Source organism: Glycomyces sp. L485, assembly GCF_022548875.1.
Taxonomy (GTDB): Bacteria; Actinomycetota; Actinomycetes; order Mycobacteriales; family Micromonosporaceae; genus Glycomyces.
Genome location: NZ_JAKZEW010000005.1, coordinates 1 through 55,939, shown reverse-complemented (window position 1 = coordinate 55,939; position 55,939 = coordinate 1). Strand labels below are relative to the sequence as shown.

Genomic DNA, 55,939 nt, shown 5'->3' with positions numbered 1-55,939 from the left:
GTGGTGAGGTCGTAGACCTTCCATCCCTGCCCGCGCTCGACGTACGCTCCGGCCAGTCCGTATCCGGTGTGGATGTCGTGCGCGGAGTCGGCCAGGGTCGCGCCCACCTGCTCGCGGTTCGACCAGAACCGGACCTTCGGCTCGGCGCGGCGCCGCCATGCCGGCAAAACCGGCAGCAGGCTCCACAGGTTCAACACCCAGCGGCAGGACCGCCTGCCGGTCTCGGTGGTCACGACCAGGGCCGACCGTCCGGTCCGCTCAACGGTCTTGACGGTCTCCCAGCGGCCAGCGGCCGTGAAGACCTGATCGCCCTCGCAGAGGCGGTCAGCGCGCCGCTCCAGCGGCTCGACCTCGTCGTATTCGCTCACCTGCCACACCTCCCTCTTGCTTGATTCGGCTTGGCTCATCAGCACCCCGGAAGCCACCCGGAATGGACCAGACCCGAAGGCCCGGTTTCGCCTATCGACGGCCGTGGCGCCGGGCCGCAGCCTTGGCGTCCCGCTCCTTGCGGAAGCTGGACTCGCTCTCCTTGGTCCGCCCGTGCGTGGCGTTGCGGTCGTTCTTGAAGGCGGTCAGCTCGGTCTTGTTGTCACCTCGTGAGACCAGGAACTTGTGGGTCTTTGTCTCCGCCTTGGACACACGGCTGCTCGGTTCGGTCTTGGTCCAGTTGAGTTTCTTGCCGCCCATGTCGCGCTCCTTCGCTTCGTTCGGCTTGGCTCGTCAGCGGGCCGGGAACCACCCGGCACCGGACGCGGCTCTGTGGCCGCGTTTCGCCACTAGTCGAGGGCCCCGTCGAGGTACCGGTAGTAGGCGTCGGCGAGGACCTGCTTGTGGTCGAAGGCCATCGGGCGCTGCAGCGCGTCCTGGATGTCGACCCAGGCGGCCGAAGCGGCGTCGTCCCCGGCCTGCACCCGCGTCCCGAACGGCACGGTCACGGCGTAGGCGACCGAGACGACCCGGCCCCTGGGATCGCGGCCGGGCTCGTCGTACACACCCACCTGGTAGAGCCGGACCGGGTCGAGGTCGAGCCCGGTCTCCTCGGCAGCCTCACGGGCGGCGGCAGTCCGGCAGGTCTCACCGGAGTCGACGTAGCCACCTGGCAGCGCCAGGTGGCCCTCGAACGGAGCCCAGCCGCGCTCGATCAGCAGCACCTCACCACCACGGAACGCGATGATGTCGGTCGTCAAGTTGACGGCCTCGATCGTGTCGTTGGTGCCAGACATACGCTGTCTCCCTTGCTAGTTGGCTTGGCTCATCAGCACCCCGGAAGCCACCCGAGATGGACCAGGCACACAGGCCCGGTTTCGCCGTCAAGCGGCCTTTGACGCCAGACCAGCGGTGAAGACCTCGCGCCGGGCCACCTGCCGGCGGGCACGGATTCGAGTGGCGAGCGTGACAACACGAGCAGGGCTGACCACCCGGCCCGCCGACACCTGCCCCAGCAAGCCCGGCTCCAGCGGTGAACCCAGAGCGTCGACCACGGTCACGTTGCGGGCCAGCAAGAACCGGGCCCGACGCAGGCACACCTGACGGCGCTGCATCAGCGCCCGCTTCGCCGCCTGCCACTCCGCCACCGTCAACTCGATCGCCTCACCGGAGACCGCGCGATTCACCGCGACCTCATCGATCAGATACGGGTCAGCCGGGCACTCCTCAGGAAGACCCGCCTCTGCCGCGGCTTCCTTGTCCGCCAGCAGCGTCGCCTCCCAGCACTCCGGGCACGCCACGTCCTCCCACGACGGCGAGTGACCATGCCGGGAGCGGCACAGCCGCGCCGCCGCTGACGCCACCGGATGCGAACCGTCAAAACCCATCAGAACCTCCTGAGCCTGTCGTTGCCATCACATGCCGTGATGGGCAATACAGGTAAGCTATCAGTTGATAACTATCGGAGTCAACTGGAAGCCGTAAACTTCCCATACTCTGAGATACTGCGATCAATAGCGCAGGTAGAGAGCGATTGACTTCGCGGAGCTAGCTGATACTCTGACGATCAACTGAGAGGAATTTGCATGACCAACAAGCGTGAGCTGATCACCGGGGCGTCGCTACACGAGCAGATCGCCCGGATCATCAGGACCGACATCGAGGCGGGCAAGCTCAGGCACGAACAGAAGTTGCCCTCCGACCGCGAACAGGCTGAGCGCTTCGGAGTCAGCTCTCCGGTAGTCGCCAAGGCCATGAAGATGTTGACCGAGGAAGGTCGAGTCGTTACCAAGCCTCGCGCCGGTCGCATCGTGAACGCACCCGACCAACTTGAGAACTCCGAGGTAAAGACTCCCGTGCCTCACCTTGTCCTCATCGGCGGCTATGCGGGAAGCGGCAAATCAGAACTTGGACGGACCCTGTCTCGCCTGACAGGGTGGGCGATGGTCGACAAGGACACCACTACCAGACCTGTGGTAGAGAAGGCTCTCGAAGTCATGGGCTCCTCACCTAACGACCGGGAATCTGACCTGTACCTCTCCGAGGTCCGCCCACGTGAGTATGAAGCGATGGTCGCAACCATCACTGAGAACATCACCTCAGGCGGGAACGTCATCGCGACAGCTCCGTTTGTCAAGGAGCTGCGCGACGACGCTTGGATTCAGCGCCTCCAGTCGCTTTGCGACAGCTCTGGCGCAGGCCTTACGGTCGTTTGGGTGTACTGCGACCCCGAATCCATGCATACGTACCTGAGGGCACGTGGTGCGGCCCGCGACACCACGAAGCTCGACAACTGGCAGGACTACCTCAGCAAGATCGACCTGGATTACCGACCTTCGATCGAGCACGCCGTTATTGACAACTCAGTCAACAGCGTCCCCCTCTTGGGGCAAGCAAAGGCCCTCGTGTCCAAGATTCTGGGGTAGTCGTAAACATCGGTTGCGCTACTGCGCTCGGAGGCTGAAACAGGGGGAGTTTCCCTGCGATACGCCTCCGACCTGCGGAAACATAACCCGCTGAGAGCCACGCTGGGCGACTTTCAGGGCTTGTCCCTATGTCGGTACACCCCCGTTTGCCCACGTCAATGCAGGTTTCGACGCGATTGGGCCCCCTTCTTGTAGACGTTCTACAAGAAGAGGGCCTTCTTATTGGATTTCGAGATATGAAACTTTGAACCCTTTGAACCCTTTCCCGGCCTTTTCGCAGCTCAGTGTGGGTTTGCGGAAGGGTTCAAGAAGGGTTCACCACTCTGCCTAGCCGCAGTAGTGGACGGCACCCCCAATGTTTCAGCCTCCAAGACCCGCAAGGGCCAGGTGTGAATCGGGGCCACATTCGGGGCCACACACGCGAGACGCCAGCGGACACCAATGGACACTCAGGGATATCACATGCCTGGTTAGGGCAGCTATTCAGACACTTCACCTGCCTCGATTCACCCTCCAGTTCGGGCTTACAAGGCAGATGTCACTGGTTCGAACCCAGTAGCGCCCACCAACCTAATAACCAGGACATTCAGGCAGTTACACCCCATGTCAAATGATCCGGGTCGGGTTATTCCAGGTTATGACCAAGACTCGCCGGCTCCTACCGCACTTCTTGACCGACGCGAACCTGCCTCCGGTTCGGTGTTTCGGGAGACGCGCCCGTCGCTGGCGCTGGGTATCGTAAGGACACTCCACTTGCACCGTCTTGGAGGCAGCCCTCATCGCGAACGAACCCGTCAGCGCCGCCACCTTCGGCGGCCTCGTCGAGGTCTCGCCGCCCTGTTCGAGCACATCGAGATCGAACGTGTCGCGCGACTGCCGCCTCCGCGGGACCGGCGCCGCCGAGGTGATGGCCGGCATCGCTCACCTCCACAACCGCACCCTCGCCCGCTGACGATCTCGAACCACGCTGACAGCTCTCGGTCCCCACGCCCAAGATCGACATCCCGACATCCGTCAGAGCGGTTCGCCGAGTGGCCCGTAGTCCTCGGCCAGTGCGCTGCCCCAATGTCCCGCCCAGTCCGGCTGCGTACCGTCCGCATCGGTGAACCCGTACTCCTTGTAAAGCCCCCAAGTGGCGAGGGCCCGTCCGGTCTTGGCCATGACGCCGGGATCAGCGGCCAGGGCGGCCACCGCTCGGCCCAGGTAAGCAGGAGTCTCGGAATGGGCGAAGTGCGGGTCTTTGGCGGCACCGTCGCGCCAGTTGTCCTCGGTGACGCCGAAACCTTCCAACATCGCCTCCGAGCGCAGGAAGCCGGGCGTGATGGCCACCGCCGCAACATTGTGGGATCGCAGTTCCGCGGCCTGGGCCACGGCGAGGCGGATGACAGCGGACTTGGCGAGGTCGTAGAAGAACGAGCCCCGGTATCGATCGGTGTTGCCGTCCGTCACCTCCACCACCAGGCCGCTCTTGCGAGCAACCATGAGCGGCAGGGCGAACCTACTGGTGATCACGTGGGTCTCCACCGCCCGCCGCAGCAGGCGCAGACCCGTGTCCAAGTCCTGCTCCCACAGGGGGTGCTCCCAGTCGGTCAGATGATCGCCGCCCCACACCGAGTTGACGAGGACGTCGAGTCGGCCGCCCTGTTCGGCCGCGACCTGCTCGATCAGGGCCCGGACTTCCTCCGGTCGGCTGTGGTCGGTGCGCACCGGGATGCCGGTCCCGCCCGACGCCGTGACCTGTTCGGCGGCCTCTTCGATGGTTTCGGGTCGGTCGATATCGGACCGTCCCGCGGCGCTGCTGCGGCCGGTGACGTACACGGTGGCGCCCGCGGTCCCGAGCTCGACGGCGATGCCCTTCCCTCCGCCTCGAGTGCCACCGGCGACAAGGGCGACTTTTCCAGTGAGCGGCTGTTCGTGACTGGTCATGATGCCTCCGAATTGCGGTTGTCGTCGGACCGGGTATGAGATGACAGGAGGGCCCGGATCTCGTGTCGGAGCCGCTGCGGCAGCGTGCCCTGCCGATCGAGGGCCCACGACAGGCCCGTGCCGGCGATGATCGCCTGGATCGACCCCGCCAGCCCGGCCGTATCGGTCTCGGCCCGGAGGTCTGCTCGAGCGACCGCTTCGTCCAGCAGTGATCGGATCGCCGCACACTGAGCCTCGTGGATCACCAGCGCATGCTCGTGAAGCCGCGGGTCGGTGAGGTCCATGCACAGGAACGCCAAGTGGTTGGCGAAGATTTCGGGCGTGGTCATCGGCGCCATCGATTCCACGGCGAGCGCCTCCAGCGCCGGCAGTGGCGCGGCGTGCTGCTCCCGCAGCCGCTCGAACGCCTCGTTGGCGCCCCGAGCGGACCGTTCGGCCAGGGCGACGAGGAGTCCGTGTTTGGATCCGAAGCGCTGTATCAGCGTTGCGGGGACGACTCCTGCCTCCGCGGCTACGGCGGCCAGCGTCAACTTCGCCGGGCCGACCCGCCCGATGACAGCGGCCGCCCGCTGCAAGATCACCGCATCGTCAATCCCACGAGGACGTCCCGTCACAGCTGCCTCCCATTACTAAATGACTGTTCATTTATTAAATCATCCTGCATGCGCACCCTGTCAACCGGACTCCCAAGAACACTCCCGGGACAACCCTCACCAGCTGAGCTACGCAGGGTTGCTCGTGAACCGATCCCCTGGCGGAGCTTCCCCTTGACTTCCAGGTCGGAGGTCTCCGAGCCGCATTAGAGTGCTCGCTCGCGGGCCATGCGGACGAGCAGATCGACGATCCGATGGACGTCAATCTGCTCGCGCTACCCACGCGTGACCCTGATGTTCCGATGCTTCTGCACCATCTCCTGAACATAGATGCGAATCAGAGTCAGCTCCGGCTACCACGCCCCCGACGAGAGGTTTCCTCATCTCGTGGCGTCGGCCAAGCGGTAGACGGTCCGCAGGCTCATGCCGTACTCCTGCGCGAGCTGCCGTTTGGACACGCCGACGCGAATCGCCTCAATCAGCCGCTCGTACTCATCGGGAGCGAGGCGGTCACGGATTGTTCGGGGCTTGCCGTTGCGGCAGTCTCGTGCGAGTTGGGACAATTGAGGTACTGGTTCGTGCCAGCTTCGGGCGCCGATGGCCGTCACAAGCCGCTGCAAGCGCGTCAATAGCCGCTTGACCTGGGGTCTTGAGTTGTAATAAGCGACTGAAAGGTCCACAACCAGATTCAGTCGGTTACATCTCGTATCAAGTGATCCGGGTCTGGTTATCACTGGTTATGACCAGAACTCCCCCGCCCCGTCTACCCGCGGCTCCAAGGGGTCTCCGCCTCGGTGTCTTCGGGACGTGCTCGTCTCAAGTGCTGGGTATAGTGAGGGCACTCCACTGGGTCGGCGCACGCATCACAGCGAGCTTCAACGTGGCCCTGCGCAACCGCCAGCCCGCGACGGCGTTCCGGTCCCGGAGTGAGCGAACCCTGCTGACGGCGCTCCTCCTCGCGGGACGGTGGCCTCAGCAGGCCGTCGCGATGGCGCCCCGCGCGGTCATAGCCGCCGGTACCTTCGAATTCCTGCGAACCACCGGCATGTTCTTGTGGTTCGGGGCGAACGAGGTGCCCATGTAGAGCCCGAACACCGCCAACTGCACACCGACGAAGGCGCACGCGAGCTCGAACGGCAGGAGCAGGAACACCACCGTCGGGAAAGACCGCGAAGCGCGCCGCCAGCGCGGCCAGTTCGGTCCAGCGGCCCTTGACCGGGCCTCGGGACAACAGGTGCCGCACTCTCAAGAAGTGCAGATTGACGCCTTCGAGCGTCAGCAGCGGGAAGAACAGCCACCCTTGGCGGCCGGTGATGAGCTTCCGCAGCCCGGCGGCCTCGGCGGCGTCCTCTTCGAGGAACGCAATCGTGTCGACGTCGATGTCGCGGCCCTCCCGGTTCGAGTTCGCGTGGTGACACGAGTGCTTGCTGTCCCACCAGGATTAGCTCATCGCGAGGCGGTCGTTCGCGGGGCCGCGGCTGAGGATCTGGGTGGGCCGCCTCGCGCGCGAGGAACGCGGTCTGGGCAAACAGGATGCCGAGCGCTCCGGCGACCAGTAGCTGGAACCAACTGTCGCCGAGCAGGATCATTCGGCGACGCAGGCGGCGTAGCCGATCGCGAGCGCCGTGGCGACCAGGGCGTAGAGCCAGGGGGGCGCGGCGCAGGAGACCGGCGTCGCGGACGGCTTGGGCGACTTCGGTGTACGCACGGATCGAGGCACCCCGAGCGCGGGACGACGGCCGCGGTGTCCGTTCGGGAGGGTCGGTCGAAGCGGCGAGCGGTTCGCCGCTTCGACCACGCGATTCGGTCAGAGCGAACGGATGTTCGCGGCCTGGAGGCCCTTCTGCCCGCGTTCGACATCGAACTCGACGTGCTGGTCCTCCTCCAGATCCCGGTGTCCGGCACCGTCGATCGCCGAGAAGTGCGCGAACACGTCTCGCGAGCCGTCGTCGGGGGCGATGAAACCGAAGCCCTTGTCGGCGTTGAACCATTTCACGACGCCAGTAGCCATGGCTGTCTCCTTCATTGCAGTGGACCGCCGGGCGGTCCTTGAGCACGTCGGCGGTGCCGACGCGATGGTCTTGGATCAGGCGTGGGAACCGGCGAAGCGCGCACCGGGCGCGCTCGACGCGAACTCCAGGACGACGGACGCGTCCTCAAGCGATTCGTAGACTCCGAGAACCTGCGAGTGGCAACCGTGCAGCGTGTAGCTGTCATCGGCCACGGACACGAAACCGGCGAACTCCTCGTCCAGTGTGGCGGCGTAGAGGCCGTCCGCGGCTCGTCTCCACAGGATCTGACCCTGTAGAGCGGTGTGTGGTGAAGTTGAAGAGATGATTACCTGATTCGTTGAAAGTGTTGAAACGTCGCTCCGTCACGTGGAGGGCGATGTTGGGAATGCTCGAACGATGTCGAGCGTGGCGAAATCGTCAACGCGCAGGTGGTCGCATGGGCCGAGGACGTGCCTACCGATGTGTTACACGGTGCAGCACCGCCCGGCTGCGTTCTGGCAGCTCTGAAGCTGCCGCGACCAGCGCGTCCCTGGCGTCTTCCAGTTGGTGGACCGCCGTTGTGTAGACCTTCTCGGACTTCCGGCGATCGTAGGCGATCTTAGCGCCGATGGCAGCGGCGGCGACCGCCCCCACAGCGACTGCGGCGACGATGACCTGGCGGGGCTTGACAGCCTGAAGCAGGTCCTGTCCCTGTTCGACGAGGCCGTCGAGCGTCCGGTCGACCTGTGCGCCCTCGTCACCGGGCTCATCGCTCAGCGACTGCACCGGTTCGGGAGCGGTGTCCTCGTTCGGGAAATCCTCATGTGAAGCCATTGTCGGGACCTTCCTCGTGGGGAGCGCCTGCGATCTGATCCTATCCCCCAGTTCACACCCCAGCAATACCTTGCCTGCCAGGCGATCACAGAACTGATATCGGCAGCCGTCCGGCATATTGCAATGAGCTTGTCAGACCATGGCCGGCTCTCATTAGGGCACAACGTGTTCAGCCGGTATACGGGGCGAGGGGGGCATAGAAGGTCCTAGGCGATTGCTACCGACCGTGTTCTCCACCAGGAGCTCACGTGCTGTTCTGCCCTGCCACTGTCCACCTCGGTCCTGGGCCGAGTAGCCGGACTCCTCCGCTCACACCGCAAGACCACCGGCTTCTTCGGGTGAGGTACTGGTTCATGCCAGTCTCAGGCGTCGACCGCCGCCGCAGGCGTGCCAGTAGCTCCTTAACCTGGGGTTTTGAGTTAGAATAGGAGACCGAAAAGCCCGCCGTTAAGGCGGAAGGAGCGGAACCAAACCGGTGAGAAGCCTATCCCGGCGACCTGGAACGCCGACTCCCACCGTCAGCCAAGACGACTATCCGCTCAACAGCTCATCTCCGCATCCGCCCCGAGGGCCCTTCTGCTGCGTCCTCCAAGTCCGAGGCAGAGCGGCTCCGTCAGCTGGTCCTTGATGAGGCGGCCGTAAGCTTGGACTTGGCCGGCATCACGGTTTCTCGCCGCCGGTCGGGCCGCCGCCGAAGCGCTTGCGGTTCGCCTCCGAGACCAATCCCCTCCACCGTCTCAGGGAACGAACCCGTCAAGCTCCCGACACTCGATCAGCAAGCATCCCAACAGGCTAGGCCAGAAAACATCGGTCGATCGTTCCGCATGTTTCGCTGGCAGAGTCCACCCATCGAAAAGGAGAACCCCGCCCATGCCGATGCTCCACCGCCGCAGGCAGGGCCGACTCACCAATCCCCTTGCCCTCCTGTTGCTGGGAATCCCCCTGGCGGTGCTCGGAGCGGGCATCCTTCCCGTGGCGCTGCCTTCGGCGCTGGCCGACGAGCGCGCATACCTTGCTGCTTCGTCGTGTCCCGATTCGGTCACCGCGCCCAGTGAGGCCGGCGAATGCCGCGAACGCTGGGATACCACCGTCATCGACAAGGAGGTGACCGGGGACGGCGATAACAAGCGTCACTTCGTGACGGTCGACGTCGACGGCGATCGGTACCGCGTACGGCTCGCAAGTGGTCAATCCGACATCGACGAATTCGACCTGGGCGATCAGGTCACCGTGACCTCCTGGCGCCACCAGATCCGGGAGATCGTCACCGAGGACGGCGAACTGGTGCGGGTCAAAGGCTATCCGGTCGGCTCCTACAAGGGGCCGATGATGGGGGCGGTCGGACTGCTGGCATTCGGCTTCAGCCTGCTGTGGATGGCCTGCTTCGAATGGCGTCTGAAACGCTCCGGCCGCAGCATCGAATCCACAGGAAGCTGGACTGCGACGGTGCCGTCGGTGACGGCCGTCGTCTATGGGGTCATCGCCCTGATCCCGGTGGCCGCCCCACCCGACCTGGCAGGATCGCTCATAGCCTTGGCCTGCACCACTGTCGGCACCGTGCTAGTAGGCATCCTGCTCTGGCGGGGCCAACACCGCAAGGCCGAGCGCAGGTCCGCACGCCTGCTGTCGGAAACCTGGGTGAGCCCCGCGACTTCCGAGACGGTCGTACCCGCACGGGTCATGGGAGAGGTCCCCTACAGCCGGGTGGGCGACAACTACCTGATCATCGGCCCGGCCGGTCTGGCGGCCGCCCCCGATCCCCGAGGTGTGGCCGGTCGGAGTCTGCCGTTCCCGCCCCTGACTTTCATTCGCCTCCACCCCGCGCCAAAGAGGGACTGCCGCAGCGGTTCGCTCCGGGACCCGCTGTTCGTGGAATGCAGGGACGGTGAGAAGGAGGTCCTGATCACATCGAGCAGGGAGCACATTCCCTGGGTCCTGGGCGGTTTGCGGTTCCAACCGCAGCCCTGACCGCCTCCAGACCTCACCGTTGCAGCCCGCCGCGGCGGGCACCGATCCGTAGTTCAGGCCCCGGTCGGGTCCGAGGCGCGTGGCGCAGAAGGCGTCGGCGACCTCCGCGGGGGCGTGACGGACCAGGAGGCTCGCCTGGAGCGCCCAGGCCGAGATCCTCGGCGAGGCGGCGGGCGGCCGCGGATCCGACATCGCCATGCCGGCCAGCACACCGCCCTTCGCTGACGGCGGACGCAGCCCCGGATCATCGGACTGCGCCGACCGATCGACGGCGCCCCGGAGGCCCCGATCCTCTGATGAGGCTGCGTCGCAGGACTGACCAGTGGCCTTGGGGCGCTAGTATGTACCGTGCCCGCCCCAGCACCGAAGGAAATGCCCCGTGACTGATCAGCCCTACGGCCCCCGGTACTCGCAGGCAGGCCACCCGATGCCCCCGCCCCGAAAAAACTCCGAGCACGCCTTCGAGGATCGGATCAAGCTGGGACGCGACATCATAGTCGGTGTGGTCCTGGCTCTGGCCGCCAGCGCTTTCACCGGTGCCGCCGCCTGGTATTCGATGTTCGTCGCCGACGCGTTCTGGACGCCGGTTCCGGTGGCGCTGCTTGCGGGGGCGGTCCTGCCGTTCCTCGCTCAGGTCTGGTATTTCGTGATCCGGGAGGGCCCTACGCCGCTCATCGCGGTGGCGATCTTCGTCCACCTGATGCTGTTCGCCACGCCGATCCTGGTCTTCATAGGTGTCAGCGAGCAGGTGCTGGCCGAGCGCGGTGTCACCGAGTCGTGCACGGTCACCTCGCAGGAGAAGACCTACATCCGCCAGGGCGGCGAACGGGAACCCAGGTACGAACACACATTGGAGTGCCCGACCGCCGGGGAGCGCAACATGCGGACAAAGCCGCACAGCCGCTTCGACGTGGGCGAGTCGGTCGTGATCACCTACGACCCCGAGGGTCGGACTGCGCTCCGCACGGGCGCGCCGATCGGCGCGCCGCTCGCGCTGTTCGGCGCCATCGCCGCGGCGGCGTTCGTGGTCGGCACGGTGCTCCGGGTGATCTACCTGCGCTTCCGGTTGCGCCGCGGAGCCAGGCGGCGGGCCGCGTTCGGCGCACCGGGCCTATAACCGGTCGGTACTCAACCCCTTCGCCTGTCGATTTCAAGGACTCCGGGGAGCCCTCCCCGGACGCGACGGGGACCTCATCCGCTCAGGCCGGGATGAAGTTCGACCTTCCTCTCCACGAGCCGTGTTCGGAAAGCGGACGGAAACGCAGCGTGGTGAACTCGTGATGGAAGTCCCGTCGGTCTCGCTCCACCATCGCCGCGCTGTGGCGATGGGCGGCGTCGCCATCGTCGCGTCCGAACACCATGCCTGTCATCGCACGGGCGCTGGTCCAGACCGAGAACGTCGAGACCGTTCGGACTGGCCGCATCGCGGCGAGCGCGAGTGTCACTTCAGGGTGGTCTCGGACCTGGCGTTCGACAGGCCTGCCCCAGCGGATGAAACGCGGCAGTTCCGGCAGTCGCGTTCGGGCGAGGGTCACCGCGACTACGGGTTCTCCCGGATCGGTACGGCCGACTTCGGGAGGCAGGTGTGACAGTTCCCGGATCGTGCCCCAGCGGCGCATGAACTCCAGCCGCACATGCCATCCGGCCCCTAGCGCTCGCCCGAACGGCCGCCGGGTGAGGAAATCCTCAAGCGCCGTCTCGTCGGCCCACTCGGCGAACACGGCGAGGTGTCGCAGCCGCATCCGACGCGAGGACACCACAGGTGCGCCCAGTTCCATCTCAGCGAGGACTTCGATGTGGTGCAGCCCCGATGCCGAAGGGGGACGCAAGAACACGCCGACAGCTCTGTGAAGCGGCATCTGTGCGAGATGGAAGGAGTGAACGCTCATGGGACCGATTCAACCCCATAATGCTTCGGATCGCGACCTACGCGTCCCGCCCCGGCGTCGTCCCCGCTTGGACCAAGCAGACGGGAACCACGCCGGGGACTGGCGTCTACTGCGATCACGCGTAGGCGGTCTTGCTTCGCACACACTGCAGCACGTGGTGCCGCTCTTGGAGAGCCACAGATGGATCCTCACCGCAGCGTCTTCGGCCATCGAATAGTTGCGCCAGGTGCAGTACCCGCCGTAGTTGCCCCTGCTGGTGTCGTCAAAGCAGTTCGTATACGGCGGGGCGTCGCCCCGGCGGTGCGCCGCCGACTTCGGATGTTTCAAGAACTTGTGCCCCACTTGCGTGCGAGGCTCTTTCTATAGCAGGAACGACACGAGAGCTCTGCCGGCGCAGCAAGCCGACGATGGAGGACAAGGATGAGCGAGTCGCCATCGGCCGTGACGGCCCCGAGCGGTGCTGAGCCGCTGTATCGCTGGTCGCCGGTGCATGAGGGGGAGACCGCCCCGCTCGTTCTGTTGCTCGGAGCCACCGGGTATGTCGGCGGGCGCCTGCTGCCGCGCCTCCTGAACGCCGGATACCGGGTACGCGTGCTCACCAGGAGGCCGGAGCGGGCGCGCGACTTCGCGGTGTCCGATGTCGTCGAGGCGGTGACGGGCGATGCCGCTGACGCGGACGCGGTGCGTCGGGCAATGGATGGCGTCCGGTACGTGTATCACCTGGTCCACTCGATGACCGACCGCCGTGATTTTCAGCGTCTCGATCGCGTGATCGCACGCAATGTCGCAGGCGCCGCAGCGGCCGCGGGCGTGCGTCGCCTGGTGTACCTCGGAGGCCTCTCGCCGCGCTCGGGACCGCTTTCCGCTCACTTGGCGTCGCGGCGTGAGGTGGGTGAGATTCTCGAACGGTCCGGGGTGCCTGTGCTGGTATTTCAGGCGGGTGTCGTCATAGGGTCGGGGTCGGCGTCGTTCGAGATGATTCGACACCTGACCGAGGTGCTGCCGGTGATGACCGCTCCGCGCTGGGTTCGCAACCACATCCAGCCCATCGCGATCCGCGATGTGCTGCATTACCTGCTGTACGCGCTTGAGCTCGGAGACGACGTGAGCGGCGTCTTCGACATCGGCGGGCCTGATGTGCTGCGATATGACGAGATGATGAACGGCTATGCGCGGCTTGCGGGGCTTCCACGCCGCCGGATTTGGGCGCTGCCGGTGCTCACGCCTCGCCTCGCGTCGCACTGGGTCGGGCTCGTGACGCCGGTGCCGAGCAACCTCGCGCGGCCGCTCGTCGAGTCGCTCCAGCACGACTGCGTGATGCACGATCACCGCGTCGATGATTTCATCGCAACGCCGCCCGGCGGCCTCATCCCGTATGACGAAGCGCTACGGCTCGCACTCGGCCGGATCGAGGTCGATCAGGTCGAGACGAGCTGGGTCGACGCCGCGGTGGCGCAGGCACCGAGCGACGCGCTGCCGAGCGACCCCGAATGGGCCGGGCGGGTGGTCTACACCGACGAGCGCGCGATCGAAACGACCGCGAGCCCGGAGGCCCTGTGGCGAGTGATCACGGGTATCGGCGGTGAGAACGGTTGGTATTCGACGCCGCTGCTGTGGGCGCTTCGGGGGTGGGGCGATCGCATGTTCGGCGGGGTGGGACTCAAGCGAGGGCGCCGGAGCCGATCGAGTCTGCGGGTCGGCGACGTGATCGATTTCTGGCGGGTGGAGGTGTGCGAGCCGGGTCGGTTGCTGCGACTGCGGGCCGAGATGCGACTTCCCGGCCTTGCCTGGTTGGACCTGTCGTGCGAGACGAATACGCGGACACGGTACCGCCAGAGAGCGATCTTCTTCCCGCGCGGCCTCTCCGGGAGACTCTATTGGCTTGCGGTGCTGCCGTTCCACGGCCTTGTCTTCTCGGGTATGGCCCGCCGGATCGTCGCCATAGCCGAAGGTGAAGACGGAGGCGCCCTGGGCCCTGCATCCCGGCACCGGTCAGGGGAACAATAGACGGACGAAGCCTTCGCGGAACTCGATTCCCCTTCCACCAGTGCCTGTTCCAGGCGCGCAGCAGCGAGAAGGTCCTGACGGCGACGGCCCCGGCTCCCATGCCGATTTTCGCGCCGCCAAGGGTGGTCGGGATCCCATATGGTTGAAGTCCGCCCACTCGAAGGAGCCTGCCCATGGGTCTTGTCTTCACACTCATCATCGGCGCGTTGGTCATCTTGATGATCGTCGCTCTCGTCCGCGGCGGGTCGTCGCGCGGTTCACGTTCTTCGGTGTACTCGGACGGTTCTGGAGGCAGCTGGAGCAGTTCGTCGGACAGCGGTAGCAGCGGTGACTGCGGTCCGAGCGATTCCGGGGGCGGTGGGGGCTGCGACTAGCCTGCGTGCTTGGAACTGGACCGTCCGATCGGCAGTCGATCCACACTGCGGAGACGCATTCCATCTTGCTTCGCAAGCTGCCGTTGGAGACGCCGGCGCGGACCGCTTCGGGCATCATGTATCGGGATCGATATGTGTCGCGCGCGGGCCGGATCGCCCGAGCCCGCCAGGCTCGGGCTGGGGACTGCCTCTTGTGGTCAGTGGCCAGGCAGTGTCTCGCGCATGCGGCGGGCGGCGAAGAGGCCGGAGGCCACGGTGAGCAGCGCGATGGCCCAGAAGGCGGTTTCGAGGCCGTAGACATCGGCGAGCAGGCCTGCCATGAGGGCGCCGGCGGCGAATCCGGCATCGCGCCACAGCCGGTAGACGCCGACTGCGCGGGCGCGCCAGGTGGGGTGGACGGTGTCGCCGATGGCGGCCAAGAGTGTCGGGTAGACCATCGCAGTCCCGATCCCGAGAAGGACCGCCGCTGCGATCCAGACCGCGAAGCCGCTCGCTGCGGCGAACAAGGCGAGACCGGTGGCTTGGACGAGCATGCCCCATACGATGAACTGCTTGCGGCCAAGGCGATCGGAGGCTGGTCCGGTCGCGAGTTGCCCGAAGCCCCAGACGGCGGGGTAGACGGCGGCGATGAGTCCGATGTCGGCGAGGCTGACGCCGTCGGCGGCGAGCAGGACGGGCAGCAGGCCCCAGGCGAGCCCGTCGTTGAGGTTGTTGACCAGTCCGGCCTGGCTGACAGCCGACAGGGTCGGGTCGGTCAGGCTGGTGCGCGCGAAGACCTGCCGTGTCGACAGGCCGTCCTCGCCGCCGGTGTGCCCCTTGGCTTCGAGGTGGACGTGGCCGGTCGTCTCACGGACGGCGAATACCGAAAGGCCCAACGCGACGGCGACGTAGGCCGCACCGAGGACGAACGCGCCGGGCTGCCACCCGTACTCGGCCGCGAGCCACCCGGTCGCCATGGAGGTTGCGGCGACTGCGACGTAACCGGCGGCCTCGTTGAGTCCCATGGCCATTCCGCGCCTCGCGGGTCCGGCCAGGTCGATCTTCATGATCACCGTGGTCGACCAGGTCAGGCCCTGATTGACGCCGAGGAGGACATTGGCGGCGATCACCCAGGTCCAGTCGGGGGCGAACATGAGCATGAGCGGCACCGGGATGGCGACCAGCCATCCGGCGATGAGCACCGGTTTGCGCCCGTACCGGTCGCACAGGCCGCCCGCGAAGAAGTTCGTCGCGGCCTTGGTCGCGCCGAACACCGCGATGAAGACCAGCGCGGTCGTGTAGCTGGTGATGCCGAAGACGTCCTCGCCGAACACGGTGAGGATCCGCTCTTGCCCCAGCAGCCCGCCGACGAGCGCGTTGACGACGACGAGCAGGCTGAACTGCCCTAGGTTGGCGACCAAACCGAGCCGGACCGGTAGGGCCTTGACGCTCATCGGCCTTCCACCAGTCGAGTTCCCGTGGCACGGGCGAGCGCGGAAGGGCTGTCGGCCAGGACTGCGACCCGGGAGCCGCGCCGGGCGGCGATGCTGGCGCCGGTCATGGCCCGTTCGCCGTGTCCGCACATCGACAAGAGTGGCCCCGGCGGCAGGTCCGCGGAGGAGAGGGCACCGAGTTCGATCCCGACCGCACCGGGCAGGTGCCCGGTCGCGTACTCGGAGTCCTGGCGGACGTCGAGCACGATGGACGATCCCGACTTGGCGGCCGCGGCTGCATCCAGCACCGGGATCGCAGTGGTCGGGCCGTCCCAGGAGGCCATGCCGCCATCGAGTTCTCCGGCGAGGTCGTAGCCGATCTTCACAGCCTGCCAGGCGATCTCCGCGAGGTCTTGGTCCTGGTCGCGGACGATGACCACGACCGAGTCCGATTCGACGATCCAGCCGAGCCAGGTCGCGAACTGTTCGCGCAGCGGGATCGACACCGCGCCAGGGATGTGGGATGCGCCGAAGACGGCGACCGGGCGGACGTCGACGACGACCGCGCCAGCGTCGAGCAGGCGGCGCACCAGGTCGGTTCTCAAGGGCGGCAGGGCGGGCGGCTCGTCGACCACGGCCGGGCCGGCCCGGTTGACCTCTCCGAGCCGGTCGAAGTACGTCGGAAAGGTGCCCAGTCCCGAGATCAGGCGAGCGGCGAACGCGCCTTCGCTCCTGGCTTCCAGCAACCGGTTCCCAATTTTCTCGGCACCGATGGTGGACGTCCTCTCCGCGCCGGGCGGCGCCGAGCAGAAGGAGCCCGCGCCGTGCGTCGGCCATACCGCGACCGTGTCGGGCAGCTCCAGCAGCCGCTGGATCGACCGGTACTGGGCCCGGGCAAGCTCCTCGGTCCGGGCCGGGTCGACCAGGTCGGTGCGCGCCGCCGCCCCGACGATGAGCGACCCGCCGGTGAACACCCCGAGTGGCTTCGCCCCGTCGAGCAGCAGGTAGGACAGGTGCTCGTCGGTGTGCCCCGGGGTGCCGAGCGCCCGCAGCGTCAGACCGCCCAGATCTACCTCGTCCCCGTCGGCCAGGGCCCGGTGAGCGAACGTGCGGTCCCCGGCGGCCGATGCGAGTATCTCCACCGGTTCATGCGAGCGCAGTTGCAGCGCCCCGGAGACGAAATCGGCATGCAGATGTGTCTCGGCCACGAACCGCGGTCGCAGCCCCTGCCGTTCGGCAGCGGCCCGGACGCTTCGCAGGTCGCGGGATGGGTCGAGCACCAGTGCTCCACCGTCGCCCAGGTCGAGCAGGTAGCTCGCGTTGCCCAGCCCCTCGTCGACCAGCGTCGTCAAGCCGACCTCGCTCATCAGAGCCCTCCTTCACGGGAGTAGGTCCCCCACCACAGTGATACACTATTCCAAAGAATTATGGAATACAAGTCGAGAGGTTACCCCGTGGCGGACTCCGAGAAGAAAGCGGCGCTGTTCGACCAGCTCGCACGTGTCGGCAAGGCGCTGGGCAACGGCAAGCGCCTCGAACTGCTCGACCTGCTCGCTCAATCCGAACGGTCGGTCGAGAGCCTCGCCACTGCGTCCGGCATGGGCCTGACCACCGTCTCGGCCCATCTCCAGACCCTCAAGGCCGCCGGACTCCTCACCACCCGCCGCGAGGGCCAGAAGATCCATTACTCCTTGGCCGACGACGATGTGGCGGCGCTCTACCGGCTCGCCCGCGACACCGCCTCGACCCACCTGGCCGAAGTCGAGCGCGCCGCTGCCGACTACCTCGGCGACCAGCCGGCGCAGGTCTCCCGCGAAGCGCTGCTGGCCGGGATCGAACGTGGCGAGTACACCGTCCTGGATGTGCGTCCCGCCGAGGAATACGCCGCCGGGCACCTGCCCGGTGCCATCGGCATCCCGATGGACGAACTGGCAGACCGACTCACCGAGATCCCCGCTGACGCCCGGGTCGTCGCCTACTGCCGCGGCACGTACTGCGTCTTCGCCCACGACGCCGTCGAACTGCTCGCCCGCTCCGGCCGCAACGCCGCCCGCCTCGAAGGCGGCCTCCTCGAATGGCGCCTCGCCGACCTCCCCGTCGAGACAGCCTGACGGAAACCGCGGCCGCGGCAGGGGCCGGACTTGTCCGGCCCCTGCCGCCGTCCCTTCGGTCGAGTTCAGGCGGGTGCGGTTATGGCCTGCGGCCATTCGATCTCGGAGGGGTCCACCTCTCGTCCGAGATCGACCCAGGTGCCTCGTGGGAAGAGGTATCGGCTGTCGGCGTCCTCGGCGATCAGGCGGGCCACTTCTATCGCGCCCCTGGCCTGGAAGTGGGTGTTGTCCTGCCGACCGTCCGGATAGTTCGGGTGGCCGGGGTCGACCCAGAGGAAGTGGTCCTTCGTCGCCTCCTCGCCCAGCTCGTCCCACAGGGCCACGCTCATCGCCTGGAGGTCGATCAGCGGGACGCCTTCCTCCTCGGCCAGCGCCCGCATCGCCTCGGGGTAGTCCCCCAGGCTCTCGTAGGCGTGGCCGTCACGGAATCTCCTGCGCTCCACCGAAGTGACCAGTACCGGATGGGCTCTGCGGAGGCGGGCGACTTCGAGGTAGGTCCGGAGGTACTTCTGATAGGTCGTGTACGGGTCCGTCCCCCTTGCCGGGTCGGCCGTCTTCTGGTCGTTGTGGCCGAAGGAGATCAGCAGCCAGTCTCCGGGCTCCAGCTCGGCGGCGAGGTCGTCGAGCACGCCGTTGTCGGCGAAACTCTTGGAGCTCGCACCCGACCAGGCCCGGTTGCCGACTTCGACCCGGTGGCTGCAGAACACCGGGAGCGCCTGGCCCCAGCCCGTCCGCGGCTCGCGGGCCGCCTCATAGGTGGAGGCCGTGGAGTCACCGGTGACGAAGACGGTGTGGCTGCGCCGTTTCGGGGCGTCGATGTCGGGCTCGTCGTACGGGGTCCAGTCGCCGAGGTAGGACGCGGCGGTGTGGCTCTCGGCCTGTTGCTCGGTGAGCTGGGGCGGGCGCGCGGCCGGGTCGACGATCTCAGCGCCTGGACCGATGTTGTCGTACTCGAAGTACCGCTGTTCCTGCCAGGGGTACTGGTCGCGCATGTTGACGTACGGTTCGACGGCGTCGATGCCGGGGCCGATCCACGTGTCGCGCACGGTGAGCGCCGGCCAAGCGCTCGGGTTGGAGCTGGGGACCCACGGCCGTGAGATCTTGTACTCTCCGTCGCCTGCGCTGGAAGTGATGCGGCAGTTCACGGCGAGGTAGCCGTGCTCGAACTCGGCCGAGGTCGACGGCGCGAACGGCATGCCCTTGGGTGTGAAGTCGACGTCCCGTTCCAGGCATTCGATCTCACAGCGGTCGAACACCGCCGTGGCGCGCCCGAAGATGAAGTCGACGTCGCCTTCGATGTGGCAGCGCCGGTAGTACTGGCGGGCTGGAACCAGCATGTCGGAGCTGTCTGCGCAGAGCGTGTCCTGGTGCCCGAGGAATCGGCAGCGGTAGAACGACGAGCGGTCGCCCTGCGCTTTCACCGCAAGCGCTTGTGTGCCGCTGACGTCGGGGTGTTCGGCGCGCAGGAAGTCGTTGGCGAAAGTGATGCCGTGGGCGGTGAAGTCGGCGCCTTGGAGCAGCACGGTGGTCGAGCCGCTGGTGCCGATGGCTCCGCCTTCGGGGTCGTCCGGGTCGGGGGATCCGGCCGCGAGGTCGTAGACGATGGTGACGTCGTGAGGGTCGTCGGTCGCGCCGATGAAGGTCAGGCCGGTCTGGGACGAGGTGACGCGCACGAGTTCTCGGTAGGTGCCGGCGGCGATGACCACGGTGGTGCCGGGTGCGGCGGCTTCCGCGGCTGCGGCGACGTGGGTGTAGTCGCCGTTGCCGCATTGGGAGACGTAGACGGTGCCGGGGTCGAGTCGGTTGCGGGGGCCACCGTAGTTTCCGAAGACGTTGTGTGCCCAAGGATTCGCTTGAGCGGGCACCCCGGCGAGGAGTGGCGCTCCCGCGGCGGCGGTTCCGGCCGCGAGCAGTGCGCGGCGTGTGAGAGGACGGGCCATGTCAACCCTTTCATCGAAGAGTGTCGCTGAATACCCGATTCACGGTAAACGATTGCATTGACGTATGCAAGCGCTTGAATTCATCGATCTCGATTGCGGGGCCATCCACCCGCCCCGGGATGTGAACGGGTCGTTCGACAATGCATGTCGCGACGGCAGGCCTCCGGCCGGTCACCGGGACAGCCGGTGCTCGTGCTCGGAGAAGTCGAGCTCCTCCTCGCCGAACCATCCACACCCTCACAGGCCGGGACGAAGGCGGCGGTCAAGGCGCGCATGACGGAGATCCGTTCGGTTACAGGCCGCGGGGCGGCCGGACGGTTGCCTCCGGGAAGCGGAAAGGTGCGGCCGGATTCCGACCGCACCTTCTCGCTCAGGGCATCAGCAGATCCTGCCGGCCCCGGCCTTCGCCGTCACCAGCCAGGGGACGGCCACGGTCGGGTGGACCCTGCCGTGCAGTTCGGGGCCCCGGTCGACCTCGGAGGCCAAGGCGTCGTCGGGGTACGCCTCGTTGAAGGCGGCGAGCAGGTCGACCCGCTTCCCGTTGAAGCGCGACCCTTCGATGTGGATGGCCTCGCCGCCCCAGTTGCGCAGCACGTCCTCAGGCGCGATCGTGGGCATGTGGAAGGCGTTGTTCTCGGCGTAGATCGCCGAGTGGACGCCGGAGCCCATCGAGTAGTAGTAGGGGTAGGACGTGTCGCCGTCGTAGGTGTAGAAGTTGTTGTAGACGTGGTTCTGGCCGTAGCGCAGGCGCGGGGCGCGCTGGCTGGCGTTCTCGAACCAGTTGTGGTGGATGGTGACTCGCAGCTTCTCCCACTCGTCGTAACGGTCGGAGTTGGTGTTGCCGATGAGCATGGTCTTGTCGTGGTCCTGGATGTGGCTCCACGAGACCGTGACGAGGTCTGAGCCGCGCACGATGTCGATGGCGCCGTCGTGGATCTCCAGGCGCTGGCCCCAGATGTCGGGCCCCTCATAGTCCTCGACGCCGTCGTCGGTGATGGTGAGGTGGTCGAGCCACACGTGGGTGGCGCCGCTGAGTTCGAAGTTGTCGAACTCGGCGTCCCAGGCGTCGCCCTCCCAGGCGGGGAAGCAGTCGTAGGCGTCGTGGACGCCGAGGTTGCGGACGATCACGTTGTCGACCTGGCTGAGGAAGAAGGAGCCGTGGGTGACCGAGGCGTCATCGACGCCGACGATGGTGGTGTTGGAGCCGGGCCGGAGCATCACGTGCTGCCGGAAGTCGTCGTAGGAGCGTACGCGAGCCTCCTCGACCGGGCCGGAGGGCTCGTTCCAGCCCCAGACCTCGGGGTCGTAGGTTTCGAGGTAGCTCTCCCAGGTGTAACCGGGAGCATTGAAGTCCTCGCAGGTGAGGGCGTTGCCCTCGGCGTCGGTCCAGGCGTCGATGTCGCCTTCGACGTAGACGATCTTGGGCTGGTCGCCCTGGACCGCCTCCTGGAGGTCGGCCCAGGTGTCCACTGTGAAGACATTGTCGTCGGTGGCGGCGGAGCCGCCGGTGGTGCCGCCCTCTGCGGCGGCCCAGCCGTCGTTCGCGGCGAGGGTCTCGCGTCCGAGGTCGCGTTCGTATCGCGGGGGCTTGGCCTCGGCCGCCCCCGTCAGTGCGGTGGCGGCCACCGCGGCTATCGCGGCGGTCGTGAGGAGTCGTTTCGCAGGACCGTGCATGTGAATGCGTCCTTTCAGGGGTTGTGATTGCAAACGGTTGCATGGAAACCGATTGCTATAGCTTGTCGTATGCATTCTGAGTTGTCAATATTTGCCAGCATGAAAAAAGCCGCCGGGTCCCCCCGGCGGCTCCGATCCGTGCTTCCTACAGTTCGCCCAGGGCCTTCTTCCAGGCTCCCTGGTCGCGTGCCTCGCCCGGCATGTTCATCTCGCTGAAGCGGACGACTCCCGTCTTGTCGATGACGAACGTGCCGCGGTTGGACATGCCCTTCTCCTCGTTGAAGACCCCATAGGCCTGCGCCACCGCGCCGTGCGGCCAGAAGTCGCTCAGCAGCGGGAACTCGAAGCCCTCGCGCTGCGCCCACACCTTGTGGGCGAACGGGGAGTCGATCGAGACGCTGAGCACCTGGACGTCGTCCGACTGGTAGGCGTCGAGGTTGTCGCGGATCCCGCACAGCTCGCCCTCGCACACCCCGGTGAAGGCGAACGGGTAGAACACCAGCAGGACGTTCTTCTCACCGCGGAAGTCCGAGAGCGTCACTTCCTGGTTGTTCTGGTCCTTGAGCGAGAAGTCGGGCGCGACGGTTCCGGGTTCGATCGGCATGGGTGCTCCTTACGAGGCAGCGGCCCTCGCTGGGAGGGCCGTCGATGGTCTGACGGGCTCGACGTTAGCGTCGGGCCCGGGCCGCCCGCGAGGCGACCCGGTCAGGATGAGGCCCAGCGGCGTTGCGCCCCAGCGCACCTAACGACGGGCGACGACCATGCGCGAGGCCACCCAGTCGGGGGATGCGTTCAGCGTCTTGGTGGACTGGAGGCCCGCCAGTGTCGCCGACTCCTCGATCGTGACCGGATTGATGTGGCCGTTCCGTCCGGCCTTGGGGCTCAGGAGCCACACCGTGCCCCCGTCCGCGAGCGGGTCCCTGGCGTCGAGCAGCAGGTCCACCAGGTCACCGTCCTCCTCGCGGCACCACAGCAGGACGGCGTCGACGATCTCGTCGGAGTCCTCCCCGTGCAGTTCGCCGACCGCCTCGATCACTGCGGTGCGCAAAGTGGCGTCGACGTCGGTGTCGAAGCCGATCTCCATGACCGCCTCGACGCCGTCGAGCCCGAGCCTCTGCGCCACGCTGCTTCCGTCCACCGGGCTCCCCGGAGCGTTCACGTAGTCGCCTCCATTCGTGTGCTTCGATCCTGAGCTTGTTCACAGCATATGAAGTAGAGCATATGAGGTGCAGCATATGGGTCGCTTGCGCGGCTTGCGACACGCCCGCACCGTCGGGAACGATGCCGGTCCGGCTCGGAACCGAACGCAACACCGGATGAATTGAAGGTGAGCACACGTTCATGCGGTTGTGATCTTGGATGCGCACTGCATCCGGACGATCGCGCAGGTGAACGACTTTCGAGGTCGTCGGGAGTGTGGGCGCCGTCGCATCACGCCGGGTGGGCGGGCGATGGGCGCGGTAGATTCGAGGGAGGATGGTAGAAATCGATGACACTCTGCCCTGCCACGTAACGTGCAGTCTAAGAACGAGGGATCGCCCGTGACCACGGAACAGAACCGGCCGCCCATCAGTGACGGATTGCCTACCCAAGTACCGGACACTGACCCGGACGAGACCAGCGAATGGCTGGACTCCCTGGACGGACTCCTTGACGCCGGCGGGCGTACTCGTGCCCGCTACGTCGTGCAGCGACTGCTCGAACACGCCCGCAAGCGGCAGATCGCCGTTCCCGCGTCGACGAGCACCGACTACGTCAACTCCATCCCGGTAGAGGACGAGCCGCACTACCCCGGCGACGAGGAGATCGAGCACCGCATCCGCGCCTTCGTGCGCTGGAACGCGGCCATGACCGTCCACCGGGCGCAGCGCCCCGGCATCGGCGTCGGCGGCCACATCTCCACCTACGCGTCGGCCGCGAACCTCTACGAGGTCGGCTACAACCACTTCTTCCGGGGAAGGGACCACCCTGGCGGCGGCGACCAGGTGTTCTTCCAGGGACACGCCTCGCCCGGCATGTACGCCCGCTCCTTCGTGGAAGGCCGCTTGACCGCGGACCACCTCGACGGCTTCCGTCAGGAGGTCTCGCGCCCCCAGGGCGGCCTGCCGTCCTACCCGCACCCGCGCCTGATGCCCGACTACTGGCAGTTCCCAACCGTGTCGATGGGCCTGGGACCGATCAACGCGATCTACCAGGCGCTGTTCAACCGCTACGCCCACGACCGCGGCATCAAGGACACCTCCGACCAGCAGGTCTGGGCCTTCCTCGGCGACGGCGAGATGGACGAGGTCGAATCCCGCGGCGCGCTCCAGTTCGCCGCCGGAGCCGAACTCGACAACCTCACCTTCGTGGTCAACTGCAACCTCCAGCGCCTCGACGGCCCGGTCCGCGGCAACGGCAAGATCGTGCAGGAGCTGGAGGCCTACTTCCGCGGCGCCGGCTGGAACGTCGTCAAGGTCATCTGGGGCCGCGAGTGGGACCCGCTCCTGGCCGCCGACGCCGACGGCGCGCTGGTGAACCTCATGAACACCACCCCCGACGGCGACTTCCAGACGTTCAAGGCCGAGTCCGGCGCGTTCATCCGCGAGCACTTCTTCGGCCGCGACACGCGCACCAAGGCCATGACCCAGAACATGACCGACCAGCAGATCTGGGACCTGCGCCGCGGCGGCCACGACGACCGCAAGATCTTCGCCGGCTACAAGGCCGCGATGGAGCACGAGGGCCAGCCGACGGTCATCCTCGCGCACACCGTCAAGGGCTACCGCCTCGGCTCGGCCTTCGAGGGCCGCAACGCCACCCACCAGATGAAGAAGCTGACGCTCGACGACCTCAAGGGCTTCCGCGACTCGCTCGACCTGCCGATCCCGGACGCCGAGCTGGAGGCCGACCCGTACCTGCCGCCGTACCTCAAGCCCGAGGAAGGCAGCGAGGAGGCCGAGTACCTCAGGGCACGTCTGGGCGACCTGGGCGGCTCGATCCCCTCGCGCAGGAACACGGTCATCCCGCTGAACCTGCCGGGCGAAGACGCCTACAAGTCCGCCAGGCGCGGCTCGGGCAAGCAGAAGGTCGCCACCACCATGGCGCTGGTGCGGCTCCTGAAGGACCTCATGCGCGACAAGGAGATCGGTAAGCGCTGGGTGCCGATCATCCCCGATGAGGCCCGCACCTTCGGCATGGACGCGATGTTCCCGACGGCGAAGATCTACTCGCCGCACGGGCAGCAGTACCTGTCGGTCGACCGGGACCTGTTCCTGTCGTACAAGGAGTCCGAGCAGGGCCAGCTCATGCACCTGGGCATCAACGAGGCCGGCTCGATGGCCGCGTTCACCGCCGCCGGCACCGCCGGCGACACGCTCGGCGAGCCGATGATCCCGTTCTACATCTTCTATTCGATGTTCGGGTTCCAGCGCACCGCAGACGCGGTCTGGGCCGCCGCCGACCAGCTGTCGAACGGCTTCCTGATCGGCGCCACGGCCGGGCGCACCACGCTCAACGGCGAGGGCCTCCAGCACGAGGACGGCCATTCGATCCTCATGGCGCACACCAACCCGGCAGTGCTCTCCTACGACCCGGCGTTCGGGTACGAGATCGGGCACATCGTGCAGGACGGCCTGCGACGCATGTACGGCGACGGCGAGCACGTCTTCTACTACATGACGGTCTACAACGAGCCGATCGTGCAGCCGGCCGAACCCGAGGGCGTCGACGTCGAGGGCATCCTCAAGGGCCTGCACAAGATCTCGACCGCCGAGGGCACCGGCCCGCGCGTCCAGCTGCTCGCCTCCGGCTCGGGCATGCCGTGGGCGCAGAAGGCCGCCGATCTGCTCGCCTCGGACTGGGGCGTCGCGGCCGACATCTGGTCGGTCACCTCCTGGTCCGAGCTCAACCGCGACGCGGTCGAGGCCGAGAAGCACAACCTGCGCCACCCTGAGGCCGAGAAGCTCGTCCCGTATGTGACGCGGAAGCTCACAGGCGCTGAAGGCCCGTTCGTGGCCGTCAGCGACTACATGCGGGCAGTACCCGATCTCATCAGCCGCTGGGTACCGGGCGAGTACACCTCGCTGGGCACCGACGGATTCGGCCACTCCGACACGCGCGGCGCGCTCCGCAGGCACTTCAACGTCGACGGCGAGTCCGTCACCGTGGCCGCGCTCCAGCAGCTCGCCGCCAGCGGCGAGGTCAAGCCGGAGCTGGCCGCACAGGCCGCCGCGAAGTACCAGATCACCGACCCCACGGCCGCCGAGGCCGGCGAGGCCGGCGGCGACTCCTAGGCCGCACCGAACAGAGCGGGGCCGGGAAGCAGAAGCTTCCCGGCCCCTTCTCGCGTCTATGCGGACGTCCCCCGGCTCGCCGAGGTCCTATCCGTGGTCGTGTCCGGCGTGGTCGGCGCCTTCCTCCTTGGCGATCTGCTCGCGGACCTGGTCCATGTCGAGCTCCTTGACCTGCTCGATCACGTCTTCAAGGGCTTCGCGGGGCAGAGCGCCGGGCTGGTTGAACAGGAGGATGCCGTCACGGAACGCCATGAGCGTCGGAATCGACTGGATGCCGGCGGCCGCGGCCAGCTCCTGCTGATCCTCTGTGTCGATCTTGGCGAACACCACGTCCTCGTGCTTCTCGCTCGAGGAGTCATAGGTCGGTGCGAACTGCTTGCAGGGACCGCACCAATCCGCCCACCAGTCGACCAGCACGATGTCGTTCTTGGTGACGGTCTCCTCGAAGGTCTCCTTGGTCAGTGCAACCGTGGCCATATATGCGGCCGCCTCTCTGTCGTAGCTTGAAACTGGTGCTATCCGGGGAACGATAGTGGCATGCCCGGTATTCCACCCGACGTCGGCGCGAGGCGGACACCACGTCTGGCAGGCTATAGGGCATGGATCTGGCCACCACCATTCAGAACATCGAACGCTCCTCGTCGGCGCTGACGACCCAGTCGCTCACCCGAATGGATGAACGCCTTCCCTGGTTCCGCGACCTCCCCGCCGAGCAGCGCTCGATGGTGACCCTGGTGGCCCAAGCAGGCGTGAGGCAGTTCCTGGAGTGGCTGCGCGCCAGCGGGGAGGACCTCGGCTCCTCCGACATGGTCTTCGAGGCCGCCCCCGTCGAGCTCGCCCGCGCCATCAGCCTCCAGCACACCGTGGCGCTCATCCAGGTCGTCATCGACGTCGTCGAAGAGCAGGTGCCGGCCTTGGCCGCCGAAGGCGAGGAGGAGCAGCTGAGGGAGTCGGTCCTGCGGTTCTCCCGTGAGATCGCCTTCGCCGCAGCCAGGGTCTACGCCCGCGCCGCCGAGACCCGCGGCGCCTGGGACGCCCGCCTCCAGGCCATGCTCGTCGACTCGCTGCTGCGCGGCGAGTCCTCCGACGAGCTGGTCGGCCGCGCCGCCGCGCTCGGCTGGTCCGAGACGCAGTCGATCACCGTCGTGTGCGGCAACACGCCCGGCGGCGAGGCGACGCTGGTGCTCCACTCGGTGCAGCGGGCCGCGCGACGCCTCGGCCTCGACGTCCTCGCCGGCGTCCACGGCGCACGACTGGTGATCCTCCTCGGCGGCGTGTCCGACCCGATGGAGATCGTCGAGAAGCTCACCGGTCAGTTCGGCGAGGGACCGATCGTCGTGGGCCCCACCGTCACCGGCCTGGCCGAGGCCTCCGACTCCGCGCTCGCCGCGGTGGCCGGCCACCGGTCCGCCGCGGCCTGGCCCGACGCGCCGCGTCCGGTGAGCGCGACGCAGTTGCTGCCCGAGCGGGCGATCTCGGGTGACGAGGCCGCGCGACGCCAGCTGCGCGAGACCGTCTACGTGACGCTGCGGCGCGCAGGCGGGGAGCTGCTGGAGACCATGGACGCGTTCATCGCCTCCGGCGGCGTCCTCGAGGGCACCGCGCGTGAGCTGTACGTCCACCCCAACACGGTCCGCTACCGGCTGCGCCGCATCCAAGAGGTGACCGGTTTCTCACCTACCGAACCGCACGAGGCATTCGTGCTGCGTGTGGGGTTGACCATAGGCCGCCTGGAGAACTCGCCCGCCAGCAGACGTTCCCGCAGTTAACAATGACCGTTGTAGGATTCTGACAAGAACGGGACCGGCTTTCGGTTGTCCAGCCATGCCCGTTTCGGATGTTCACTGAGCGAAAGTCTAGATGTGCTTGCCATTCTCGCTCCCGGGCAAGGTTCGCAGAAACCCGGGTTCCTCACGCCATGGATCGAAGCCGACCCCGCCGCGGCCGCCAAGCTGCGAGCGTGGTCGGACCTGATCGGCATCGACCTCGTCCACCTGGGCACCGAAGCCGACCAAGCCGAGATCACCGACACGGCCAACACCCAGCCGCTGCTGGTCGCCGCGGGGCTCCTCGCCGCCGAGAAGCTGCCCGTCGACGCGGCCGGCGTGGTCGCCGGTCACTCCGTCGGCGAACTCACAGCCGCCGCGCTCGCCGGCATCCTCACGCCCGAGGCCGCGATCGAGCTCGCCGCCGTCCGCGGGCGCGAGATGGCCGCCGCCTGCGACATCGAGCCCACCACCATGGCCGCCGTCCTCGGCGGCGTCGAGGCCGACGTCCTCAGCGCCATCGAGGCCGCCGGCGCCTGGCCGGCCAACCGCAACGGCGCCGGCCAGATCGTCGCCGCGGGCCCGGTCGCCGCGATCGAGAAGTTCACCGAGAAAGCCCCCGAGCGCACCCGCGTCATCCCCCTCAAAGTCGCCGGCGCCTTCCACACCCCGCACATGGCGCCAGCCCACGCCGCGCTCGAAACCGTCGCCGGCGAGATCGCCACCGCGGACCCGGAGCGCACCTTCCTCTCGAACCGCGACGGCAGGCCCGTCGAGACCGGCGCGCAGGCGCTCCGGCAACTCGTGGACCAGGTCACCTCTCCGGTCAGGTGGGACGCCTGCATGAGTACGCTTGGAGAGTTGGGCGTCACGGCCGTCATCGAACTGCCGCCGGCAGGGACGCTCACTGGCCTGGCCAAGCGGGCTCTCAAGGGCGTGGAACGGCTCAACGTCAACACCCCCGAGGACCTGGCGGCCGCCGCCAGTCTCGCCGCCAGTGAAGGAGTCCAGTGAGCGCCAACGGATCACGCGTCGTCAGCGTAGGCCACTACCAGCCCGAAAAGGTCCTCACCAACGCCGATCTCGCCGCGATGGTCGACACCAATGACGAGTGGATCGTCAGCCGCGTCGGCATCAAGGAGCGCCGCATCGCCTCCGACGACGAGAAGGTCGCCGACATGGCGATCAAGGCCGCCGAGCAGGCGCTCGCGAACTCCGGCTACGGCCCCGCCGACATCGACATGGTCGTCGTCGCCACCGTCTCGGCCAAGGACACCTGCCCCAACACCGCCTGCCGCGTCGCCGACGCGCTCGGCGTCGCCACCCCGGCCGCCATCGACGTCAACACCGCCTGCTCCGGCTTCGAGTACGCCCTCGCGCAGGCCGACATGGCCATCAGAGTCGGCAGTGCCAAGCGCGCCATCGTCATCGGCGCTGAGAAGCTCACCGCAGTCACCGACTGGGAGGACCGCACCTCGTGCGTTCTCTTCGGCGACGCCGCCGGCGCGGTGATCGTGGAGGGCACCGACGACCCGGCCCTGGCGATCAGCCCTGTCGTGTGGGGCTCGGAGCCGTCCATGAGCGACGTCATCCGCATCGAGGAGGACGTCCCGTTCATCAAGCAGGCCGGCCAGACCGTGTTCCGCTGGGCCACCACGCAGCTCGCCCCGCTCGTCGAGAAGGTCGCCGAGCGGGCCGACGTCAAGATCTCCGAGCTCGCGGCCTTCGTGCCGCACCAGGCGAACCTGCGGATCATCCAGGGCATCGCCAAGCGGCTCGACTTCGGTGACGACTGCATCATCGCCGACGACATCGTCTATTCAGGCAACACCTCCGCGGCATCGGTGCCGCTGGCGTTGTCGAAGCTGGTACAAACTGGCAAGATCGCCTCCGGCGCCCCGATTCTCCTGTTCGGGTTCGGCGGCGGGCTCACCTATGCCGGGCAAGTCATCCGCTGCCCGTAATTATCGAGAGGAACAAACACATGTCTCGTGACGAGATCCGCGAAGGACTGTCCGACATTCTCGAAGAGGTCGCGGGCGTGAACCCCGACGACGTCGAGGACGGCAAGTCCTTCACCGACGACCTGGACGTCGACTCGCTGGCGATGGTCGAGGTCGTGGTTGCCGCCGAAGAGAAGTTCGGCGTGAAGATTCCCGACGACGAGGTCGCGAACCTGAAGACCGTCGGCGACGCCGTTTCCTACATCGAAAAGGGTTAATGTGACTGAGGTAGTCGTCACCGGGCTCGGCGCGACTACCCCGCTCGGCGGGGACGTGGCGTCGACCTGGGAAGCTCTCGTCGCCGGAAGATCCGGCGTCAACGCTCTCGAAGAGGAGTGGGCGCAGGAACTCCCGGTGCGCATCGCGGCCCAACTGGCCGTCGAGCCCTCCGAGGTGCTGCCTCGGGTCCGGCTGCGTCGCCTCGACCGCTCCGAGCAGATCGCACTCATCGCCTCCCAGCAGGCGTGGGACGACGCGGGCCTGAGCGACGACCTCGAAAAGGAACGTCTCGGGGTCGTGTTCGGCTCCGGCATCGGCGGGGCCCTGACCCTGCTCGAACAGGACGACATCCTGGAGGAGAAGGGCCCGCGGCGGGTCTCCCCGTTCACCGTTCCGATGCTCATGCCCAACGGCCCCGCGGCCGTGGTCGGCCTGGAATTCCACGCCAAGGCCGGGGTCCACGCCCCGACCAGCGCGTGCGCCACGTCGGCCGAGGCGATCTCGTGGGCGGCCGACATGATCCGCGCCGGCCGTGCCGACGTCGCCATCGCCGGCGGCGCGGAGGCGGTCATCGGCGGCCTGCCGATGGCCGGGTTCGCGTCCATGAAGGCTATGTCGACTCGCAACGACGACCCCGAGCGCGCTTCGCGCCCTTGGGACCGCGACCGCGACGGCTTCGTCATGGGTGAGGGCGCCGGTGCTCTGGTGCTGGAGCGCCGCGACCACGCCGAAGCCCGCGGGGCGAAGATCTACGCGGTCGTGGCCGGTTCTGGTCTGACCTCGGACGGCTTCGACATCGTGCAGCCCGACCCCGAGTGCAACGGCGGCGGCCGCGCCATGCGCGCCGCCATCAAGCAGGCCGGGATCGACCCGAAGAGCATCGGGCACGTCAACGCCCACGCGACTTCGACTCCGGTCGGCGACATGGCCGAAGTCAAGGGCGTCAAGCGGGAGATCGGCGAGCACGTGGTCCTGACCGGGACCAAGTCGATGACCGGGCACCTGCTCGGCGGGGCCGGCGCGGTCGAGTCGATCGCGACGATCCTGGCGATCCACGACGGGGTCATCCCGCCGACGATCAACCTCGACAACCCGGACCCGGAACTCGTGCTGGAGGTGGCGGCGAACGAGGCCCGCAAGATGGACCTCGACGCCGCCATGAACACAGGGTTCGGTTTCGGCGGCCACAATGCGGCGGTCTTGTTCGCGAAGCCGTAGGCGTCCATACCTTTGGGGCCCCATCGCATCGCGGTGGGGCCTCAGTCGTGCGCGAGGGGATTCGGTAGGCATACATCGTTCTCGATATATCACCGATAGATTAAATCGGTTCTCATACGAGCCGAGCACATTCCGGTCGTTCGCGCAATACCACCGACCCCCGAATCAGAACGGCGGTCCGCGGTACCGCGCGGACTACGGGAAGTCCATAGACTGTCAACAGGAAACCCGACAACCCGACCGATCTTGGAGCCTCCCATGGCAACCTCGCCCCAGGCGACGGTCCACTCCCCCGTGCCGCCCCCGCTCACCTCCATCCCGCGATCGGAGCGCTCACTGGCGCCCGACATCGCCCGCGGGGCGATGCTGCTGTTCATCGCCATCGCCAACGTCGCCATCTACCTGCACGGACATTCGCTCGACGACTACAACCACATCGCCGACGCCGCCGCCTTCGACCGCGTGGCGCTGTTCATCGAGCAACTCCTCATCGCCGAGCGCTCGCGCCCCATGTTCGCGATCCTCTACGGATTCGGCATGGCCGTCATGGCCTCGCGCATGTTCGGACGCGGCATGGACGCCAAAGGCGTCCGGAAGATCCTGCGGCGCCGCAGCTGGTGGCTCATCGCGTTCGGCTTCGTGCACGCCACGTTCCTGTTCTACGGCGACATCCTCGCCCCGTACGGCGCCACCGGCCTCATCGCGCTGTTCTTCGTCCACCTCTCCGACAGGAGCCTGCGGCGCTGGCTGTGGGGCAGCTCGATATACGTGGTGGTCGTGTCGCTCCCGGTGTTCGCCTTCTTCTACACCGCCGCCCCCGAGCCGGTGGAATTCGGTCTGCCGCCCTATGTCGAGCAGCTCCTCTTCGGTCCGATCGCCTCGATCGCCGGAACGCTCACCCTGGTACTCCTCGCGCTCTTCATCCCGCTGGTCATCGTCGGCATCATGATCCAGCGCGGCGGATGGATCGACCACCCCCGGGATCACCTGCCGCAGCTGAAGAAGACGTTCGCCTCCGGGATGGTCGTCAACGTCCTCAGCTCGCTGCCGTTCGCGCTCATCGGACTCGGTGCCTGGCACCCGTCGAACGGGATGCACATGGGCGCGGCGATCCTCACCGTGCTGGGCGGCATGTACGCCGGGCTCGGCTACATCTGCGGCTTCGCTCTGCTGGCCCACCGGCTGAGCGACTACGGACGCAAGGGCCTGCCCGGCGCACTCGCGGCCGTCGGCGAGCGATCGCTCACGTGCTACCTGTGCCAGTCGTTCATCATGGCGCCGCTCCTGGCCGTCTGGGGTCTCGGACTCGGAGACGGCATGGGCTACCTGGCCGCGTACGGCGTCGCCGCCGGCACCTGGGCCCTCACCGTGGTACTCGCAGTGTCCATGAGCCGCGCAGGCGTCCGCGGGCCGTTCGAGGTGCTGCTCAGGCGGCTCACGTACGGGCGTGATCGGACCACCTGAACCTTCGGCGGCCGGCTCACGACCGCGCCTTGAACGGCTTCGAGTCGGCACCGATCTGGGAGTACCAGATGCAGAAGACCATGATCGTCCAGATCTTCCGGGCGTGATCGTGGCCCTCGCGGTGCTCGCGCAGCAGCCGCCGGGCGTATTCGAGGTCGAGCAGGTGGCCGCAGCGGGCCTCCGCGACCAGGTGGTCGACCCATCCGAACATCGGCCCGGCCAGCCATTGGCGGTGCGGCGTGGGGAACCCCATCTTGGGCCGCTCGACGATCGCGGGCGGGACGAGCTTCTCGACCGCCCGGCGCAGCGCCACCTTGGTCCGGGTGCTGTTTCCTCTTCTGGTCCATCGGCGTCGCGTTCGCACTTGCAGTACGGCGGTGAGCACCCTGTGAGCCTGGTCGACCTGGTGCACGGGTCGTACGCCAACGACTACGTCATCCGCGACAACCTGTACTACCTGATCATGGCGACGGTCCCCGCGATACTGGGCTATCTCCAACGGACCCGCCACGACCTGGCCGGCCGGCCGGCCGGCTCGAGGAGATCACAGAGGCGCGCGAACACGAGCAGCAGCTGCTGACCGAGCAGGCGCTGGCCGCCGAGCGGGCCCAGCTGGCGCGCGAGATGCACGACGTGGTGTTCGCAGTTCGGGCTGATGAGCCTGCGCCAGCGCGCCGAGCTGCTGGGAGGGAGCCTCGGCTACGGCCCGACCGGCGGTGACGGCTGGCGGCTGGCGATGCGCGTGCCGCTCAAGGTCACCAGCGCCGCCCGGTGAGGCGCTCGTAGGCCTCGATGTAGCGCAGGCGGGTCGCGTCGACGATGTCTGCCGGTATCTCCGGCGCCTCTCCGGTGTCGGGCTTCCAGCCGGTGGACTTGGCCCAGTCGCGGACGTACTGCTTGTCGAACGACGGCTGCGACCGGCCCGGCTTCCACAGCTCCGCGTCCCAGAATCGCGAGGAGTCGGAGGTGAGGATCTCATCGGCGAGGCGGAGCGTGCCGTCCCGGTCGGTGCCGAACTCGAGCTTGGTGTCGGCGATGATGATGCCCCGGTCGGCGGCGATCTCGGCGCCGCGCCGGTACACGTCCAATGTCAGGTCGCGGACCTGCCCGGCGAGATCGGGGCCGAGGTCGGCGACCGTCTGGTCGAAGGTGACGGGCTCGTCGTGGTCGCCCACGGGTGCTTTGGTGGTGGGCGTGTAGATCGGCTCAGGCAGCTTCGAGCCGTCGACCAGGCCCTCCGGCAGGTCGATGCCGCAGACCGCGCCGGTGGCCCGGTAGTCGGCGAGTCCCGAGCCGGTCAGGTAGCCGCGGGCGATGGCCTCGACGGGCACCATGTCGAGGCGCATGACGCGCAGGGCACGGCCGGCGAACTCGGCGGGGACGTCGTCGGCGGACACCACGTGGTTCGGGACGAGGTCGCCGAGCGCTTGGAACCACCACAGGCTCAAGGCCGTAAGGAGCGCGCCCTTCTCGGGGATCTCGGTGGGCAGGACGACGTCGTAGACGCTGACACGGTTGGAGGCGACGATGATCAGGTCGTCGCCGTCGGCGTAGAGGTCGCGAACCTTGCCCTGGTAAATGAGTTCCACCACGTCATTACAGCAGCTCGGCATTCATCCGACGTCTCTTCGGCGAGACCGCTGTGCCGAGCGACACCTGCCGTCCGGACCGGTCCCGGCGTAGGCTGGTGCCGTGACTTCCGAACAGCCCGAGGGACGCCGGATGCTGCGCCTCGAAGCGCGCAATGCCGAAATCCCGATCGAGAAGAAACCCTCCTGGATCAAGGTCAAGGCCAAGACCGGTCCGGAGTACACCGAACTGCGCAGCCTCGTCAAGAGCGAAGGCCTGCATACCGTCTGCCAAGAAGCCGGCTGTCCCAACATCTACGAGTGCTGGGAGGACCGGGAGGCGACGTTCCTCATCGGCGGCTCGCAGTGCACGCGACGCTGCGACTTCTGCCAGATCGACACCGGCAGGCCCTCGCCGCTCGACCGCACCGAGCCGGCGAAGGTCGCCGAGTCGGTCAAGACGATGGGCCTGAAGTACGCCACGGTCACCGGCGTCGCCCGCGACGACCTCGACGACGGCGGCGCCTGGCTCTACGCCGAGACCGTCCGCCAGATCCACGCGGCGATCCCCGGGTGCGGCGTCGAGCTGCTCATCCCCGACTTCAACGCCGAGCCCGACCAGCTCGCCGAGGTCTTCTCCTCCCGCCCGGAGGTGCTGGCGCACAACGTGGAGACGGTGCCGCGCATCTTCAAGCGGATCCGCCCCGCGTTCACCTACGAGCGCTCGCTCGGCGTCATCACCTCGGCCCGCCAGGAGGGCCTGGTCACCAAGTCGAACCTCATCCTCGGGATGGGCGAGACCCGTGAGGAGATCTCGCAGGCGCTGCGCGACCTGCACGAGGCCGGGTGCGAACTGGTCACCATCACCCAGTACCTGCGCCCGACGAAGCGCCATCACCCGGTCGACCGGTGGGTCAAGCCCGAGGAGTTCGTGGAGCTGTCGGTAGAGGCCGAGGAGATCGGCTTCGCCGGGGTCATGAGCGGACCGCTGGTGCGCTCCTCGTATCGGGCCGGTCGGCTGTACAGGCAGGCGATCGACGCGCGCGCCGAAACTCCCTCGGCGAAGCTTTCGAACCGTGAATCGGCCCCTCCCGTAGCGGCGCGGGTCGCACACTAGACTTAAGAGCATGGCAAAGCAGCAGGAGAAAGAGTCCTTCGGGTCGAGACTGAAGACCATCGGTCTGGCCATCAAGTTCACCACGCAGCGGGACAAGTGGTTCCTTCCGCTGGAGGCCGCCGCGATTCTGCTGCCGTTCATCGCCGTAACCGCCCTGGTGATCTTCGCCGGGTTCTCGCTGCTGTGGTACGCCAGCGCGGTGTTCATCGCGCTGCTGGCCGGGATGATCGTGCTGAACATCCGCACCAGCAAGGTGGTGAACCGGGAGGCGGTCGGCAAGCCCGGCGCCGCCTACGCGCTCATCGACGGCATGCGCGGCTGGCACGTGACGCCGGGCGTCGCGGCGGTCTCGGAGACCCAGATGGTGCACCGCGCGGTCGGCAAGGCCGGTGTGGTGCTGCTGGGCGAGGGCGGCGGCAAGGCGCGGAAGCTCCTGGGCCAGGAGAAGAAGCGGATCTCGCGGGTGGTCGGCTCGACGCCGATCTACACGTTCATGGTCGGGGAGACGCAGGGCGACGACGTCTCGGTGACCGAGGTGCGCAAGCGGCTGACGAGGCTGCCGAAGAACATCGACGCGAAGTCCGCGAACCATGTCGCCAAGCGCCTCGACGCGATGGGCATGGGCATGGCGATCCCGAAGGGGCCGGTCCCGACCAGCGTGAACGCCGGCAAGGCGGCGAGGCGCGCGATGCTCAAGGGCCGCTGAACCGAGAACCGGCTGAACTACATACGAGACGGGCCGCGCCTGGGGGCGCGGCCCGTCTCGTCTTCTCAAGTCGTTGGGTCTGGTCTTCTCAAGTCGTGGGGTCGTCGGTTCGTCAGAACATCTCGCCGCTGTCGCGGCGGCGGCGCCAGCGCTCTTCCATGCGGGAGGTGAAGCCGCCCGGTTTGGGGGTCTGGGAGCCGCCGGTCGTGCGGGTGGCCTTGCCGTCGACCGCTTTCAGCGTGCCGGTGGTGGCTCGGCGTTGTGCCCACAGACCGAGGATCAGACCACCGAACATGAGCACTGCGCCGATCGGTGCGCCCCAATTCGCGGCGCCGGCGATGACGGTGCCGATGACTAGGCCGATGCCCATGACGGTGACGATGCCGGCCAGGATGAGCCTGCGCCGCGTCACATGCGCCGGATCGTGTGCGCGCACGACAGAGGCGAACTGCGGGTCTTCGGACAAGGACTGCTCGATTTCTTCGAACAGGCGTTGTTCGTGGTCGGAGAGCGGCACGACACTCCTCCTGCATAGTCTCGGCAGGCCCGGCGGCATCTCGACGGGCCTTGGTGCTTGTGGTTTTAAGTCTACGAGCCTTTCGCCAAAGGCGGAAGGCAGTTCGTCCTTGAATCTGTCCGTTCTCACCTTAGTGAGTCCGGATACCCGCAGGACTGTGGTCCTAACCTATGTCGCGGGGCTCTCGCCGCCTCTAGTCGCTATCGGAGCGGCGCAGCCGGCCGGCGGAGCGGACGGCGCCCTTCCCGAATTTGGCGGTGGCGACGTCGATGGCGGTCTCGATGTCGCGCCAGCCGTGTTCTGGCTCGCCGAGAGCGACTTGGCGGCCGACGGCGGAGGCCTCGACCAGGTGATCGAGCTTCACACCGATGAGCCGGACCGGGGCGGTGGCGGCGGCGTCGGCGAGCTCGCGGGCGACGGCGTGGATCTCGTGGCCGACGTCGGTGGGTGCCGGGAGCATGCGGGAGCGGGTGATGGTGCGGAAGTCTCCGAAGCGGATCTTGACGGTCACGCCGCGACCGGCCCAGCCCGCCGCGCGGGCGCGGGAGGCGACCTTGCGCGAGAGCTCCAGGAGGGTGGGTCCCCAGGCGGCGGCGTCGGGGGCGTCGTGGCCGAAGGTGGTCTCGTTGCTGATGGACTTCTCGACGCGTTCGGGGCGCACCGGTCGGGGGTCGATATTGCGCGAGAGCGCGTACAGGTGTTCGGCGGAGGCGGTGCCGACGGAGGCGGCGAGGCTGTCGGTGGAGAGCCGCGCGATGTCGCCGACGGTGCGCATGCCTAGGCGCCCGAGCTTCTGGGCGGTCTTCTCGCCGATGCCCCAGACGGCGCGGATCGGGAGTCGGTGGAGGAACTCCAGTTCGGTCGCCCGCGGCACGATGCCGAGGCCGTCGGGCTTGGCCGCCTCCGAGGCCAGCTTCGCCATGAATTTGGTGGAGGCGATGCCGACGGTGCAGGTGATGCCGTGCTCGGCGTTGACGCGGGCGCGGATGTCGCGGGCGATCCGGGCGGGCGGGCCGATGAGGCGGCGGGCGCCGGAGACGTCGAGGAAGGCCTCGTCGACCGAGATCGGCTGGACGTGCGGGGTGTACTCGCGGAAGATCGCCATGACCGCGCGGGAGACCTCGCCGTAGGGGGCGGTGGGCTTCATGAACACGCCGTTCGGGCAGCGGCGGCGGGCGATGCCGGTGGGCAGCGCGGAGTGGACGCCGTACTCGCGGGCCTCGTATGAGGCCGCGGAGACGACGCCGCGCGGTCCGAGCCCGGCGATGATGACGGGCTTGCCGCGAAGGCTCGGGTCGCGCGCGATCTCCACGGACGCGAAGAAGGCGTCCATGTCGACGTGCATGATGGCGATGCCTTCATCGGACAGATGCGGACCGATGTACTCATCGAGGTCATTGGCCACGTCCGAATCGTAGCCGTCGGGTCCGACATCCGGGCGGTTCAGCCGGTCCGGTACGACCACAGGGGGACCGCCATCTCCGCGGCCGTGAGGCCGCCGTGCTGGCCGATGAGGCGGGCGACGTGCGGCGGCTCGCCCTCGACGCCGACGATCGCGAACGTGTCGCGGCAGGCCACCACCAGATCGCCGACCCTCGCCCGGTTGGCATCGGTGACCTCGGGGCCGAACCAGCCGCGGTCGATCGCCTCGTCGCGGCCGATGATCTCGGCCCGGCCGGCGACGGCGGCGCTCCAGGCGGCGACCACGTCCTCTCTCGCGCCGTTCTCAGTGTGCAGGTACCGGATCCGCCCGTCTCCGGCGATCGCCTCGACCCCGGCGAGCAGCTCCGGGTGCTCGTCGACGTGCAACCGCTCGGTGAGGTTCACCATGCCGTGGTCGGCGGTGACCATGAGCGCCGCGTCCTTCGGCAGGTAGGCGATCAGGTCGTCGACGGTCTTGGCGACAGCGGCGACGGCGTCGAGCCACTCCGCCGAGCCGATCCCGTAGAAGTGCCCGGCGGTGTCGACGTTCGGCAGGTAGGCGTATACGAGGTTCCGGTCGCCGCGGGCGAGCGCGCCGACCGTCTCGGCGGCGACCTCGGTGGGCGTGGCGGCGGGGAGCCAGTCGGCGCCGCGGTAGATGGCCCTGGTCAGGCCGGTGTCGCGGAAGGCGCCGTCGGAGACGACCGAGCAGACGACGCCGTCAGCGGCGGCGCGCTCGAAGCAGGTCGGGGCGCGCTGCCAGGTCTCGGGTTCGGGGTTGCCGTCCCAGCGGATGTGGGTGACCAGGTCGCCGGTGTCGGGGACGCGGAGGGTGAAACCTATGATGCCGTGCTGCCCGGGCGGAATGCCGCAGGCGAGGGAGGCGAGGCTGATCGGGGTGGAGGAGGGGACGGTGGCGGTGATGGGGGCGAGGGTGCCGATCTCGCCGTTGTGGACGGCTTCGACGGTGGCGCTGGCCTGGGCGGCCTGGCGCAGCAGGTGGTAGCCGAAGCCGTCGAGGAGGAGCACGGCGACGCTCCGGACGCCTTCGAGTTCGCTCCGGCCCAGCAGCGCCCCGTCCGTGCCGCCCGGGACGCCCAGGGCCGCAAGAGCGGCGGGCATGACGTCGGCGAGAGTGCCGGTGCCGTAGGCGGGCCGAAGCGGCTCCAAGTGCGGGTTCGAACGCATGGCCCGAGGCTAGCCGGTCGGGTGAGGAATCGGCCACAAGACAGAGCCGGCCGCCCGGTAGGCGACCGCGACAGGTCATCACTGACCACGCGGGTGGCGTCCAGGTTGGAGTCGCCTCGGTCGCGGCTCCAGGTGCGGCCGGAGTCGGCGCGGAACCGTGCAGGCGCCTACTCCCGTGGGCGTATGGGCTTGCGTGCCAGCAGGTGGATCTGCGTGGCCATGTCGCGGAACGGGATCCTGGCGGCCGTCGCGAGCTCGAACTCGCGCAGGTCCTCCCCCGAGCCGGCATCGACGCCGACCGCGGTCGAGGGGATGAGGTCGCCGACGACGCCGACGCCGTGGACCTGCTCGGTGACCAGGCCCGAGGCGCCGATCAGGGCCGTGAGCGTCGCGGTCTCGAAGCGGCGCTTGATCGTGTCCTTGCCGTCGATGATGCCGTCGACGTCGACGAGCAGATCGAGCGCGGTCGAGAAGTGCCCCATGAGGGCCTTGCCGAGGACGGCGGCGATCCGGTTCCCGACGAGGATGCTCACCGCCCCGCCCTGCGCGCAGGAGGTCGAGAGAGCATCCAGCGCGATGTCGGGGTCGTCGATCACTTCCAGCACCGAATGGCACAGCACGAGGTCGGCCGATTCGGGCTCGACGACGTCCGGCAATTCGTCGGCGTCGGCCTGGACGGCGGTGACCCGGTCGGTCACGCCCGCGTCGGCGGCTCGCTGACGCAGCGAGGCGAGCGCGTTCGCGGACGGTTCGACGACGGTGACCTCGTGGCCGAGCTCGGCGAGCGGCACGGCGAAGCCGCCCGAGCCGCCGCCGACGTCGATGATGTTCATGCGCGCGCCGGTGCCTGCGGCGAATCGCTCGATCTCGGCCGACAGCACCGACCACACGACGGCCACGCGGGGATGGTGCGTGGTCTCGGCGCTCTCCTTGGGAATGTCGACCATGGCCCTCACCCTATCCTCTGCTAGTCGCGCAGATATGGCGGATTGCGCCGGATCCGGCGCAGGTACGCCGGGTTGTTGACCAGGTAGCGGCGCCACAGGCGCTTCGGTTCCTTGGTGAGCCGGAAGAACCATTCCAGGCCGTTGCGCTGCATCCACGGCGGTGCCTGCGGGATGAGACCGGCGTGGAAGTCGAAGGCGGCGCCGACACCGAACAGGGCCGGAGCGTTGAGCTTGTCGCGGTGCGCGGCCATCCACCGCTCCTGTTTGGGAGTGGACAGCCCCACCCACACGAGTTGGGCGCCGGAGTCGTTGATGCGGGCGACGATCTCGTCGTCCTCGGCCTCGGTGAGGGGCCGGAACGGCGGCGAGTAGGTCCCGGCGATCTTGACGCCGGGGATCCTCTCGGCGAGCTTCTTGGCGAGCAGTTCGGGCACGCCGTCCTTGCCGCCGTAAAGGAACGACGACCAGCCGCGCTCGGCGGCGCGGTTGAGGACGCCCAGCATGAGGTCGGGCCCGTAGACGCGGTCCATCCACTCGGCGCCGGCCTTGCGCCCGGCCCACACCATCGGCATGCCGTCGGGCGTGGTCAGCCCGGAGGCGTTGTGGATGCCCTTGAGTTCGGGGTCCTTCTGCGATTCCATGACGCCGTGCACGCCGGTGACGCAGACGTAGCGGCGGTCGCCGTTGTCGACCCAGCGGGTGACCTCGGCGAGCGCCATGGCCTGGTTGATCGTGGAGACGCCGACGCCGAGGACGTCGACTCTTCGGAGCTTGGGGTCGGCCATCAGAGGTTGTACTTGGCCTTGACCTGGTCGTAGACCCACTCGTAGGTCTTGGCCATGCCTTCGCGGAGGCTGATCGAGGGCTCCCAGCCGTAGTACTTCTGGATGAGCGTGTTGTCGGAGTTGCGTCCGCGCACGCCCAGGGCCCCGTCGACGTGCTTGAGCGTGATGTCGATTCCGGCGATGTCGGCGACGAGGTGGTACAGGTTGTTGATGGTGGTCATCTCGGAGGAGCCCAGGTTGAGCGGCTCGGTGACGTCGCCGCGCGTGAGCATCTTGGTGCCCTGGACGCAGTCGTCGATGTAGGTGAACGAGCGGGTCTGCTCGCCGTCGCCCCAGATCTCGACCTCGGTCTCGCCGGTGAGGGCGGCGACGGCGATCTTGCGGCAGGTGGCGGCGGGGGCCTTCTCGCGGCCGCCGTCCCAGGTGCCTTCGGGGCCGTAGATGTTGTGGTACCGGGCGATGCGGGTCTCGAGGCCGAAGTCCTCACGGAAGTGGCGGGCCATGCGCTCGGAGAACAGCTTCTCCCAGCCGTACCCGTCCTCGGCGTCGGCGGGGTAGGCGTCTTCTTCCTTCAGGGGGGCCAGGTCGGCCTCGGTCTGCTTGTATCCGGCGTAGACGCAGGCCGACGAGGAGTAGAAGAAGCGGCCGACCTCGGCGTCCTTGGCGGCCTGGAGCATGTGGGTGGAGGGCAGGACCGAGAGCATGCACAGGGCCTTGTTGTTCTCGATGAAGCCCATGCCGCCCATGTTGCAGGCGAGGTTGTAGACCTCGGCGGCGCCGTCGCCGACGGCCTCGCGGCTCGCGCCCAGGTCGGCCAGGTCCCGCTGGAGGTTCTCGACCTCGGAGTGGACCTGGTACCACTGGTCGAGCGGCTTGACGTCGACGGCGCGCACGGTCTTGCCCTCGGAAAGGAGGTCCGACACCAGATGTCCGCCGATGAATCCGCCTGCTCCCGCAACTACCGCGTCAACCGCCATCGTCACTCCTCATGCATTCGTACGGGGAATAGAGAGCCTTCAGCGTACCTGGACGCTTCGCGGGCCCACCAATCGGGAAATAGGGTCTCAATCACCTCTGAGCAGATGAGCGGGGCCGACCCGGTACAGGTCCGGGGCGGTGTCGGCAGCGATGGCGCCGTCGACGCGCGGAGCGATGCAGTACAGGCGCGCGGGCGGGTCGCCGAGGAGCCGCCGGACGTGCCGCAGGCGCGCCAGCTGCTTCTCGCGCATGAGGAATCCCCAGCGTATGGTGCCGAGTCCGACGATCGTTCCGTCCGCGCCGAAGGCGGCGACCTCAAGGGTCCGCAGCTGCCTGAACCTCGGGTCGGGCACGACGATGCGGGTGGTCAGGTCGGTGTCGGGCGAGCCCAGGGCCCATTCGCGGGTGAGGCGCGCGTACTCGGCGCGGCACACGTAGCGGTCGAAGCGCGAGTGGATCATGCGCCAGAGCTTGTCGGAGATGTAACCGCGCCGCCATCTGGCGAGGTGCTCGGCCATCATCGCGTAGTAGAAGCGAGCCAAGCGGTCCTTCATGGTCCAGAAGGGATTGTCTGGTTCGAGTGGGTTGGCGTCGGCGCGCACGACCCCGGCCTGCTCGAGGGCCTCCAGCATCGTCTGCAGGTCGGCCGCGGCGAGACCTGACAGGGACACCAGGTCTTCGAGGAAGCGGGGTCGCACGGTGATCAAGCCGAGGACCTTCTCGGTCTGCTCGTCCGGCCGCTCCCCCAGCAATCGCTCCACGGCGTGCTCGCACCGGCCGAACAGCGGGTTGCCGGAGTTCAGGAACGTCGACTGGACCCATCCCGCGACCTCCTTGACAGTCCCCGGCAAGTCGCCGACCTGGGCGAGCAGGTCCGAGTCGGACCCGACGAGTGCGTGGACGCTGATGGCGGCCTCGGCATCGGCGATGCCGAGAGCGTTGACGGAATCGCGCAATTCGCTCATGATTCCAGCAGCTTATACATGATGTGCATCCCGACCAGTCCCAGCTCGGGGTGCCGGAAACCCTCGGGGACGGTCGCGAGCGTCTCGAAACCCAGTGAGCGCCAGAGCTTCACAGCGCCGGTGTTGGTCTCGACGACGGCATTGAACTGCATCGCATGGAACCCGTCCTTCACAGCGCGGTCGAGCGCGGCCTCCCCCAGGGCCCGTCCGACGCCTCGGCCCCGGAAGGCCGGATCGACCATGAACCCGGCGTTGGCCACGTGCGAGCCCTGGCCCGGAAGATTGGGATGGATCTCGACGGTCCCGGCGACCCGTCCGCTCTCGGCGACGCCTGCGCAGCCGTCACCCGGCTCCGTCTCGGCGACCAGCCGCGAGGCCGGGCGCTCGCGCTCCATCCAATACGCCCTGGCCCATGCCTCCGACGTGTCGCGGGGCCACGGATAGGTCTCCCCCGCGGCGATGATGGGCCGCGCGAAGGCCCAGATGGGGGGCCAGTCATCAGCCTCGGCGTCCCGAATCCGCATGGGCCGAGGATAACCTCGGAGGCTGCCAGTCGGAGAGCGACGTCGCCCGGTTCGACAACCAGGTGTCGGGAACGGCCCGCAGCAGCCCCCTGGTGACCCCGGGGCCGCCCGAGGCGATCACATGCGCGCGCCTCGACAGCCGCGCGACCCGCCGGATCCGCGCCAGCCTCGCCCGCTCATAGGCGTGCAAGGCATCGGGGATCGACTCGGGGCTGCGCCGCAGCGCCCACCCGAGCGTCACCGCGTCCTCCAGTGCGAGGCTCCCGCCCTGGGCGAGGATCGGCGCCACGCCATGCGCGGCGTCGCCCATGAGCACGACCCCGTGGTTGCCATCGGAGTAGTGGAGACTCGAAGGCATCGGCCACACGAACCTGACCGCCTGCTGCGTCAGCTCCGAGGGCCTGGTCGCGGCGATGTACTTGCCCACCGGCGAGGGCCAGTCGGCGAACCAGCGGTTGATGAGCTCGTGCTGGATCTGCGGCGACTCCGGGCGCATCCCGCCGGGCACCGTGGCCCACCAGCAGGCGCCCGCCTGGCCGAGATCGCCGTAGCCGAACCGGCGCCGGTCGGGCCCGTACATCTCGACGGCGTCGGAATCGCGTTCAGGGGCGCGATGGGCCGGGATCGTGGCGCGGAAGGCCACCACCCCGGCGTCGACCGTCGGGGCGCCCTTCGCGACGACCTCGCGCGTCGGCGAGTCGATGCCGTCGGCGGCGATGACGAGGTCGGCGTCCCAGCGGCGGGTGGCGTCCCCGGCCGCAAGGTCGACCAGGTCGATCCGGGACACCTGCGTGGCCGGATACACCTCGACGTCGCGGCCGAGGTGCGAGACGAGCGTCTCGTAGAGCACCGCGTGGTGGACCATCACCGACGGAGTGCCGTCGTCGGCGCCGAGGACCGCCGAGGTGAAGGAGCCTTCGACGCGCTCCTCGGCGCGGAGCTCGAAGCGGTTCACCGGCGTGCCGCCGGCGTCGAGGGTCGCGTCGATGCCGAGCGCGCGCAGCGCGCGGACACCCGAGACCCACAGGAGCATCCCGAGGTTGTCACCCCTCAGCCGCTCCCGCCGCTCCAGCAGCGCCACCCGCCAGCCGAGCTTCGACAGGACGATGGCGCTGGCCAGCCCGGCCACGCCGGCGCCGACGACTACGGCTCTACGGTTATGCACATTGCACCTGCCCGGGGAAAGCGGCGGAGATCAGCGGTCGTCGCGGCCCGGGCCCGCCTCGGCGGACTCGGCTTCGCCGTCTGGTTCACCGTCGGGCTTCTCGGCCTCAGGTTCGGTCTCCTCCAGCTCGGTGCCCTTCGGCAGGCGGCCGCCGACGTATCCGGCCTGCTTCGCCTCGGCGGAGTCCCAGTCGACGGTGACCCGCTCGCCGGCGGCGAGCACGAACACCTGGCGGTCGCCGCGCACGCGCAGGAGGTAGATGATCGCGCCGACGATGATGACGACGCTCATCCACTGGTTCAGTCGCAGCCCGCCGAAGGCCTCGGCGGGGTCGATGCGCAGGCCTTCGATCCAGAAGCGGCCGAGGCCGTACAGGGCGACGTAGAGGGCGAAGGCGCGGCCGGCCCCGAACTTCCACTTGCGGTCGGCACCCCACGCGACCAGGGCGACACCGAGGTTCCACACGAGTTCGTACAGGAACGTCGGGTGGAACGTCGAGTACTGGCCGAATCCGGAGACGCGGTGCTCCAGGTCGATTTCGACGGCCCAGAACGCCTCCAGCGGCTTGCCGTACAGCTCCTGGTTGAACCAGTTGCCGAGCCGCCCGATCGCCTGGGCGACCGGCAGGCCGGGAGCCAGCGAGTCGGCCACCATCGCGAACGGGAGCTTGAGCTGGCGGGAGGCGAACCAGACGCCGACGCCGCCGAGGAGGATCGCGCCGGGGATGCCCAGGCCGCCCTCCCAGACCGCGACGATCTTCCACGGGTCGCCGTCGGCCCCGAAGTAGGCGTCGGGGCTGGTGAACACGTGGTAGAGGCGGCCGCCGACGATGCCGAAGGGCACCGCCCACACGGCGATGTCGAGCACGGCCCACTTGGGGGCGCCCCGGGAGCGCATGCGCGCTTCGGTGATCCAGCAGGCGGCGACGATGCCCGCGATGAGCGCCAGTGCATAGGCTCGGATCGGAATCGGTCCGAGATGCCAGACGGATTCGCTCGGGCTGGGTATCAATGCGAGGTCCACGTCGAAAACCGTATAGGACCCTCTAGCGGCGGACGCCTCCGGCCAGCTCGGTTGTCAGCTCGGCGAGGCGCTGGTGCCCCGAGGGGACGTCGTCGGTCTCCAGGTAGCAGCCGACGATCGCGGACCCGACGATGACGGCGTCGCCGTAGGAGGCGACCTCGGCGGCCTGGTCGCCGTCGCGGACGCCGAGGCCGACGCCGATGGGCAGGTCGGTGTGGGCACGGGTGCGCTCGACGAGTTTCGGCGCGGCGGTGGAGGTCGCGGAGCGGGCGCCGGTGACGCCCATGACGGACTGGGCGTAGACGAAGCCGCGGCAGGCGGCGACGGTGGAGGCGATGCGCTCGTCGGTGGACGAGGGCGCGACCAGGAAGACCCGGTCGAGGTCGTGCGCGTCGGAGGCGGCGAGCCACTCGTCGGCCTCGTCCGGGATGAGGTCGGGCGTGATGAGGCCGGCGCCGCCGGCCGCTGCGAAGTCGGCCGCGAAGCGGCCCGTGCCGTAGCGCTCGACGAGGTTCCAGTAGGTCATGATGAGGATCGGGACGCGGCCGGAGACGGCCTCTACGACCTCGAAGACCTGGCTCGTGCGGAATCCGGCGTGCAGGGCCCGGTCGGCGGCCTTCTGGATGGCGGGGCCGTCCATGACCGGGTCGGAGTAGGGCAGGCCGACCTCGATGATGTCGGCGCCGTTCTCGATCATGATGTCGATGGCCTTGATGGAGTCGGCCAGGGTGGGGAAGCCGGCCGGGAGGTAGCCGACGAGGGCGGCGCGTCCTTCGGCTCTGGTCTTGGCGAATGCCTCGGCGGTTCTCACTGGTCGTTCCCCTTGTCGAAGCCGAAGTAGTCGACGACGGTGCCCATGTCCTTGTCGCCGCGTCCGGACAGGTTGACCAGGACGAGCGAGCCCGGCTCGAGTGTCTTGTCCTCGGCCAGTCGGAGCGCGCCGGCGAGGGCGTGGGCGGATTCGATGGCGCAGATGATGCCCTCGGTTCGGGCGAGCTTCTCGAGCGCGGCCATGGCCTCGGCGTCGGTGACCGGCTCGTAGGCGGCACGGCCGGTGGCGGCGAGGTGGGCGTGCTCGGGCCCGACACCGGGGTAGTCCAGGCCGGCGGAGATCGAGTGCGACTCGATGGTCTGGCCGTCCTCGTCTTGCAGCACGTAGGTGCGGGCGCCGTGGAGGACGCCGATCTCGCCGGCGGTGATGGTGGCGGCGTGGCGGCCGGTCTCGTAGCCGTCGCCGCCGGCCTCGAAGCCGTACAGCTTGACGTCGTCGTCGAGGAAGGCGGTGAAGGCGCCCATGGCGTTCGATCCGCCGCCGACGCACGCGGCGACGGCGTCGGGCAGCCGTCCGGTCTTGTCGAGCAGTTGGGCGCGCGCCTCGTCGCCGATGCCGCGGCAGTAGTCGCGCACGACCATCGGGAACGGGTGGGGCCCGCCGACCGAGCCGATGAGGTAGTGCGTGTGGTCGACGGAGGCGACCCATTCGCGCAGCGCCTCGTTCATCGCGTCCTTGAGAGTCCGCGAGCCGGTGGTGACGGGGACGACCTCGGCACCGAGGAGGCGCATGCGGGCGACGTTGAGGGCCTGGCGGCGGGTGTCCTCCTCGCCCATGTACACGGTGCATTCGAGGCCCATGTAGGTGGCGGCTGTGGCGGCGGCGACGCCGTGCTGGCCCGCGCCGGTCTCTGCGATGACGCGGGTCTTGCCCATGCGCTTGGTCAGCAGGGCCTGGCCGAGGACGTTGCGGATCTTGTGCGCGCCGGTGTGGTTGAGGTCCTCGCGCTTGAGCCAGATCTCGACGCCGGCCGCTTCGGAGAGCCGGTCGGCGCGGTACATCGGCGAGGGCAGGTTGCCGTAGTCGCGGCCCAGGGCGGCGAGCTCGGCCTGGAACTCGGGGTCTTCGAGGGCCTTGCGGTGGGCGATGTCGAGCTCTTCGAGGGCGGCGATGAGCGCCTCGGGGACGAACCGTCCCCCGAACTCGCCCCAGTGGCCTGTCAGATCCGGCTGCGGCACGGTTCTCCTCCTAGATCGGTCGCGGCGTCGCCGGGTGCGACCCGGCGGTGACCAGTTCGGCGACGGCGTCGCGCGGGCTCTTCTGCTTGACCACGCCCTCGCCGACGAGCACGGCGTCGGCGCCCGCCGCGGCGTAGCGGATCAGGTCGCGGGTGCCGCGGACGCCCGATTCGGCGATCTTGACGACGTCGCGGGGCAGGCCCGGGGCGATGCGCTCGAACACCGAGCGGTCCACTTGGAGCGTAGTCAGGTCGCGGGCGTTGACGCCAATGACCTTCGCCCCGGCGGCGAGCGCGCGGTCGGCTTCGGCCTCGGTGTGGACCTCGACGAGCGCGGTCATGCCCAGGCCGGTGACCCGGTCGTGGAGGGAGACGAGGGTGTCCTGGTCGAGCGCGGCGACGATGAGCAGGACGACGTCGGCGCCGTGGGCCCGCGCCTCCAGCACCTGGTAGGGGGAGACGACGAAGTCCTTGCGCAGCAGGGGGACCTGGACCTTCTTGCGGACGGCGTCGAGGTCGTCGAGGCTGCCTTTGAAGTAGTTCGGCTCGGTGAGGACGCTGATGACGGCGGCGCCGCCGGCGGCGTACTCGGCGGCAAGCACCGCGGGGTCGGGGATGTCGGCGAGCGCGCCTTTGGAGGGGGAGGCGCGCTTGACCTCTGCGATGACACTCACACCGCCGCCGTTGAGGGCGGCGTAGCCGTCGAGCGGGGCCTCGGCGCGCTCGGCGGCCTCGCGGATCGCCTCGATGGGGACTTCGTTCTGGCGCCGCTCGAGGTCGGCGCGGACTTCGGTGATGATCTGCTCCAGCACGTTCACCTAAGATCGTCCCTTCTCCTGCGCCGTTGCGGTGATTTTAGGCGACGAGGGGTCCTGACCGGAGTCGAGGGCGTTCCACAACTTTGCCGGATCCTCTGCTACGACGTCGCCGTCGACCGGGTTCGAATCGTAGCGGGCCTCCGGCTCGGGCCAGCGCCCGGAGCGGAGCATGGCGGCGGCCCCGGCGGCGGCGACGACGAGCCCGGCGGCTGCGAGACCGATCGGGGCGGCGCCCTTGTCGAGGTGGAATGCGCCGGCGAGGGCTACGGCGAGGCCGGCGAGCATCGCGAGCGCACCGGTGACGCGCCGCATCCGGCGCCCGACGGCGAGCATCGCGAGGAACGCGGCCCCGGCGGCGAGGGCGCACGGCAGCGCCCAGGCGGCCAGGTCGGTGCCGGTCTGGGAGGCTGTGGTCTCCATTCCGGCGGCGTTCTCGACGGTCTCGGAGGCCCATTCGCGGGTGGCGGCCAGCGCGGCGGCGCCGACGGCGGCGAGCCCGACCAGGAGGGTCCTGGCCCGCTCTGATCCTGCGCTCATGCGATCTGCCTTCCGGTGAAGCACGTCCGGGTGCCGGTGTGGCAGGCCGGGCCGGTCTGCTCGACGCCGAGCAGGACGGTGTCGCCGTCGCAGTCGACGGACACCGACTTGACGGCCTGGTGGTGGCCCGAGGTCTCGCCTTTCACCCAGTACTCGCCGCGGCTGCGCGACCAGTAGGTGGCCTTGCGGGTGGCGATGGTGCGGCGCAGCGCTTCGGCGTCCATCCACGCGAGCATGAGGACTTCCCCGGTGTCGTGCTGCTGCGCGATCGCGGGCACGAGGCCCTCGGCGTTGAACTTGAGGTCCGCGATGGCGTCCTCGCTGGTCTGTTGGCCTTCCACGTCTACTGATTCTGACGTCTCTCACCTCGAGGCCGCCACCCGGGCCCGGGTCGGGGCGGATCATGGGATTCTTGCGTCATGAATCGTCCCTTTGTGATCGTTTCGGCCGCGGTGAGCATCGACGGCTTCCTCGACGACGACTCCGACAAGCGGCTGACGCTGTCGAACGCGGCCGACCTGGACCGGGTGGACGAGGTGCGGGCGGGGGTGGACGCGATCGCGGTGGGCGCGGGCACGATCCGGGCGGACGATCCGCGGCTGCTGCTGCGCTCGCAGGAGCGGCGGGCTCGGCGTGTGGCCGAGGGCCGGGAGCCGTCGCCGATGCGGGTGGTCTTCTCCCCTTCCGGTGATCTGGATCCGAGGGCGCGGCTGTTCAACAGCGGGGAGCCGGTCCCGGTGATCTACACCAGCGAGGTCGGGGCGCGGCTGTGCCCGCTCCGCGGCCGGACCGACGGCCCGGCCGCGGAGGTGGTGGCGACCGATCAGAACACGGTCGACCTGCGGATGGCACTGGAGGACCTCGCCGGGCGGGGGGTGCAGCGGCTGCTGGTCGAGGGCGGGGGCATGGTCCATACGGCGTTCCTGGCCGAGGACCTGGTTGACGAGGTCCATCTGGCGGTGGCGCCGTTCCTGCTCGGCGAGCGGGGCGGGGCGCGGTTCGTGCACCCGGCGCCGTTCCCGCAGTCGCCGCGGCGGCCGCTTCATCTGGTGGAGACGAGGGCGATCGGCGAGATAGCGCTGACGGTCTACCGTAGAGCCGATGACTTACTCGACCGGAGATACGGTGCGCCCGCTCGGGCGATCGGGAGGGTTCGGCGCTGCTAGGTTGTTGGTGTCCCTGCGGCGGAAGGATTTCTCATGAAGGCGATCGTGGTGGAGCAGACCGGCGGCCCGGGGGTCATGCGGCTCCTCGAAGGCGAGGACCCCGGCCCGCGCCCCGGGCAGGTGGCGGTGCGCGTGGCCGCGGCCGGTGTGAACTTCATCGACACGTATCACCGTTCGGGCGCCTACCCGGTGCCCCTGCCGTTCACGCCCGGCCTCGAAGGCGGCGGGACGGTGGTGGCCGTAGGCGAGGGCGTCGACCAGTTCGGGCCGGGCGACGAGGTCGCCTGGGCGCAGGTGCCGGGTTCCTATGCGGACATCGTGGTGGGCAAGGAGTCGGACTTCGTGCCGGTACCGCCGCTGGTGTCGCTTGAGACCGCCGCCGCGGTGATGCTCCAGGGTCTGACGGCGCACTACCTGTGCAACACGGTCCACCCGGTGGCCGAGGGCGAGACGGTGATCGTCCACGCCGCCGCAGGAGGCGTCGGACTGCTGCTGACGCAGATGGTGAAGTACAAGGGCGGCAAGGTCATCGGCACGGTCTCCACGGACGCGAAGGCGGAGCTTGCCCGTTCGAACGGCTGCGACCACGTCCTGTTCTACGAGGACTTCGGCGAAAAGGCCCGTGAGATCACCGGCGGCGAGGGCGTGGCCGCGGTCTTCGACGGGGTCGGCAAGGACACCTTCGACGAGAGTCTGGCGTCGCTGGGCCGCAGGGGGACGATGGCACTGTTCGGCCAGGCGAGCGGCCCGGTGCCGAAGTTCGACCCGCAGGTGCTCAACACCCTCGGTTCGCTGACGCTGACCCGCCCGAAGCTGGGCGACTTCACGGCGACCAGGGAGGAGTATCTCCAGCGCACCGCCGAGGTGTTCCAGTTGATCGAGGACAACAACCTGCACGTGAGAGTCGGCGACACGTTCCGCCTGGACGAGGCCGCGGAGGCCCACCAGGCGCTTGAGAGCCGCAAGACGACCGGCAAACTCCTGCTGATTCCCTAGGGTCACGTTGCCAGGAGGCCGCAGTCGCGTCTTGCGGCTGCCGGATCCCCGCGACCGGGGCACTCGTGCTCGCCGTCCGAACCCTGGCTGACCCGCCGGCCCTCGGATTCTGCGGCCGCGCGCAGCACCGGCCGACTGTAGTAGGAATCGTCGCCGGGGCGAAACCGGCCGCCGCGACGGTCGCAGTGCAGTTCGTATTCGTTGGTTCCGTCGAGAGAGATGTGGATTCGTCCGCTCAAGTGGGTGGCTCCATGCGGGCCGCCCGGCGCGCCGCAGGAAGGCGCGCCGGTGCGGCGGGTCGTCGCTGCTCGATTAGGTGCATGCCGAGCTGGACGAGGCCCGCGCCCGCCTGGAGCACCACGAGACTCCGTGACGGATGACCCTAAGACCGACGTCGACTAGCTCGAGCGGGTCTGCTCGATCCAGGACCCGTGGAGCCCCGCGTACACGGAGTCCTTCCTAGCGGCCAGTTCGGCGTGGCGGCCGTGCTGAACGAGGTCGCCGCCGTCAAAGACGAGGATCTCGTCGGAGGTCTCGGCCGTCGAGAGGCGGTGGGCGATGATGACCGTCGTCCGGCCGCGTGTGACCGCGTCCAACGCGGACGACAGGCGCAGCTCGGTGGCGGGGTCGACCGCGCTCGTCGCCTCGTCGAGGACCAGCAGGTCCGGGTCGGCCACGTAGGCGCGCACGAGCGAGACGAGCTGGCGCTCGCCGACGCTCAGGTTCGCGCCGCTCTCGCCCAGCTCGGTGTCGAGTCCGTTCGGAAGCGCCTCGACCCAGTCGGTGAGGCCGAGCTCGGAGAAGGCCACGTAGATCTCGGCCTCGCCGATGTCGGGCTTCGCGAAGCGGACGTTGTGGGCGAGCGTGCCGTTGAACAGGAAGCCCTCTTGCGGGACCATCGTGACGCGCCCGCGCAGCGAGGAGAACCTGACGTCGGTCAGCGGGGTCTCGCCGATCACCACCCGCCCCGAAGTCGGGTCCATCAGCCGCGTCAGCAGCTTCGCGAAGGTGGTCTTTCCCGAGCCGGTCTCCCCCACCACGGCGACCTTGGTGTTCGGGCGGATGTCGACGTCGATGCCGTGCAGGACCTCCTCGCCTCCCGGATAGGCGAAGCGGACGTCCTCGAAGCGGACCCCGAGCGGGCCTTCGGGGAGGTCGACCCCGTCGACGGGGTCGGCCACGTCGGGCTCGGTGTCGATGATGTCGAGGACGCGCCGCCAGCCCGAGACCGCGTTCTGAGCCTCGTTGAGCGTCTCGGTGCCGATCACGACCGGCTGGGTGAACAGCACGACCAGGAACAGGAACGCGGCGAGTTCGCCGACGGTCATCGAGCCGCCCGCGACGAGGAAGGCGCCGAGGACGACCACGACCGCATTCACTCCGAAGTAGACGAGCTCGCCGGCTCCGAAGGAGAACGCCGAGCGCCTGATCGCCCTCGTCTGGTCCTTGCGGTGCTCCTCGATCGAGGCGTCGAGCCGCTCGCTCGTGCGCGAGCCGACGCCGTAGGCGCGCACGGTGCCCGCGCCGACGACGGACTCCGAGACTGCCGAGAGCAGCTTCGCGACGCTGCGACGCACGTCGGTGTAGGCCGAGGCCAGGTGCGCCTGAAGCCATTTGATCAGCCAGGTGACGGGGATGAACACGACCCACACCACGATCGCCAGCGGCCAGGAGTAGACGGCCATGACCACCGTCGCCACCAGGATCTGCGCCGTCGAGGTCACCAGGACCATGCCGCCCTGCTGGAGGAACTGGCTGACCTGGTCGATGTCGGTCGTGACGCGGGCGGTCAGCGCGCCGCGCCGCTCGGACTGCTGGTGCAGCATCGACAGGTCGTGGATGTGGCGGAAGGTGCGGCGGCGCAGATTCGCCAAGGCGGTCTCGGAGACGATGAACAGGCGCCGGTTCATCAGGAAGTTCGCGGCGGTGGTGATCGCCAGGACGGTGATGCCGACGGCGGTGACCCCGAGGACGAAGCCGAGGTCGGGCCCGGCGTCGGTGAACAGGCCGTTGTCGAGGACCTGCTGGGCGGCGATGGGCACCACGAGGCGTCCTACGGCGGTGATGCAGGCGAGGACGACGGTGAAGGCCAGTCCCCTGCGCAGCTCGGGCGATAGCCGCAGGCCGCGTTTGAGGGTGTGGAACGGGCCGGGCTCGGCGTCGGTCGTCTCGGTGGTCACGCGACGTTCTCCTCGTCGAATTCACGCTCGGCTTCGGCCTGCTCGTAGGCGGTGACGAGGTCGGCGTACGGCTGGTGGGTCTCGAGCAGCTCGGTGTGGGCGCCCCGGGCGGTGATGCGGCCGCCGTCGAGGAAGACGACCTCGTCGGCAAGGGCGATGGTGGCCCTGCGGTAGGCGACGACGAGGACGCTGGCGACCTCGGAGGAGGCCTTGAGCCCCGAGAGGATCCGGGACTCCACTCTGGGGTCGATGGCGCTGGTGGCGTCGTCGAGGACGAGCAGCCGAGGGGAGCCGGCTAGGGCCCTGGCGAGCGTGAGCCGCTGACGCTGGCCGCCGGAGAGGGTGGTGCCCCGCTCGCCGACCTCGGTGTCGAGCCCGTCCTCGAGGTCGGCGACGAACTTGTCGGCGCCGGCCGCGGCGAGGGCCTCCCACAGCCGGGAGTCGTCGGCGCTCTCGCGGCTCAGCGCGAGGTTGGCGCGGACGGTGTCGTCGAAGACGAACGGGATCTGCTGGACGAGCGCGGTGGTGGCGGCGAGTGCGGGGTGGGTGAGTTCGCGCAGGTCGACGCCGTCGAGGCGGACGGCGCCGCGGCTTGGGTCGATGAGGCGGGCGGCGAGGTGCGCGAGTGTGGACTTGCCGGAGCCGGTGGCGCCGACGAGCGCGACGGTCTTCCCGGCGGGGACGGTGAAGGTGACGTCGCTGATGGCCTCGCCGCCGTCGGGATAGGAGTAGGCGACCGAGTCGAATTCGAGGCTCGCCGGGCCCGCGGGCGTCGCCGGCTCCCTCTCGCCGTAGTCCATGTCGCCGGTCGCGGAGAGGACGTGGTCGACACGGCCGCGCCCCACCACGGAGGTGGGCAGGTCACCGAGGACCCAGCCGATCGCCCGGATCGGGAACGCGAGGACGGAGAACATGAACGCGACGGTGACGAGCTGTTCGAGGTCCAAGGCTCCCTGCTGGTAGCGGGCGAGGCCGACCAGGAGGGCGAGGAGCGTGCCGAGTTCGGGGAGCCCGGCGATGGCGGGCTCGAACGCGGCCCGCAGGCGCCCGACGCCGATCATCGCGTCCCGCAGCTCGGTGGCCGAGCCGGTGAACCGCTCGGTCTCGGCGGTCTCACGGCCCATGGCCTTGACGACGAGTGCGCCGTCGAAGGACTCGTGGCCGACAGCGGAGACCTCGGCGCGCAGCTCTTGGGCGCGCTTGGCTCGCGGGGCCATCTTGGAGGCGAAGACGGCGTTGAGAGCGAACAAGGTCGGGAACATGCCGAGCGCGACCAGGGCGATCGCCCAGTCGACGAGGAAGAACACGACCATGGAGACGGCGAGCATGAACAGGGTGCCGCACGCGAACGGGAGCGGCGCGAGCGGCCTGGTGGCGGCCTCGACATCGGCGTTCGCGTTGGACAGGAGCGTGCCGGTGGGGTGCTTCTGGTGCCAGGAGACGGGCAGGGCGAGGTAGCGGCGGGTGACCTGGCGGCGCCAGTGAGCCTGGACGCGGAACATCATGGCACCGGCGCCGATGCGGCGGGCGCACATGCTGGAGAAGCGGATCGCGGAGGTGCCGAGGAGGGCGCCGACGCCGAGCGCGACCGAGCCGAGGGCGACCTCGCCGTTCTCGTAGGCGGGGACGGCGACCTGCGCGACGACCCAGCCGACGACGGCGGAGACGAACAGGGTGGTCGCGGTGTTGACCATGGCGCCGACGGCGCCGATCGCGAACAGCTTGGGTTCGATCCTGATCATGTCCCCGATGTTGCGCAGTCCCCGGCGGAGGATGCTCGATTCTGCCGAGGGCGGTGCGGCAACGTCAGTCATTGGGCTCTCCGAGGTGGGTATCGACCTGTCTCCTAGCCGTGCGGCAGGCAAGGCGCCGCCTGCAATCATGCCTCGAGGCCAGGAGAACGGCAACCAGATTCACCGGTACTGCCATCACCGACCCCGTGTCCGCTATGGCGTCGCAGCACGGAACATGCTGGCCTCGATGTCACAGTCCCGACAACAGCATGAAGATCGCATCTTCGAGGGACGGTAAGCCTGTCGAGCCCGGCAATGGCCACGGGGGCGTTGGCGGGGTAGGTGTGTGGCGGATGCCCCTTCTGCGCCAAGAGCAGCAGCGATGACGAGGTACAGAGGTGGGCGGGCTGGGTCTCCGAAGAAGGGTCCGCTTCACGCAGGCTTCAGACGAGGCGGCGACGAAGGAGCTGAGTGGAGGTCGGGGGTGCCCTGTCGGCCACGGAGCTCGGTCGTGGGGAGCAGGAGCGGGAGCGGGAGCGGGACTCTCGGGTCCGGTTCGGCGGCTTGCGGCGGTGGCTGGGGTTTCGGGGGCTGTGCGGGGGTGCGGTGAGGGGATGCCTGTTCGGGGCGGCCGGGTGCGGGTTTCGGGCCAGTCGGGTGCGGAGGCTTGGGGCACTTTGGGTGTGGTGTTCTGGCCTGGACACGGGGAATGGCTCGAAGCCGTTTCCGGTTTCGAGCTGGCGGCTGTATAAGGCGCCTTCCCCGCCGCGGCCTCCCGCGGCGGGCAGGTTAAGAACGGGATGGGATCTTCGATCAGGTTCGAGCGCACCGGGATCAGCGGTTTATTCGTCTTCGGATGTACCAGGCGCATCGCCGCAGCCGGTGCCGCCGGTGAGGCCGCACCTGCTGGCGGTGTTGCTGGTGTGGGGGCGTGCTCGTCTTCGGGGCGGGAGCATCCGCCCGGTCCGGAGCCCGGATCGAAGTCCTGTTCGGAGTCCTGTTCGGAGTCTCGCTTGGGTCCGGTTCCCGTTCGGGGACTGTGTTCGGGTCCGGTGTTCGGTTCGGTCTCTGCCTGCGGTG

At 68.4% G+C, this 55,939-nt stretch carries 56 protein-coding genes, 2 other RNA genes and 2 pseudogenes (1 of these 60 cut by a window edge); 19 read left to right on the top strand and 41 right to left on the bottom strand.

The genetic code is table 11. The annotated features are described in order from the left end of the window. The 6 genes from L0U85_RS04865 to L0U85_RS04840 form a co-directional block, all read right to left on the bottom strand. Positions 1 to 368 carry the 5' portion of a hypothetical protein gene (locus L0U85_RS04865; RefSeq protein ID WP_241376635.1) on the bottom strand. Its footprint begins 124 nt before the window's first position, so only the first 368 of its 492 coding nucleotides appear in the window; the start codon lies at positions 366 to 368; its stop codon lies beyond the left edge, outside the window. Positions 369 to 391: 23 nt separating this feature from the next. Beyond that, an RNA gene (locus L0U85_RS04860) (hammerhead ribozyme type II) lies at positions 392 to 461 on the bottom strand. Beyond that, the gene (locus L0U85_RS04855; RefSeq protein ID WP_241376634.1) at positions 460 to 687 is read right to left on the bottom strand and encodes a hypothetical protein; all 228 of its coding nucleotides are present in this window, start codon (positions 685 to 687) and stop codon (positions 460 to 462) included. The genes L0U85_RS04860 and L0U85_RS04855 overlap by 2 nt, the downstream gene beginning before the upstream one ends. Before the next feature lie 89 nt (positions 688 to 776). After that, complete coding sequence (locus L0U85_RS04850; RefSeq protein ID WP_241376633.1) at positions 777 to 1,223, bottom strand: NUDIX hydrolase; 447 nt, start codon at positions 1,221 to 1,223, stop codon at positions 777 to 779. Between the two features lie 17 nt (positions 1,224 to 1,240). After that, positions 1,241 to 1,310, bottom strand: an RNA gene (locus L0U85_RS04845) — hammerhead ribozyme type II. After that, complete coding sequence (locus L0U85_RS04840; RefSeq protein ID WP_241376632.1) at positions 1,311 to 1,814, bottom strand: hypothetical protein; 504 nt, start codon at positions 1,812 to 1,814, stop codon at positions 1,311 to 1,313. It lies immediately after the preceding RNA gene. Between the two features lie 198 nt (positions 1,815 to 2,012). Here L0U85_RS04840 and L0U85_RS04835 point away from each other — a divergent pair, with 198 nt between their 5' ends. Next, positions 2,013 to 2,852, top strand: coding sequence for a GntR family transcriptional regulator (locus L0U85_RS04835; protein ID WP_241376631.1), 840 nt, complete (start codon positions 2,013 to 2,015; stop codon positions 2,850 to 2,852). A 763-nt stretch (positions 2,853 to 3,615) separates the two neighbouring features. Next, positions 3,616 to 3,804 carry a hypothetical protein gene (locus L0U85_RS04830; protein WP_241376630.1) on the top strand — a complete coding sequence of 63 codons (189 nt, stop codon included), beginning with the start codon at positions 3,616 to 3,618 and terminating at the stop codon, positions 3,802 to 3,804. A 62-nt stretch (positions 3,805 to 3,866) separates the two neighbouring features. On the opposite strand, the gene L0U85_RS04825 is transcribed toward L0U85_RS04830, so the two are convergent. The 6 genes from L0U85_RS04825 to L0U85_RS04805 all read right to left on the bottom strand — a co-directional run bounded on the left by L0U85_RS04825 (position 3,867) and on the right by L0U85_RS04805 (position 7,382). Continuing rightward, on the bottom strand, positions 3,867 to 4,778 hold the full coding sequence (locus L0U85_RS04825; RefSeq protein WP_241376629.1) for an SDR family oxidoreductase: 912 nt from the start codon (positions 4,776 to 4,778) through the stop codon (positions 3,867 to 3,869). Then, positions 4,775 to 5,392 (bottom strand): TetR family transcriptional regulator, encoded by a 618-nt coding sequence (locus tag L0U85_RS04820; protein WP_347177356.1) that lies wholly within the window; start codon positions 5,390 to 5,392, stop codon positions 4,775 to 4,777. The genes L0U85_RS04825 and L0U85_RS04820 overlap by 4 nt, the downstream gene beginning before the upstream one ends. 359 nt (positions 5,393 to 5,751) lie before the next feature. Beyond that, positions 5,752 to 5,934: a helix-turn-helix domain-containing protein gene (locus L0U85_RS04815; protein WP_241376627.1), complete on the bottom strand. Its 183-nt coding sequence runs from the start codon at positions 5,932 to 5,934 to the stop codon at positions 5,752 to 5,754. 409 nt (positions 5,935 to 6,343) lie between these two features. After that, positions 6,344 to 6,526, bottom strand: a complete 183-nt coding sequence (locus L0U85_RS04810; protein WP_241376626.1) for a hypothetical protein — start codon at positions 6,524 to 6,526, stop codon at positions 6,344 to 6,346. Between the two features lie 430 nt (positions 6,527 to 6,956). Further along, positions 6,957 to 7,079 (bottom strand): hypothetical protein, encoded by a 123-nt coding sequence (locus L0U85_RS20445; protein WP_277605387.1) that lies wholly within the window; start codon positions 7,077 to 7,079, stop codon positions 6,957 to 6,959. A gap of 99 nt (positions 7,080 to 7,178) precedes the next feature. After that, positions 7,179 to 7,382 (bottom strand): cold-shock protein, encoded by a 204-nt coding sequence (locus L0U85_RS04805; RefSeq protein ID WP_241376625.1) that lies wholly within the window; start codon positions 7,380 to 7,382, stop codon positions 7,179 to 7,181. An 81-nt stretch (positions 7,383 to 7,463) separates the two neighbouring features. Here L0U85_RS04805 and L0U85_RS04800 point away from each other — a divergent pair, with 81 nt between their 5' ends. Next, positions 7,464 to 7,679, top strand: a complete 216-nt coding sequence (locus tag L0U85_RS04800) for a hypothetical protein (protein ID WP_241376624.1) — start codon at positions 7,464 to 7,466, stop codon at positions 7,677 to 7,679. 157 nt (positions 7,680 to 7,836) lie between these two features. Here L0U85_RS04800 and L0U85_RS04795 read toward each other — a convergent pair whose 3' ends face one another. Next, entirely contained in the window at positions 7,837 to 8,196 is a 360-nt protein-coding gene (locus L0U85_RS04795; RefSeq protein WP_241376623.1) for a hypothetical protein, read from the bottom strand. Between the two features lie 870 nt (positions 8,197 to 9,066). Here L0U85_RS04795 and L0U85_RS04790 point away from each other — a divergent pair. Together L0U85_RS04790 and L0U85_RS04785 are read left to right on the top strand one after the other, a co-directional pair. Further along, the gene (locus L0U85_RS04790) at positions 9,067 to 10,164 is read left to right on the top strand and encodes a hypothetical protein (protein WP_241376622.1); all 1,098 of its coding nucleotides are present in this window, start codon (positions 9,067 to 9,069) and stop codon (positions 10,162 to 10,164) included. A gap of 379 nt (positions 10,165 to 10,543) precedes the next feature. Continuing rightward, complete coding sequence (locus L0U85_RS04785; RefSeq protein WP_241376621.1) at positions 10,544 to 11,281, top strand: hypothetical protein; 738 nt, start codon at positions 10,544 to 10,546, stop codon at positions 11,279 to 11,281. A gap of 82 nt (positions 11,282 to 11,363) precedes the next feature. Here the strand turns inward: L0U85_RS04785 and L0U85_RS04780 are convergent, their stop codons facing one another. After that, entirely contained in the window at positions 11,364 to 12,053 is a 690-nt protein-coding gene (locus L0U85_RS04780) for a hypothetical protein (protein ID WP_241376620.1), read from the bottom strand. A 420-nt stretch (positions 12,054 to 12,473) separates the two neighbouring features. Between L0U85_RS04780 and L0U85_RS04775 the strand changes: the two genes are divergently transcribed. After that, positions 12,474 to 14,060 carry an SDR family oxidoreductase gene (locus L0U85_RS04775; protein WP_241376619.1) on the top strand — a complete coding sequence of 529 codons (1,587 nt, stop codon included), beginning with the start codon at positions 12,474 to 12,476 and terminating at the stop codon, positions 14,058 to 14,060. Positions 14,061 to 14,631: 571 nt separating this feature from the next. Here L0U85_RS04775 and L0U85_RS04770 read toward each other — a convergent pair. Further along, the gene (locus tag L0U85_RS04770) at positions 14,632 to 15,867 is read right to left on the bottom strand and encodes an MFS transporter (RefSeq protein ID WP_241376618.1); all 1,236 of its coding nucleotides are present in this window, start codon (positions 15,865 to 15,867) and stop codon (positions 14,632 to 14,634) included. Further along, positions 15,864 to 17,213 carry an MBL fold metallo-hydrolase gene (locus L0U85_RS04765; RefSeq protein WP_241376617.1) on the bottom strand — a complete coding sequence of 450 codons (1,350 nt, stop codon included), beginning with the start codon at positions 17,211 to 17,213 and terminating at the stop codon, positions 15,864 to 15,866. Before L0U85_RS04765 ends, L0U85_RS04770 begins: the two co-directional genes overlap by 4 nt. A gap of 60 nt (positions 17,214 to 17,273) precedes the next feature. On the opposite strand from L0U85_RS04765, the gene L0U85_RS04760 reads away from it, so the two are divergent. Beyond that, positions 17,274 to 17,957 carry a metalloregulator ArsR/SmtB family transcription factor gene (locus tag L0U85_RS04760; RefSeq protein WP_277605386.1) on the top strand — a complete coding sequence of 228 codons (684 nt, stop codon included), beginning with the start codon at positions 17,274 to 17,276 and terminating at the stop codon, positions 17,955 to 17,957. Between the two features lie 65 nt (positions 17,958 to 18,022). On the opposite strand, the gene L0U85_RS04755 is transcribed toward L0U85_RS04760, so the two are convergent. The 4 genes from L0U85_RS04755 to L0U85_RS04740 all read right to left on the bottom strand — a co-directional run bounded on the left by L0U85_RS04755 (position 18,023) and on the right by L0U85_RS04740 (position 22,709). Beyond that, the gene (locus L0U85_RS04755) at positions 18,023 to 19,897 is read right to left on the bottom strand and encodes a pectinesterase family protein (RefSeq protein ID WP_241376615.1); all 1,875 of its coding nucleotides are present in this window, start codon (positions 19,895 to 19,897) and stop codon (positions 18,023 to 18,025) included. 378 nt (positions 19,898 to 20,275) lie between these two features. Continuing rightward, positions 20,276 to 21,571 (bottom strand): hypothetical protein, encoded by a 1,296-nt coding sequence (locus L0U85_RS04750; protein WP_241376614.1) that lies wholly within the window; start codon positions 21,569 to 21,571, stop codon positions 20,276 to 20,278. A 145-nt stretch (positions 21,572 to 21,716) separates the two neighbouring features. Continuing rightward, a complete protein-coding gene (locus tag L0U85_RS04745; protein ID WP_241376613.1) occupies positions 21,717 to 22,175 on the bottom strand; it encodes a peroxiredoxin in 459 nt (152 codons plus the stop codon). A 138-nt stretch (positions 22,176 to 22,313) separates the two neighbouring features. After that, positions 22,314 to 22,709: a DUF3052 family protein gene (locus tag L0U85_RS04740; RefSeq protein WP_241376612.1), complete on the bottom strand. Its 396-nt coding sequence runs from the start codon at positions 22,707 to 22,709 to the stop codon at positions 22,314 to 22,316. A 403-nt stretch (positions 22,710 to 23,112) separates the two neighbouring features. Between L0U85_RS04740 and aceE the strand changes: the two genes are divergently transcribed. Next, positions 23,113 to 25,845, top strand: a complete 2,733-nt coding sequence (aceE, locus tag L0U85_RS04735; protein WP_347177355.1) for a pyruvate dehydrogenase (acetyl-transferring), homodimeric type — start codon at positions 23,113 to 23,115, stop codon at positions 25,843 to 25,845. Positions 25,846 to 25,932: 87 nt separating this feature from the next. Here aceE and trxA read toward each other — a convergent pair whose 3' ends face one another. Next, positions 25,933 to 26,322 carry a thioredoxin gene (trxA, locus tag L0U85_RS04730; protein ID WP_241376610.1) on the bottom strand — a complete coding sequence of 130 codons (390 nt, stop codon included), beginning with the start codon at positions 26,320 to 26,322 and terminating at the stop codon, positions 25,933 to 25,935. Positions 26,323 to 26,444: 122 nt separating this feature from the next. Here trxA and L0U85_RS04725 point away from each other — a divergent pair, with 122 nt between their 5' ends. The 6 genes and pseudogenes from L0U85_RS04725 (at position 26,445) to L0U85_RS04700 (ending at position 32,515) form a co-directional block, all read left to right on the top strand. Then, positions 26,445 to 27,614, top strand: coding sequence for a helix-turn-helix domain-containing protein (locus L0U85_RS04725; RefSeq protein WP_241376609.1), 1,170 nt, complete (start codon positions 26,445 to 26,447; stop codon positions 27,612 to 27,614). 93 nt (positions 27,615 to 27,707) lie between these two features. Next, a pseudogene (locus L0U85_RS04720) lies at positions 27,708 to 28,592 on the top strand (ACP S-malonyltransferase); the annotation flags it as partial. A 29-nt stretch (positions 28,593 to 28,621) separates the two neighbouring features. Next, on the top strand, positions 28,622 to 29,575 hold the full coding sequence (locus L0U85_RS04715; protein WP_241376607.1) for a beta-ketoacyl-ACP synthase III: 954 nt from the start codon (positions 28,622 to 28,624) through the stop codon (positions 29,573 to 29,575). Between the two features lie 20 nt (positions 29,576 to 29,595). Further along, positions 29,596 to 29,832, top strand: coding sequence for an acyl carrier protein (locus L0U85_RS04710; protein ID WP_241376606.1), 237 nt, complete (start codon positions 29,596 to 29,598; stop codon positions 29,830 to 29,832). A gap of 1 nt (position 29,833) precedes the next feature. After that, positions 29,834 to 31,051 (top strand): beta-ketoacyl-ACP synthase II, encoded by a 1,218-nt coding sequence (gene fabF / locus L0U85_RS04705; protein ID WP_241376605.1) that lies wholly within the window; start codon positions 29,834 to 29,836, stop codon positions 31,049 to 31,051. A 258-nt stretch (positions 31,052 to 31,309) separates the two neighbouring features. Then, positions 31,310 to 32,515 carry a DUF418 domain-containing protein gene (locus L0U85_RS04700; RefSeq protein ID WP_241376604.1) on the top strand — a complete coding sequence of 402 codons (1,206 nt, stop codon included), beginning with the start codon at positions 31,310 to 31,312 and terminating at the stop codon, positions 32,513 to 32,515. Between the two features lie 16 nt (positions 32,516 to 32,531). Here L0U85_RS04700 and L0U85_RS04695 read toward each other — a convergent pair whose 3' ends face one another. Further along, positions 32,532 to 32,900, bottom strand: a complete 369-nt coding sequence (locus L0U85_RS04695; protein ID WP_241376603.1) for an asparagine synthase-related protein — start codon at positions 32,898 to 32,900, stop codon at positions 32,532 to 32,534. A gap of 99 nt (positions 32,901 to 32,999) precedes the next feature. On the opposite strand from L0U85_RS04695, the pseudogene L0U85_RS21080 reads away from it, so the two are divergent. Continuing rightward, positions 33,000 to 33,154 (top strand): annotated as a pseudogene (locus L0U85_RS21080) (two-component sensor histidine kinase); the annotation flags it as partial. Between the two features lie 116 nt (positions 33,155 to 33,270). On the opposite strand, the gene L0U85_RS04685 reads toward L0U85_RS21080, so the two are convergent. Further along, positions 33,271 to 34,104 (bottom strand): phosphoribosylaminoimidazolesuccinocarboxamide synthase, encoded by an 834-nt coding sequence (locus L0U85_RS04685; protein WP_241376601.1) that lies wholly within the window; start codon positions 34,102 to 34,104, stop codon positions 33,271 to 33,273. Positions 34,105 to 34,237: 133 nt separating this feature from the next. Here L0U85_RS04685 and lipA point away from each other — a divergent pair, with 133 nt between their 5' ends. After that, positions 34,238 to 35,200 (top strand): lipoyl synthase, encoded by a 963-nt coding sequence (gene lipA / locus L0U85_RS04680; protein ID WP_277605399.1) that lies wholly within the window; start codon positions 34,238 to 34,240, stop codon positions 35,198 to 35,200. Positions 35,201 to 35,210: 10 nt separating this feature from the next. Beyond that, entirely contained in the window at positions 35,211 to 35,906 is a 696-nt protein-coding gene (locus tag L0U85_RS04675; protein WP_241376599.1) for a DUF4191 family protein, read from the top strand. Between the two features lie 112 nt (positions 35,907 to 36,018). On the opposite strand, the gene L0U85_RS04670 is transcribed toward L0U85_RS04675, so the two are convergent. From L0U85_RS04670 to hisI, 15 genes are all read right to left on the bottom strand, one after another. Then, a complete protein-coding gene (locus L0U85_RS04670) occupies positions 36,019 to 36,423 on the bottom strand; it encodes a DUF3040 domain-containing protein (protein ID WP_241376598.1) in 405 nt (134 codons plus the stop codon). Between the two features lie 193 nt (positions 36,424 to 36,616). Beyond that, the gene (gene dinB, locus L0U85_RS04665) at positions 36,617 to 37,828 is read right to left on the bottom strand and encodes a DNA polymerase IV (protein WP_241376597.1); all 1,212 of its coding nucleotides are present in this window, start codon (positions 37,826 to 37,828) and stop codon (positions 36,617 to 36,619) included. A gap of 38 nt (positions 37,829 to 37,866) precedes the next feature. Next, positions 37,867 to 39,033, bottom strand: a complete 1,167-nt coding sequence (locus L0U85_RS04660) for a nucleotide pyrophosphatase/phosphodiesterase family protein (RefSeq protein ID WP_241376596.1) — start codon at positions 39,031 to 39,033, stop codon at positions 37,867 to 37,869. Between the two features lie 167 nt (positions 39,034 to 39,200). After that, on the bottom strand, positions 39,201 to 39,980 hold the full coding sequence (locus L0U85_RS04655; protein ID WP_241376595.1) for a methyltransferase domain-containing protein: 780 nt from the start codon (positions 39,978 to 39,980) through the stop codon (positions 39,201 to 39,203). Positions 39,981 to 40,000: 20 nt separating this feature from the next. Next, positions 40,001 to 40,765 (bottom strand): WecB/TagA/CpsF family glycosyltransferase, encoded by a 765-nt coding sequence (locus tag L0U85_RS04650; RefSeq protein WP_241376594.1) that lies wholly within the window; start codon positions 40,763 to 40,765, stop codon positions 40,001 to 40,003. Then, positions 40,765 to 41,742, bottom strand: a complete 978-nt coding sequence (locus L0U85_RS04645; protein WP_241376593.1) for an NAD-dependent epimerase/dehydratase family protein — start codon at positions 41,740 to 41,742, stop codon at positions 40,765 to 40,767. The genes L0U85_RS04650 and L0U85_RS04645 overlap by 1 nt, the downstream gene beginning before the upstream one ends. Before the next feature lie 87 nt (positions 41,743 to 41,829). Beyond that, complete coding sequence (locus L0U85_RS04640) at positions 41,830 to 42,708, bottom strand: hypothetical protein (protein ID WP_241376592.1); 879 nt, start codon at positions 42,706 to 42,708, stop codon at positions 41,830 to 41,832. Beyond that, positions 42,705 to 43,232 (bottom strand): N-acetyltransferase, encoded by a 528-nt coding sequence (locus L0U85_RS04635; protein WP_241376591.1) that lies wholly within the window; start codon positions 43,230 to 43,232, stop codon positions 42,705 to 42,707. Before L0U85_RS04635 ends, L0U85_RS04640 begins: the two co-directional genes overlap by 4 nt. Then, complete coding sequence (locus L0U85_RS04630; RefSeq protein WP_241376590.1) at positions 43,207 to 44,397, bottom strand: NAD(P)/FAD-dependent oxidoreductase; 1,191 nt, start codon at positions 44,395 to 44,397, stop codon at positions 43,207 to 43,209. The genes L0U85_RS04635 and L0U85_RS04630 overlap by 26 nt, the downstream gene beginning before the upstream one ends. 30 nt (positions 44,398 to 44,427) lie before the next feature. Beyond that, on the bottom strand, positions 44,428 to 45,420 hold the full coding sequence (lgt, locus tag L0U85_RS04625; RefSeq protein ID WP_241376589.1) for a prolipoprotein diacylglyceryl transferase: 993 nt from the start codon (positions 45,418 to 45,420) through the stop codon (positions 44,428 to 44,430). A gap of 22 nt (positions 45,421 to 45,442) precedes the next feature. Next, complete coding sequence (gene trpA / locus L0U85_RS04620) at positions 45,443 to 46,231, bottom strand: tryptophan synthase subunit alpha (protein WP_241376588.1); 789 nt, start codon at positions 46,229 to 46,231, stop codon at positions 45,443 to 45,445. After that, positions 46,228 to 47,430 carry a tryptophan synthase subunit beta gene (trpB, locus tag L0U85_RS04615; protein ID WP_241376587.1) on the bottom strand — a complete coding sequence of 401 codons (1,203 nt, stop codon included), beginning with the start codon at positions 47,428 to 47,430 and terminating at the stop codon, positions 46,228 to 46,230. Before trpB ends, trpA begins: the two co-directional genes overlap by 4 nt. Before the next feature lie 10 nt (positions 47,431 to 47,440). Next, positions 47,441 to 48,247 carry an indole-3-glycerol phosphate synthase TrpC gene (gene trpC, locus L0U85_RS04610; protein ID WP_241376586.1) on the bottom strand — a complete coding sequence of 269 codons (807 nt, stop codon included), beginning with the start codon at positions 48,245 to 48,247 and terminating at the stop codon, positions 47,441 to 47,443. After that, entirely contained in the window at positions 48,248 to 48,784 is a 537-nt protein-coding gene (locus L0U85_RS04605) for a Trp biosynthesis-associated membrane protein (protein WP_241376585.1), read from the bottom strand. Beyond that, entirely contained in the window at positions 48,781 to 49,125 is a 345-nt protein-coding gene (gene hisI / locus L0U85_RS04600; RefSeq protein WP_241376584.1) for a phosphoribosyl-AMP cyclohydrolase, read from the bottom strand. Before hisI ends, L0U85_RS04605 begins: the two co-directional genes overlap by 4 nt. A gap of 78 nt (positions 49,126 to 49,203) precedes the next feature. On the opposite strand from hisI, the gene L0U85_RS04595 reads away from it, so the two are divergent. Both L0U85_RS04595 and L0U85_RS04590 read left to right on the top strand, forming a co-directional pair. Continuing rightward, positions 49,204 to 49,950, top strand: coding sequence for a dihydrofolate reductase family protein (locus L0U85_RS04595; protein WP_241376583.1), 747 nt, complete (start codon positions 49,204 to 49,206; stop codon positions 49,948 to 49,950). A 33-nt stretch (positions 49,951 to 49,983) separates the two neighbouring features. Further along, positions 49,984 to 50,946: a quinone oxidoreductase gene (locus L0U85_RS04590; RefSeq protein WP_241376582.1), complete on the top strand. Its 963-nt coding sequence runs from the start codon at positions 49,984 to 49,986 to the stop codon at positions 50,944 to 50,946. A gap of 2 nt (positions 50,947 to 50,948) precedes the next feature. Here the strand turns inward: L0U85_RS04590 and L0U85_RS04585 are convergent, their stop codons facing one another. The 3 genes from L0U85_RS04585 to L0U85_RS04575 all read right to left on the bottom strand — a co-directional run bounded on the left by L0U85_RS04585 (position 50,949) and on the right by L0U85_RS04575 (position 54,940). Beyond that, a complete protein-coding gene (locus L0U85_RS04585; protein ID WP_241376581.1) occupies positions 50,949 to 51,185 on the bottom strand; it encodes a hypothetical protein in 237 nt (78 codons plus the stop codon). A 159-nt stretch (positions 51,186 to 51,344) separates the two neighbouring features. Next, positions 51,345 to 53,126, bottom strand: a complete 1,782-nt coding sequence (locus L0U85_RS04580; RefSeq protein WP_241376580.1) for an ABC transporter ATP-binding protein — start codon at positions 53,124 to 53,126, stop codon at positions 51,345 to 51,347. Further along, entirely contained in the window at positions 53,123 to 54,940 is a 1,818-nt protein-coding gene (locus L0U85_RS04575) for an ABC transporter ATP-binding protein (RefSeq protein ID WP_241376579.1), read from the bottom strand. Before L0U85_RS04575 ends, L0U85_RS04580 begins: the two co-directional genes overlap by 4 nt. Positions 54,941 to 55,939: the final 999 nt, after the last annotated feature.

Excerpts from the sequence above, each read along its gene's own strand:
- L0U85_RS04725 (WP_241376609.1), top strand. The coding sequence starts at position 26,445 with ATGGATCTGGCCACCACCATTCAGAACATCGAACGCTCCTCGTCGGCG.
- L0U85_RS04795 (WP_241376623.1), bottom strand. The coding sequence starts at position 8,196 with ATGGCTTCACATGAGGATTTCCCGAACGAGGACACCGCTCCCGAACCG.
- L0U85_RS04635 (WP_241376591.1), bottom strand. The coding sequence starts at position 43,232 with ATGCGGATTCGGGACGCCGAGGCTGATGACTGGCCCCCCATCTGGGCC.
- L0U85_RS04755 (WP_241376615.1), bottom strand. The coding sequence starts at position 19,897 with ATGGCCCGTCCTCTCACACGCCGCGCACTGCTCGCGGCCGGAACCGCC.
- L0U85_RS04805 (WP_241376625.1), bottom strand. The coding sequence starts at position 7,382 with ATGGCTACTGGCGTCGTGAAATGGTTCAACGCCGACAAGGGCTTCGGT.
- L0U85_RS04700 (WP_241376604.1), top strand. The coding sequence starts at position 31,310 with ATGGCAACCTCGCCCCAGGCGACGGTCCACTCCCCCGTGCCGCCCCCG.
- L0U85_RS04645 (WP_241376593.1), bottom strand. The coding sequence starts at position 41,742 with ATGGCGGTTGACGCGGTAGTTGCGGGAGCAGGCGGATTCATCGGCGGA.
- L0U85_RS04825 (WP_241376629.1), bottom strand. The coding sequence starts at position 4,778 with ATGACCAGTCACGAACAGCCGCTCACTGGAAAAGTCGCCCTTGTCGCC.
- L0U85_RS04855 (WP_241376634.1), bottom strand. The coding sequence starts at position 687 with ATGGGCGGCAAGAAACTCAACTGGACCAAGACCGAACCGAGCAGCCGT.
- L0U85_RS04605 (WP_241376585.1), bottom strand. The coding sequence starts at position 48,784 with ATGAGCGCAGGATCAGAGCGGGCCAGGACCCTCCTGGTCGGGCTCGCC.
- L0U85_RS04775 (WP_241376619.1), top strand. The coding sequence starts at position 12,474 with ATGAGCGAGTCGCCATCGGCCGTGACGGCCCCGAGCGGTGCTGAGCCG.
- L0U85_RS04575 (WP_241376579.1), bottom strand. The coding sequence starts at position 54,940 with ATGACTGACGTTGCCGCACCGCCCTCGGCAGAATCGAGCATCCTCCGC.
- L0U85_RS04675 (WP_241376599.1), top strand. The coding sequence starts at position 35,211 with ATGGCAAAGCAGCAGGAGAAAGAGTCCTTCGGGTCGAGACTGAAGACC.
- trxA (WP_241376610.1), bottom strand. The coding sequence starts at position 26,322 with ATGGCCACGGTTGCACTGACCAAGGAGACCTTCGAGGAGACCGTCACC.
- L0U85_RS04790 (WP_241376622.1), top strand. The coding sequence starts at position 9,067 with ATGCCGATGCTCCACCGCCGCAGGCAGGGCCGACTCACCAATCCCCTT.
- L0U85_RS04750 (WP_241376614.1), bottom strand. The coding sequence starts at position 21,571 with ATGCACGGTCCTGCGAAACGACTCCTCACGACCGCCGCGATAGCCGCG.
- L0U85_RS04765 (WP_241376617.1), bottom strand. The coding sequence starts at position 17,213 with ATGAGCGAGGTCGGCTTGACGACGCTGGTCGACGAGGGGCTGGGCAAC.
- L0U85_RS04655 (WP_241376595.1), bottom strand. The coding sequence starts at position 39,980 with ATGGTCGACATTCCCAAGGAGAGCGCCGAGACCACGCACCATCCCCGC.
- L0U85_RS04710 (WP_241376606.1), top strand. The coding sequence starts at position 29,596 with ATGTCTCGTGACGAGATCCGCGAAGGACTGTCCGACATTCTCGAAGAG.
- L0U85_RS04660 (WP_241376596.1), bottom strand. The coding sequence starts at position 39,033 with ATGCGTTCGAACCCGCACTTGGAGCCGCTTCGGCCCGCCTACGGCACC.
- L0U85_RS04780 (WP_241376620.1), bottom strand. The coding sequence starts at position 12,053 with ATGAGCGTTCACTCCTTCCATCTCGCACAGATGCCGCTTCACAGAGCT.
- L0U85_RS04835 (WP_241376631.1), top strand. The coding sequence starts at position 2,013 with ATGACCAACAAGCGTGAGCTGATCACCGGGGCGTCGCTACACGAGCAG.
- L0U85_RS04840 (WP_241376632.1), bottom strand. The coding sequence starts at position 1,814 with ATGGGTTTTGACGGTTCGCATCCGGTGGCGTCAGCGGCGGCGCGGCTG.
- L0U85_RS04650 (WP_241376594.1), bottom strand. The coding sequence starts at position 40,765 with ATGGCCGACCCCAAGCTCCGAAGAGTCGACGTCCTCGGCGTCGGCGTC.
- L0U85_RS04640 (WP_241376592.1), bottom strand. The coding sequence starts at position 42,708 with ATGAGCGAATTGCGCGATTCCGTCAACGCTCTCGGCATCGCCGATGCC.
- L0U85_RS04770 (WP_241376618.1), bottom strand. The coding sequence starts at position 15,867 with ATGAGCGTCAAGGCCCTACCGGTCCGGCTCGGTTTGGTCGCCAACCTA.
- L0U85_RS04595 (WP_241376583.1), top strand. The coding sequence starts at position 49,204 with ATGAATCGTCCCTTTGTGATCGTTTCGGCCGCGGTGAGCATCGACGGC.
- L0U85_RS04590 (WP_241376582.1), top strand. The coding sequence starts at position 49,984 with ATGAAGGCGATCGTGGTGGAGCAGACCGGCGGCCCGGGGGTCATGCGG.
- L0U85_RS04745 (WP_241376613.1), bottom strand. The coding sequence starts at position 22,175 with ATGCCGATCGAACCCGGAACCGTCGCGCCCGACTTCTCGCTCAAGGAC.
- L0U85_RS04760 (WP_277605386.1), top strand. The coding sequence starts at position 17,274 with ATGGAATACAAGTCGAGAGGTTACCCCGTGGCGGACTCCGAGAAGAAA.
- lipA (WP_277605399.1), top strand. The coding sequence starts at position 34,238 with ATGCTGCGCCTCGAAGCGCGCAATGCCGAAATCCCGATCGAGAAGAAA.
- L0U85_RS04850 (WP_241376633.1), bottom strand. The coding sequence starts at position 1,223 with ATGTCTGGCACCAACGACACGATCGAGGCCGTCAACTTGACGACCGAC.